The sequence below is a fragment of the Asanoa iriomotensis genome, from assembly GCF_016862515.1.
In the GTDB taxonomy this organism is placed as follows: Bacteria; Actinomycetota; Actinomycetes; order Mycobacteriales; family Micromonosporaceae; genus Asanoa; species Asanoa iriomotensis.
On sequence record NZ_BONC01000040.1, the window covers coordinates 1 to 56,111 of the forward strand.

General features: G+C 71.7%; 54 protein-coding genes and 1 pseudogene (1 of these 55 running past the window's edge). 20 read left to right on the plus strand and 35 right to left on the minus strand.

Annotated features, from left to right (window positions below):
- From Air01nite_RS25370 to Air01nite_RS25385, 4 genes are all read right to left on the minus strand, one after another.
- A partial coding sequence (locus Air01nite_RS25370; RefSeq protein ID WP_203705782.1) for a hypothetical protein occupies nt 1-1,584 on the minus strand: 1,584 nt, incomplete at its 3' end.
- Between the two features lie 36 nt (nt 1,585-1,620).
- Nucleotides 1,621-2,307, minus strand: a complete 687-nt coding sequence (locus Air01nite_RS25375; RefSeq protein WP_203705783.1) for a CPBP family intramembrane glutamic endopeptidase — start codon at nt 2,305-2,307, stop codon at nt 1,621-1,623.
- A 58-nt stretch (nt 2,308-2,365) separates the two neighbouring features.
- A complete protein-coding gene (locus Air01nite_RS25380) occupies nt 2,366-2,851 on the minus strand; it encodes a hypothetical protein (protein WP_203705784.1) in 486 nt (161 codons plus the stop codon).
- Nucleotides 2,852-2,954: 103 nt separating this feature from the next.
- Nucleotides 2,955-4,829: a M6 family metalloprotease domain-containing protein gene (locus tag Air01nite_RS25385; RefSeq protein WP_203705785.1), complete on the minus strand. Its 1,875-nt coding sequence runs from the start codon at nt 4,827-4,829 to the stop codon at nt 2,955-2,957.
- 215 nt (nt 4,830-5,044) lie between these two features.
- Between Air01nite_RS25385 and Air01nite_RS25390 the strand changes: the two genes are divergently transcribed.
- Both Air01nite_RS25390 and Air01nite_RS25395 read left to right on the plus strand, forming a co-directional pair.
- Nucleotides 5,045-6,469, plus strand: a complete 1,425-nt coding sequence (locus Air01nite_RS25390) for a serine/threonine-protein kinase (protein WP_203705786.1) — start codon at nt 5,045-5,047, stop codon at nt 6,467-6,469.
- A gap of 161 nt (nt 6,470-6,630) precedes the next feature.
- A complete protein-coding gene (locus Air01nite_RS25395) occupies nt 6,631-6,996 on the plus strand; it encodes a zinc ribbon domain-containing protein (protein WP_203705787.1) in 366 nt (121 codons plus the stop codon).
- On the opposite strand, the gene Air01nite_RS25400 is transcribed toward Air01nite_RS25395, so the two are convergent.
- The 5 genes from Air01nite_RS25400 to Air01nite_RS25420 all read right to left on the minus strand — a co-directional run bounded on the left by Air01nite_RS25400 (nt 6,953) and on the right by Air01nite_RS25420 (nt 12,651).
- Nucleotides 6,953-7,159 carry a hypothetical protein gene (locus tag Air01nite_RS25400; protein ID WP_203705788.1) on the minus strand — a complete coding sequence of 69 codons (207 nt, stop codon included), beginning with the start codon at nt 7,157-7,159 and terminating at the stop codon, nt 6,953-6,955. The genes Air01nite_RS25395 and Air01nite_RS25400 overlap by 44 nt on opposite strands.
- Before the next feature lie 83 nt (nt 7,160-7,242).
- Entirely contained in the window at nt 7,243-8,817 is a 1,575-nt protein-coding gene (gene aceB, locus Air01nite_RS25405; RefSeq protein ID WP_203705789.1) for a malate synthase A, read from the minus strand.
- A complete protein-coding gene (locus tag Air01nite_RS25410; protein WP_203705791.1) occupies nt 8,814-10,091 on the minus strand; it encodes a (Fe-S)-binding protein in 1,278 nt (425 codons plus the stop codon). The genes aceB and Air01nite_RS25410 overlap by 4 nt, the downstream gene beginning before the upstream one ends.
- On the minus strand, nt 10,091-11,200 hold the full coding sequence (locus Air01nite_RS25415) for an FAD-binding oxidoreductase (protein WP_203705792.1): 1,110 nt from the start codon (nt 11,198-11,200) through the stop codon (nt 10,091-10,093). The genes Air01nite_RS25410 and Air01nite_RS25415 overlap by 1 nt, the downstream gene beginning before the upstream one ends.
- Nucleotides 11,200-12,651, minus strand: coding sequence for an FAD-linked oxidase C-terminal domain-containing protein (locus tag Air01nite_RS25420; protein ID WP_203705793.1), 1,452 nt, complete (start codon nt 12,649-12,651; stop codon nt 11,200-11,202). The genes Air01nite_RS25415 and Air01nite_RS25420 overlap by 1 nt, the downstream gene beginning before the upstream one ends.
- 109 nt (nt 12,652-12,760) lie before the next feature.
- Here Air01nite_RS25420 and Air01nite_RS25425 point away from each other — a divergent pair, with 109 nt between their 5' ends.
- Nucleotides 12,761-14,275 (plus strand): Nramp family divalent metal transporter, encoded by a 1,515-nt coding sequence (locus Air01nite_RS25425; protein WP_203705794.1) that lies wholly within the window; start codon nt 12,761-12,763, stop codon nt 14,273-14,275.
- A gap of 36 nt (nt 14,276-14,311) precedes the next feature.
- Here the strand turns inward: Air01nite_RS25425 and selB are convergent, their stop codons facing one another.
- Nucleotides 14,312-16,060 carry a selenocysteine-specific translation elongation factor gene (gene selB / locus Air01nite_RS25430; RefSeq protein WP_203705795.1) on the minus strand — a complete coding sequence of 583 codons (1,749 nt, stop codon included), beginning with the start codon at nt 16,058-16,060 and terminating at the stop codon, nt 14,312-14,314.
- Between the two features lie 37 nt (nt 16,061-16,097).
- Here selB and selD point away from each other — a divergent pair, with 37 nt between their 5' ends.
- On the plus strand, nt 16,098-17,096 hold the full coding sequence (selD, locus tag Air01nite_RS25435; RefSeq protein WP_203705796.1) for a selenide, water dikinase SelD: 999 nt from the start codon (nt 16,098-16,100) through the stop codon (nt 17,094-17,096).
- On the opposite strand, the gene Air01nite_RS25440 is transcribed toward selD, so the two are convergent.
- Nucleotides 17,093-17,599: a winged helix-turn-helix transcriptional regulator gene (locus tag Air01nite_RS25440; protein WP_203705798.1), complete on the minus strand. Its 507-nt coding sequence runs from the start codon at nt 17,597-17,599 to the stop codon at nt 17,093-17,095. The two genes, selD and Air01nite_RS25440, sit on opposite strands and share 4 nt — an antisense overlap.
- A gap of 96 nt (nt 17,600-17,695) precedes the next feature.
- Here Air01nite_RS25440 and Air01nite_RS25445 point away from each other — a divergent pair, with 96 nt between their 5' ends.
- The gene (locus Air01nite_RS25445; RefSeq protein ID WP_203705799.1) at nt 17,696-17,989 is read left to right on the plus strand and encodes a putative quinol monooxygenase; all 294 of its coding nucleotides are present in this window, start codon (nt 17,696-17,698) and stop codon (nt 17,987-17,989) included.
- Here Air01nite_RS25445 and Air01nite_RS25450 read toward each other — a convergent pair.
- Entirely contained in the window at nt 17,982-18,929 is a 948-nt protein-coding gene (locus Air01nite_RS25450; protein ID WP_203705800.1) for a serine/threonine dehydratase, read from the minus strand. The two genes, Air01nite_RS25445 and Air01nite_RS25450, sit on opposite strands and share 8 nt — an antisense overlap.
- A 32-nt stretch (nt 18,930-18,961) precedes the next feature.
- Between Air01nite_RS25450 and Air01nite_RS25455 the strand changes: the two genes are divergently transcribed.
- Both Air01nite_RS25455 and Air01nite_RS25460 read left to right on the plus strand, forming a co-directional pair.
- On the plus strand, nt 18,962-20,122 hold the full coding sequence (locus Air01nite_RS25455; protein ID WP_203705801.1) for an ankyrin repeat domain-containing protein: 1,161 nt from the start codon (nt 18,962-18,964) through the stop codon (nt 20,120-20,122).
- 53 nt (nt 20,123-20,175) lie between these two features.
- Nucleotides 20,176-21,006, plus strand: coding sequence for a class I SAM-dependent methyltransferase (locus Air01nite_RS25460; RefSeq protein WP_203705802.1), 831 nt, complete (start codon nt 20,176-20,178; stop codon nt 21,004-21,006).
- Here the strand turns inward: Air01nite_RS25460 and Air01nite_RS25465 are convergent.
- Nucleotides 20,999-21,352 (minus strand): winged helix-turn-helix transcriptional regulator, encoded by a 354-nt coding sequence (locus tag Air01nite_RS25465; RefSeq protein WP_239090966.1) that lies wholly within the window; start codon nt 21,350-21,352, stop codon nt 20,999-21,001. The genes Air01nite_RS25460 and Air01nite_RS25465 overlap by 8 nt on opposite strands.
- A gap of 62 nt (nt 21,353-21,414) precedes the next feature.
- On the opposite strand from Air01nite_RS25465, the gene Air01nite_RS25470 reads away from it, so the two are divergent.
- A complete protein-coding gene (locus tag Air01nite_RS25470) occupies nt 21,415-22,050 on the plus strand; it encodes an NAD(P)-dependent oxidoreductase (RefSeq protein WP_203705803.1) in 636 nt (211 codons plus the stop codon).
- 34 nt (nt 22,051-22,084) lie between these two features.
- Entirely contained in the window at nt 22,085-22,513 is a 429-nt protein-coding gene (locus Air01nite_RS25475) for an SDR family NAD(P)-dependent oxidoreductase (protein ID WP_203705804.1), read from the plus strand.
- Here Air01nite_RS25475 and Air01nite_RS25480 read toward each other — a convergent pair.
- The 5 genes and pseudogenes from Air01nite_RS25480 to fdh form a co-directional block, all read right to left on the minus strand.
- Entirely contained in the window at nt 22,482-23,261 is a 780-nt protein-coding gene (locus Air01nite_RS25480; protein WP_239090967.1) for a phosphotransferase family protein, read from the minus strand. The genes Air01nite_RS25475 and Air01nite_RS25480 overlap by 32 nt on opposite strands.
- Nucleotides 23,258-24,514 carry a YibE/F family protein gene (locus tag Air01nite_RS25485; RefSeq protein WP_203705872.1) on the minus strand — a complete coding sequence of 419 codons (1,257 nt, stop codon included), beginning with the start codon at nt 24,512-24,514 and terminating at the stop codon, nt 23,258-23,260. Before Air01nite_RS25485 ends, Air01nite_RS25480 begins: the two co-directional genes overlap by 4 nt.
- Before the next feature lie 4 nt (nt 24,515-24,518).
- On the minus strand, nt 24,519-25,535 hold the full coding sequence (gene nrfD, locus Air01nite_RS25490; protein ID WP_373310466.1) for an NrfD/PsrC family molybdoenzyme membrane anchor subunit: 1,017 nt from the start codon (nt 25,533-25,535) through the stop codon (nt 24,519-24,521).
- Nucleotides 25,532-26,464 (minus strand): 4Fe-4S dicluster domain-containing protein, encoded by a 933-nt coding sequence (locus Air01nite_RS25495; RefSeq protein ID WP_203705806.1) that lies wholly within the window; start codon nt 26,462-26,464, stop codon nt 25,532-25,534. The genes nrfD and Air01nite_RS25495 overlap by 4 nt, the downstream gene beginning before the upstream one ends.
- 8 nt (nt 26,465-26,472) lie before the next feature.
- Nucleotides 26,473-29,721 (minus strand): annotated as a pseudogene (fdh, locus tag Air01nite_RS25500) (formate dehydrogenase); the annotation flags it as partial.
- 142 nt (nt 29,722-29,863) lie between these two features.
- Here fdh and Air01nite_RS25505 point away from each other — a divergent pair.
- Together Air01nite_RS25505 and Air01nite_RS25510 are read left to right on the plus strand one after the other, a co-directional pair.
- On the plus strand, nt 29,864-30,280 hold the full coding sequence (locus Air01nite_RS25505) for a methylglyoxal synthase (RefSeq protein WP_203705808.1): 417 nt from the start codon (nt 29,864-29,866) through the stop codon (nt 30,278-30,280).
- 24 nt (nt 30,281-30,304) lie between these two features.
- On the plus strand, nt 30,305-31,666 hold the full coding sequence (locus Air01nite_RS25510; RefSeq protein ID WP_239090968.1) for a calcium:cation antiporter family protein: 1,362 nt from the start codon (nt 30,305-30,307) through the stop codon (nt 31,664-31,666).
- On the opposite strand, the gene Air01nite_RS25515 is transcribed toward Air01nite_RS25510, so the two are convergent.
- Entirely contained in the window at nt 31,650-32,225 is a 576-nt protein-coding gene (locus Air01nite_RS25515; protein ID WP_203705810.1) for a TetR/AcrR family transcriptional regulator, read from the minus strand. The two genes, Air01nite_RS25510 and Air01nite_RS25515, sit on opposite strands and share 17 nt — an antisense overlap.
- Before the next feature lie 75 nt (nt 32,226-32,300).
- On the opposite strand from Air01nite_RS25515, the gene Air01nite_RS25520 reads away from it, so the two are divergent.
- Together Air01nite_RS25520 and Air01nite_RS25525 are read left to right on the plus strand one after the other, a co-directional pair.
- A complete protein-coding gene (locus tag Air01nite_RS25520; protein WP_203705811.1) occupies nt 32,301-32,870 on the plus strand; it encodes a dihydrofolate reductase family protein in 570 nt (189 codons plus the stop codon).
- A gap of 57 nt (nt 32,871-32,927) precedes the next feature.
- Nucleotides 32,928-33,833 carry a phosphatase PAP2 family protein gene (locus tag Air01nite_RS25525; RefSeq protein WP_203705813.1) on the plus strand — a complete coding sequence of 302 codons (906 nt, stop codon included), beginning with the start codon at nt 32,928-32,930 and terminating at the stop codon, nt 33,831-33,833.
- 140 nt (nt 33,834-33,973) lie between these two features.
- Here the strand turns inward: Air01nite_RS25525 and Air01nite_RS25530 are convergent, their stop codons facing one another.
- The 5 genes from Air01nite_RS25530 to Air01nite_RS25550 form a co-directional block, all read right to left on the minus strand.
- Nucleotides 33,974-35,509, minus strand: coding sequence for a hypothetical protein (locus Air01nite_RS25530; RefSeq protein ID WP_203705815.1), 1,536 nt, complete (start codon nt 35,507-35,509; stop codon nt 33,974-33,976).
- 1 nt (nt 35,510) lies between these two features.
- Nucleotides 35,511-35,858, minus strand: a complete 348-nt coding sequence (locus Air01nite_RS25535; protein ID WP_203705817.1) for a hypothetical protein — start codon at nt 35,856-35,858, stop codon at nt 35,511-35,513.
- A 204-nt stretch (nt 35,859-36,062) separates the two neighbouring features.
- Nucleotides 36,063-38,381, minus strand: a complete 2,319-nt coding sequence (gene lon, locus Air01nite_RS25540) for an endopeptidase La (protein WP_203705819.1) — start codon at nt 38,379-38,381, stop codon at nt 36,063-36,065.
- Nucleotides 38,382-38,477: 96 nt separating this feature from the next.
- Nucleotides 38,478-38,882 (minus strand): TIGR03668 family PPOX class F420-dependent oxidoreductase, encoded by a 405-nt coding sequence (locus Air01nite_RS25545; protein ID WP_203705820.1) that lies wholly within the window; start codon nt 38,880-38,882, stop codon nt 38,478-38,480.
- Nucleotides 38,879-39,703 (minus strand): TIGR03619 family F420-dependent LLM class oxidoreductase, encoded by an 825-nt coding sequence (locus Air01nite_RS25550; RefSeq protein ID WP_203705822.1) that lies wholly within the window; start codon nt 39,701-39,703, stop codon nt 38,879-38,881. Before Air01nite_RS25550 ends, Air01nite_RS25545 begins: the two co-directional genes overlap by 4 nt.
- 136 nt (nt 39,704-39,839) lie before the next feature.
- Between Air01nite_RS25550 and Air01nite_RS41665 the strand changes: the two genes are divergently transcribed.
- From Air01nite_RS41665 to Air01nite_RS25565, 3 genes are read left to right on the plus strand one after another with little or no spacing between them, the layout of a single operon-like run.
- The gene (locus tag Air01nite_RS41665) at nt 39,840-40,022 is read left to right on the plus strand and encodes a hypothetical protein (protein WP_203705823.1); all 183 of its coding nucleotides are present in this window, start codon (nt 39,840-39,842) and stop codon (nt 40,020-40,022) included.
- Complete coding sequence (locus tag Air01nite_RS25560) at nt 40,022-40,987, plus strand: golvesin C-terminal-like domain-containing protein (protein WP_203705825.1); 966 nt, start codon at nt 40,022-40,024, stop codon at nt 40,985-40,987. The genes Air01nite_RS41665 and Air01nite_RS25560 overlap by 1 nt, the downstream gene beginning before the upstream one ends.
- A 13-nt stretch (nt 40,988-41,000) precedes the next feature.
- Complete coding sequence (locus Air01nite_RS25565; protein ID WP_203705827.1) at nt 41,001-41,462, plus strand: DnaJ family domain-containing protein; 462 nt, start codon at nt 41,001-41,003, stop codon at nt 41,460-41,462.
- A gap of 45 nt (nt 41,463-41,507) precedes the next feature.
- Here Air01nite_RS25565 and Air01nite_RS25570 read toward each other — a convergent pair whose 3' ends face one another.
- Both Air01nite_RS25570 and Air01nite_RS25575 read right to left on the minus strand, forming a co-directional pair.
- On the minus strand, nt 41,508-42,500 hold the full coding sequence (locus Air01nite_RS25570) for a hypothetical protein (RefSeq protein ID WP_203705829.1): 993 nt from the start codon (nt 42,498-42,500) through the stop codon (nt 41,508-41,510).
- Between the two features lie 15 nt (nt 42,501-42,515).
- A complete protein-coding gene (locus Air01nite_RS25575) occupies nt 42,516-43,412 on the minus strand; it encodes a GspE/PulE/PilB domain-containing protein (protein WP_203705830.1) in 897 nt (298 codons plus the stop codon).
- A gap of 93 nt (nt 43,413-43,505) precedes the next feature.
- Between Air01nite_RS25575 and Air01nite_RS25580 the strand changes: the two genes are divergently transcribed.
- Nucleotides 43,506-44,195 (plus strand): DUF1345 domain-containing protein, encoded by a 690-nt coding sequence (locus Air01nite_RS25580; RefSeq protein ID WP_203705831.1) that lies wholly within the window; start codon nt 43,506-43,508, stop codon nt 44,193-44,195.
- Here Air01nite_RS25580 and Air01nite_RS25585 read toward each other — a convergent pair.
- Genes Air01nite_RS25585 through Air01nite_RS25595 form a run of 3 tightly spaced genes read right to left on the minus strand, consistent with a single transcriptional unit; the run spans nt 44,185 to nt 46,181 of the window.
- A complete protein-coding gene (locus Air01nite_RS25585) occupies nt 44,185-45,045 on the minus strand; it encodes a Gfo/Idh/MocA family protein (RefSeq protein ID WP_203705832.1) in 861 nt (286 codons plus the stop codon). The two genes, Air01nite_RS25580 and Air01nite_RS25585, sit on opposite strands and share 11 nt — an antisense overlap.
- A gap of 13 nt (nt 45,046-45,058) precedes the next feature.
- Nucleotides 45,059-45,742 carry a DNA-3-methyladenine glycosylase family protein gene (locus Air01nite_RS25590; RefSeq protein ID WP_203705833.1) on the minus strand — a complete coding sequence of 228 codons (684 nt, stop codon included), beginning with the start codon at nt 45,740-45,742 and terminating at the stop codon, nt 45,059-45,061.
- 25 nt (nt 45,743-45,767) lie between these two features.
- Nucleotides 45,768-46,181 carry a VOC family protein gene (locus Air01nite_RS25595; protein WP_203705834.1) on the minus strand — a complete coding sequence of 138 codons (414 nt, stop codon included), beginning with the start codon at nt 46,179-46,181 and terminating at the stop codon, nt 45,768-45,770.
- Nucleotides 46,182-46,262: 81 nt separating this feature from the next.
- Between Air01nite_RS25595 and Air01nite_RS25600 the strand changes: the two genes are divergently transcribed.
- On the plus strand, nt 46,263-46,856 hold the full coding sequence (locus Air01nite_RS25600; protein ID WP_203705835.1) for a TetR/AcrR family transcriptional regulator: 594 nt from the start codon (nt 46,263-46,265) through the stop codon (nt 46,854-46,856).
- A gap of 672 nt (nt 46,857-47,528) precedes the next feature.
- On the opposite strand, the gene Air01nite_RS25605 is transcribed toward Air01nite_RS25600, so the two are convergent.
- The 6 genes from Air01nite_RS25605 to Air01nite_RS25630 all read right to left on the minus strand — a co-directional run bounded on the left by Air01nite_RS25605 (nt 47,529) and on the right by Air01nite_RS25630 (nt 54,292).
- Entirely contained in the window at nt 47,529-48,473 is a 945-nt protein-coding gene (locus tag Air01nite_RS25605) for a zinc metalloprotease (protein ID WP_203705837.1), read from the minus strand.
- A gap of 496 nt (nt 48,474-48,969) precedes the next feature.
- Nucleotides 48,970-49,770 (minus strand): class I SAM-dependent methyltransferase, encoded by an 801-nt coding sequence (locus tag Air01nite_RS25610; RefSeq protein WP_203705839.1) that lies wholly within the window; start codon nt 49,768-49,770, stop codon nt 48,970-48,972.
- A gap of 50 nt (nt 49,771-49,820) precedes the next feature.
- On the minus strand, nt 49,821-51,077 hold the full coding sequence (locus Air01nite_RS25615; protein ID WP_203705841.1) for an ROK family transcriptional regulator: 1,257 nt from the start codon (nt 51,075-51,077) through the stop codon (nt 49,821-49,823).
- On the minus strand, nt 51,061-51,927 hold the full coding sequence (locus tag Air01nite_RS25620) for a carbohydrate ABC transporter permease (protein ID WP_203705843.1): 867 nt from the start codon (nt 51,925-51,927) through the stop codon (nt 51,061-51,063). The genes Air01nite_RS25615 and Air01nite_RS25620 overlap by 17 nt, the downstream gene beginning before the upstream one ends.
- Nucleotides 51,927-52,901: a carbohydrate ABC transporter permease gene (locus Air01nite_RS25625; protein WP_203705845.1), complete on the minus strand. Its 975-nt coding sequence runs from the start codon at nt 52,899-52,901 to the stop codon at nt 51,927-51,929. Before Air01nite_RS25625 ends, Air01nite_RS25620 begins: the two co-directional genes overlap by 1 nt.
- Nucleotides 52,901-54,292, minus strand: a complete 1,392-nt coding sequence (locus tag Air01nite_RS25630) for an ABC transporter substrate-binding protein (RefSeq protein ID WP_203705846.1) — start codon at nt 54,290-54,292, stop codon at nt 52,901-52,903. The genes Air01nite_RS25625 and Air01nite_RS25630 overlap by 1 nt, the downstream gene beginning before the upstream one ends.
- A 338-nt stretch (nt 54,293-54,630) precedes the next feature.
- Here Air01nite_RS25630 and Air01nite_RS25635 point away from each other — a divergent pair, with 338 nt between their 5' ends.
- Nucleotides 54,631-55,641, plus strand: a complete 1,011-nt coding sequence (locus tag Air01nite_RS25635; protein WP_239090969.1) for a zinc-dependent alcohol dehydrogenase — start codon at nt 54,631-54,633, stop codon at nt 55,639-55,641.
- Nucleotides 55,638-56,111, plus strand: partial view of a sugar phosphate isomerase/epimerase family protein gene (locus Air01nite_RS25640; protein WP_203705848.1) — the 5' portion only. 324 nt of this gene lie beyond the right edge of the window; 474 of the gene's 798 nt are visible here — the first part of the coding sequence; it begins with the start codon at nt 55,638-55,640; its stop codon lies off the right edge, out of view. The genes Air01nite_RS25635 and Air01nite_RS25640 overlap by 4 nt, the downstream gene beginning before the upstream one ends.

Below are 56,111 nucleotides of genomic sequence, written 5' to 3' on the forward strand. Positions count from 1 at the left end.
GGACCCAGCACTACCGCGGGCATCGGCCGACATGCCGCCGTCGGATCCGGAACCGCCGGCATGACCGTCGGGCCCGGCGCCATTCGTGGCGTCTCCCGAAGCGGAACCGCCGCCCGCGCCACCGCCCGCCGCTGAGGCGGAGGCCGCGAACAGGTTGGCGAAGTAAGGATCCGATCCGCCCGCAGGCGGCGGCCCCGGCAGCACCGACGGCGCCGGTGCCGGGCCGCTGAGCGCGGGCGGCGCCGACGGCAGCGGCGACGGCCCGTCAACACCGGAAGACCCACCGAGCGGTGCCGGCTCCGACAGCCCAGCCGACGACGCCGCCACCACGACCGGCCCGGGATAGGCGCCAGGCGACGGCGCGGCAGCGGCCTGCCCGCCGTCCAGCGACGCCGCCGCGACCGCCGGCGTGCCGGCACCGGACCTCGACCCGCCGAAGGCAAAGGAGGGCGACGATGCCGCGCCAAGACCCACGCCCGCCGTGGCCGCGGTGCGCGCCGGCGACCACCGGCCCACCTCCTCGGCCTCGGCGGACCCGTCGTCCACCGCCGCCTCGTCGCGGACGGCGTTGCGGATCGCGTACTCCAGCGCGGCCAGCAGCAGCAGGTCGATCACCAGCGCCGGAATGGCGGCGAACTGGTAGACGGCGAACTCGAACACCCGGGTCAACAGCAGGTCGACCAACACCGCCCGCTGCAGCCACCGGTAACCCGACACCCGCCGCTTCTGCCGCAGCCGCACCAGGCCCCAGACCACGCACGCCGCCGACACCAGCGCGCTGGCACCGCCGACCGCCGTCGGCACCGGGTCGGTGAACCGGAGCGTGACATCTGCACCGGCCTCCCGCGCGAGCAGCGCCGACACGATCAGCAGGGCGAAACCGAGCGTGACCACGGTCTGCAGCAGCAGCACCACGATCGTCGTGATCATGGCGCCGCGGCGCCGCAGCGTCCGCCGGATCCGCTGCGCGACCCGCGTGCCGATCTGGCTGACGTCGTACTTCTCCGCCCGTCCCGACGGGATCTGCTGGATCAGCGCGACCGCCGCGGCCGCACCCGGCAGGTCACGGGCGGCGTTCAGACGACGCAGCGCCATCTCGCGGGAGTGGTCGGTCATCCCGTTGGTCACGCCGGCCGCGGCCGTGTTCAGGGCCGCCGAGTACAGCTCGCGCCGGCTCAGCGGCCGCCGCCCGTGCAGGGCGTGGATCCCGAGGACGAGCAGCACGATCACCACGTACATGATCGCGATGCTCGGGGTGAAGAAGTAGTCGTTGTTGCTGGTCAGGAACTTGCCGACCTCGTCGATGAACAACCCGAAGCCGACACCGGCCAGGAACGACCCGATGGGTCTGATCACCCGCCCGTTGAACGACAGCAGGCCCATCACGCCGACGGCCATCAACAGGCCGCCCCACAGTACGTGCGCGATGTGCAGCCCGCTGCCGCCCAGCTGCGGATAACCGGTAACGAACAGGGCGAATCGGATGGCGAGCACCGTCGCCACCGCGGTGACGATGAACTCCATCAGCAGGGGCACGGCATTGGCGGCTCGTGGGAGCCCCCAGCGCACCAGGCGATCGCCCACACTTCTTCGTATCAAACATGAGTGATGTTCGCTGCATTACCCGAAAAGAGCCCAAATCGCCGCCCCGAGCACGTACCCGAGGCCGTTCGTCGCCCAATGCAGCAGGGCCGGCGCGAACAGGCTCCCGGACCGCCAGCGCAGCACCGCGAGCACCACCCCGGCCAGCGCCGTCGCGGCCACCGCCGAGACCGTCACCAACGCCGTCGCGGACCCGTACACGTCGCCGACCGCCGCGTTGCGACGACCCAACCCGATCGACGGCAGCACGTGCCAGACACCGAACAGGACGGACGACACGACGGTCGCCCACACCGGCCCCCGCAGCCGGGCGACCATCCCCCAGAGCACGCCGCGGAAGCCGACCTCCTCCAGCAGCACGGTGCCGACCGGCACGCTGACCAGCGCGGCGAACAAGGCACCGCCGAACGAAAGGTGGGCGCGCTGGTCCAGGAACGCCGAACGGCCGGCCGGCACGACCAGGGCGAGCAGGTAGACGACGAGCACGAGAAGGGCGGCGACGCCACCCCACCGCAGCCCGCGCCGCCAGGTGGCCCGCGCCAAACCTAGATCTGCGGCGGTCAGGCCCGCCGCACGCGCGAGCAGGAGCAGGACCAGAACCGAAGGGACCGAGATCCACGGGTACGCGCCAGGCAGCGCGACGTTGTTGACGTAGTTCGCGACGCCGAGCACCGCGACCGCCGCCAACAACCACCGAACCCGCACGCAGACCAGTGTCGGGGGGTTGGCACTGGTCGCGCGCGGGTTCGGCGGGCTTAGCGGATCACTTCCAGTCGTGACCCCCGCGGCCCTGCCAACCGCCGCCGCCGGGACCGCCGGGGCCGAAGCCGCCGCCCGGAAGGACGCCGTTGTCGGCGGCCGCGATGATCGCGTCGGCCTGCTCCTGGGTCAGCTTGCCGTCCTTGACCGCAGTCGCGAGCCGCTCCTTGAGCTGGTCGACCCGCTCGGTCTTGGCGTCGCCGGCCAGGTCCTTCTGCACCTTGGTCAGCGCGTCGGAAACCTTCTGCTGGTCGATGCCGAGCTCCTTGGCCAGCGCCGCGGCCAGCTTCTGCTGCCGGTCCTCGCGCGCCTGCTTCGCCTTGTCCTGCCACTCCTTGCCGTGGTCCGACTTGGCGGGCGCGGACGCGGACGAGGAAGGCGCCGGTGACGGACTGTCATTGGCCGCCGCGAAGGCCGGCACGCTGACGCCGATCGCCAGAACGCCGGCAGCACCGGCGCCGAGCAGCGCAAACTTCCTGGGTACTCGCATGGGTCTCGCTCCAAGTTGTAGGGGACTCGGAGCACTCTGCGTTATCCCGCTGAGGGCAACATTGAGATCAGCTATGAATTTCCTGGCAAATACGGACAAGCAGCTATGTGCCCACGGTGATCTCGATCCGCCACCGGTCGAGCGTGCCCGCGTCGTCCGGTGACGCGTCCGTCACCCGCAGCAACCACTCCCCCGCGACCGGCTGCCCGACCATCGGCGCCAGCGCCGACGGCGGCTCGGTGTCGAGCTCGAGGTGCAGGTTGCGGCCGGTGCGGACCCGGTCGTGCAGCACCGCCCGGCGCCCGGTCGGCGAGAGCAGCACGATCCGCAGGTCGCCGGCGAACGGGTGGGTGATGTCAGCCTCGAACGTCATCGACCGGACGGTGCCCGGCGAGTCGAACGTGATCGTGTCGGCCACGCCGCCGGAACCGCCGTCGGGAATGGAGACCCGCGGCTCGGACTTGCCGACCACCGTCGCACCGGCGTCGCCGACCTCGCCGACCTGGAAGCTGATCACCGGGCCGGGCGCACTGACGTCGGAGATGGTCAAGCCGGACTCACTGCCGTCCCAGCGCCTGGTCGCCGGCCGCGTGCCGTGCGACACCGCCGTGCCCTCGACCCGGCCGAACAGGTCGCCGCCGTCGCCCTGGTTGGTGTTGGACTCGAGGTCGAGGTGGCCGTCGGCCTGGAGCACCGCGCACTGGTAGTGCTGCTCGCGCGTGCCCTGCTGGAACTCGTTGGAGCCCCGAACGTCGCAGTGGTAGACGGCCAGCCCGCTGGACGGCAGGTATTGGTCGAACCCGGCCCGCGACCGGTTCTCGACCAGGAAGTATTCGTTGTCGAGCCCGGTCGACCAGCGCAGCACCGTGTCGTAGTCGCCCTGCTTGGCCTCGAACCGCCCGCCGACGTTGAGGTCGACCTCGGTGCCCGCCCAGCCGACCAGGTGGCGGAGGTAGGCGGAGACCGGTGCCGGCGTGCGCCCCCGGTCGAGGTGGTTCCCGGCGCCCATCACGCAGTACATGCCGACCCCGGCGCTCTTGAAGTCGTCACCCTCGCGCTCGGCGAGGCCGTAGTCGTAGAGGTCCGGGAACCGGCAGAGCATGTGGCCGGCCTCGTGGCAGAACGTGCCGATGCTGAGGTCCTCGGCCCGCCGGCCGGCGCTGGTGACGATGTAGAGCTCCGTGCGCACGCCGTTGTATTCCTTGCGGTGCACGAAGTTGTGTGGCCACAGGTCGCCTTTGTATTCGGTCTGGCCGGCGTACATGATGCACAGCGAGTCGACGATGCCCTCGCCCAGCGAGTCGAACCGCGACAGGTCGACCCCGGAGTCGACCGCGAGCTGGATCGCCTCGGGCACCAGCAGGCCCTCGGTGTTGGCGTAGGCCAACCGCGGGCGGCTCATCCGGAACGGACCGACCACCACGTTGCCGAAGTCGAGCCGCCCGGTCGACATCGACTGGAAGTAGTTGCGCACCGAGCCCGCGTTGCCGCCGCCGGCGTAGCCGGTGCCGTTGAGCAGCGCGTCGACCTCGGCGGTGCCGACCGCGGCCGCGGTGTCCGGGAAGTCGACCAGGATCGTCAGCCCCGTGACCGTGCCCGAGCTGAGACGCCGCCCCGGCAGCAGCCCACCGCTGGGCCCGAAGGTCAGGAACTTCTCGCGCCCGCCGGCCGCCTCCCCCGGCGGCACCATCGCCTCGTGCCGGGCCTTCACCCGGTTGTTGCGCACCTCGGCGGCCTCGTGCAGGTGGCGTTGGACACCGGACGGGGGCGGGCCGGCGTCGACCCGGGTGCCGGTCGACGCGAACTCGCCCGCGTCCACGTCGGCGTAGCAGTAGGCGCCTTCGGCCTCGTCGTAGACAGCGGTGTAGCCGTCCGCCGTCTCGTAGCGCGCGTACATCTCGTCGCCGAGCACCACCAGGGGCACGTCGTCGCCCTCGCGCTGCTGGAAACGCAGGGTCTCACCGAAGATCGCACTCACCGGACACCGCCTTCACCCGTGGACGGACCGACGCTAGACCTGGGCGGACGGGACGGCAGTCACGGATCGGACATCGTGACACGGTCGAGGACGGAAACGCTGTACCCCCGCGCCCCCTGCGCGCCGGCACCCTGCCGCTAAGGTTGCGCGGGGTGGAGGGCACGGTCTTCCCCTGGCGGGGCGTAACACCTCGCAACACGGGGTACGGAGGCATGATGCTCAATCCCGGAGACGCGCTTGGCGGGCGCTACCGGCTGGAGGAGCCCATCGCCAGTGGCGGCATGGGTGAGGTTTGGCGTGCCATCGACCAGGTCCTCGGCCGCACCGTCGCCGTGAAGGTGCTGCATCCCCGCGCCGTCGGCGACCCCGGCTTCAGCGCCCGCTTCCGCGGCGAGGCGCGCACCATGGCAACCCTCCGCCACCCCGGCGTCGTCGACGTCTACGACTACGGCGAGGGCACCGACCCTGACGACAAGCCGGTCGCGTACCTGGTGATGGGCTTCGTCGACGGCCAGCCGCTGTCCCAGCGGATCAAGGAGCAGGAGCGGCTCAGCTCGGCCGAGACCATGGCGATCGTGGCGCAGACCGCCCACGCGCTGCAGGCCGCCCACGAGGCCGGCGTCGTGCACCGGGACGTCAAGCCGGGCAACCTGATCGTCCGGCCGGACGGCCAGGTCGTGCTGGTCGACTTCGGTGTCGCCCGGTCCGCCGAGGCGGCCAGCCTGACCGGCGTCGACGAGTTGGTCGGCACCGCGCTCTACATGGCGCCCGAGCAGGTCGCCAAGAGCAAGATCACGCCGTCCACCGACATCTACGCGCTGGGCGCGGTCGCGTACCACTGCCTGGCCGGGCATCCGCCGTTCATGGGGGACAACGCGCTGACCATCGCCCTGTCGCACCTCGACGAGGAGCCGCCGCCGCTGCCGGACGAGGTGCCGCCCGCGGTGCGCACCGTCGTGGCGACCGCGATGGCCAAGGAGCCCGCCGACCGGTTCAAGAACGCGGCGGCGATGGCCCAGATCGCCGAGGCCGCCATGGGCCCGTCGCCGTCCGAGACCGCCACGGCGTTGCACCGGACGGCCGCGACCGCGCTGCTCGCCGGTGGACCGGCGACGACCAGGCCACGGCCCGGGTACGCGCCCGGATCGGCCGGCGTCGGCCTCCGCGACACGTTCGCCGGCAGTGACCCACGATCGGCCGGCACCGGCACGGTCCCGGCGGCACCGCCGGGTGCACCGGGGCCCGGCCGCCGCAAGCGGCTGAGCACCACCCACCGGGCCGGCATCGTCGCCGCGGCCCTGATCGGCGTCGCCGCGGTGGTCATGGTGATCGCGTTGATGAACCCGGGCAACAACCAGCCGAGCGGCACCGACCTGCCGTCGCAGCCGGCCGCGCCGACCGAGGCGACCGAGGAGGTCCCCACGGTTTCGCCGGGGCCGTCGCTGACCAGCCCGGCGCGGACGCGGAGCAGCTCGCCCCGCAACAACCCCCCGCCGCCGACCACGAAGCCGACCACCCCGGCCAGCCCGACGCCGGACGAGGACGAAGACCCGCCGACCACGCAGCCGCCGACGAACCCCCCGACGAACCCACCGACGAACCCGCCGACCGAGGAGCCGACCAACCCGCCCGCGGGGTAGGAACGGCAAGTTCGGTTTGCAAGTTGCGCCTGGTCAGAACCCGTTTGGGCTCGTTTGATCGGCGTCACCGACCGGCCGTGCGGACGCGATCGGGCGACTTACTGCCATCGCTGCGGCGGCCTACTGTGACGGTGAACGCCGGGTGAATAGCCTGTTCACCGATGGGAACCGATTCGACGCAGGAGCCCGCGGTCACCCGCGGGCTCTTGAATGGACGTGTCCACTGCGGCACCTGCGGCGCCGAGATGACCGCCGAGACGATCCGGGGGCTCCGGCGGTACATCTGCCGGTGCAGCCGGGCCGTGCCCGCCGACGAGCTCGACGTCCTGGTGCTCGGCCGGGTCTACGACCGGCGACGGTCGACCGGCCGGGCCGACCCGGTGCGCCTCTGCGACGAGGCCCACCTGGTCGACACCTACCTGCGCGGTGTCACCGTGGGTGCCGACTGGACCCGGCCGGTGATCCGCTGGGCCGAGGTCGCCCCTACCGCGACGGCTGCGGAAGGTCGCAGTCGACCTTCGGGTTGACGCCGAAGTAGTTCAGCGGCCCGGCGATGATCGTGACGATCGTGTTGCTGGCCTCGGCGCAGTTGGTGTCGTCGTTGCTGAAGTAGCCGCGCTGCCCCGCCGCGATGGCGCCGATGACGAGCCAGATCACGACTATCAATCCACCGATCCCGGTCGTGCGCACAGTTCCTCCCAGGTCCACTGTTCCCGCGTTGCGCGGGTGTGGCCTGATACCCGATCTATGCGGTGCGGCAAACGCGAGCCCGGTTACAGCCGCTCGTAGGCACCCAGGGTCAGGAACTCCGGCATCGTCTCGCCGAGGGTGACCTCGGTGAACACGGCCTTCGTCTCGTCCGGGCGGCCCTTGTGCCAGACGTCCTCGCCGACCTCGACGCGGATCTTCGCCATCTCCTCGTCCAGCACGGAAGACACAAGCGACCGGGTCACCGTGCGGCCGTCGTCGAGGGTCGCGCCGTGCCGGATCCACTGCCATAGCTGCGATCGGGCGATCTCGGCGGTGGCCGCGTCCTCCATCAGGTTGTTGATGCCGGCCGCGCCGCGCCCGGAGAGCCAGAACGAGATGTAGCGGAACCCGACGCTGACGTCGTTGCGCAGCCCGGCCTCGGTGACCGCGCCCGGTGTGGCGGCCGCGTCGAGCAGCTCGCCGGCCTTGACCGCGACGTCGTCGCGCTGCCGGTCGATCTGGTTCGGCTTGTCGCCGAGCACCGCGTCGAACTCCTCGGTCGCGACCGGCACCAGGTCGGGGTGGGCGACCCAGGTGCCGTCGAAACCGGCACCGGCCTCGCGCCGCTTGTCGGCCCGGACCGCGTCGACCGCGCGCGCGTTGGCGGCCGCGTCGGTGCGCGACGGGATCAGCGCCGCCATGCCGCCCATCGCGAACGCGCCGCGCCTGTGACAGGTGGCCACGAGCAGCTCGGTGTACGCGCGCATGAACGGCGCCGTCATCGTCACCGAGAGCCGGTCGGGCAGGACGAACGCGGGGTTGTCCCGGTAGGACTTGATCATCGAGAAGATGTAGTCCCAGCGGCCGGCGTTCAGGCCGTACGAGTGGTCGCGCAGCTCGAAGAGGATCTCGTCCATCTGGAACGCGGCGGGCAGCGTCTCGATCAGCACGGTGGCGCGGAACGTGCCGTGCGGCAGCCCGAGCGCCTGCTGCGTGAACACGAACACCTCGTTCCACAGCCGGGCCTCGAGGTGGTGCTCCATCTTGGGCAGGTAGAGGTAGGGCGCCTTGCCCCGGTCGAGCAACGCCTGCGCGTTGTGGAACGCGAACAGCCCGAAGTCGACCAGCGAGCCCGACGCGCGGTCGCCGGAAGCCGAGACCAGGTGCTTCTCCGGCAGGTGCCACCCGCGCGGCCGGACCAGCAGCGTCGCGACCTGTTCCCGCAGCGCGTAGTGCCGCCCGTCCGAGGAGTCGTAGGTGATCGCACCGCGTACCGCGTCGACGAGGTTGACCTGCCCTTCGACCTGGTTGCTCCAGGTCGGGCTGTTGGCGTCCTCGAAGTCGGCCATGAACCCCTTGGCGCCCGAGTTGAGCGCGTTGATGACCAGTTTGCGGTCGGTCGGCCCGGTGATCTCCACCCGGCGGTCGGCGTAGTCGGGCCGGGGCGGCACGACCCGCCAGTCGCCGCCGCGCACCTCCGCCGTCTCCGGCAGGAAGTCGGCCGGCGCGGGCCGGTCGCGGCGGGCCTCGACCAGCGAGCGGCGCCGCGCGTCGAACCGGTCGTGCAGCTCACCGAGGAACGCCAACGCCTCGGCGGAGAGGATCTCGGCGCGGCCGCGCTCGCTCAGGTCGGAATGGTCGACGGGGCGCAGCGTCATGGCGCGACTCCTCGGATGGATGCGTCCAGCAAGGTCATCGGATGGTAGATCGGAACGGTACGGTCGCGGCCGAGGTGCGCGGTGATCTGCAACGCACAGCCGGGGTTGGCGGCGGCGATCGCGTCGGCGCCGGTGGCGGCGAGGTTGTCGGCCTTGCGCTTGCCGAGCGTGGCGGCGGCGTCCGGCTGGAGCAGGTTGTAGATGCCGGCCGAGCCGCAGCACAGCTCCCATTCCCGGGGTTCGACCAGCGTGACGCCGGGTATGCCGCGCAGCAGCGCCCGCGGCGGGATCCGCACGCCCTGCGCGTGTGCCAGGTGGCAGGCGTCGTGGTACGCGATCCGCAGCTCCACCGGATGCCGGGTGGCCTGCGCCGGGTGGGCGTCGAGCAACTCGTGCACGTCGCGCACCTTGGCCGAGAACGCCGCCGCCCGCGAGGCCCAGGCCGGGTCGTCGGCCAGCAGATGCCCGTAGTCCTTCATCGCCGAGCCGCAGCCGGCCACGTTGACGGCGATCGCGTCGAAGCCCTCGTAGGCGGCGATCGTCTCCCGCGCCAGTTTCAGCGCTTCGGGCTCCAGCCCGGAGTGCAGCGGCAGCGCGCCGCAGCAGCGCGGCCGGCGGGGAGCGTGCACCTCCCAGCCCTCGGCGGCCAGCACGCGGACCGTCGCGGCGTTCACGTCGCCGTAGAACACCCGCTGCACGCAGCCCTGCATGAACGCCACCGCGCCGCGCGGCTCGACACCGGTCGCGGCCGGCGTGACCACCGCGAGCTGCTGGGTCGCGGCCCGCATCGGGACCTTGGGAGCGAGAGCGAGGAGAGCGCCGATCCGGGTACGCAGCGCGCGGTCACCGAACAACGACGCCAGCCGCAGCCGCCCCTGCGCCGCGATCGCCGGCACCATCGCCCGCAGCCGCCCGGGGTGGGTGAACAGGGCGAAGATGGCCGCCCGGTGCAGCCGCTCGGTGCGCGACCGCAACGGGCTGCGCTCGAGCTGCGGCCGCACCTGCTCGATGAGCTTGTCGTATTGCACGCCCGACGGACACGCGGTCACGCAGGCCATGCAGCCCAGGCACCGGTCGAAATGCTCCACCATGGACGCCGACAGGGCATCCTCGTGACCGACCCGCATCAGCAGGATCCGGCCGCGCGGCGAGTCCATCTCGTTCTCGAACACCGCATAGCTCGGGCAGGTGGGCAGGCAGAAACCACAGTGGACACAGTCCTTGATGAGCTCCGGGTCCGGCGGGCGGCGGGCGTCCCACGCGGTGTCGGTCATCAGATGCCTCCCACGTAGGTGCCGGGCCGGAACATGCCCGCGGGATCGAACCGGGCCTTCACGCTGCGCATCAGCGCGAGGGTGCCCGGGTCGGGGGCCGTCCAGGGCCCCTCGACCAGCCGGGCACCGTCGAGCACGACGGTCGGGCGCGGCGCCAGCGCCGCCCGCGCCGCGGTCACCCGGGCGGCGAGGTCGTCGCCGGCCGGGAAGCACAGGTAGGAGACGCCGAGCGCGGCCCGGGAGACGACCGTGGCGTCGCCGGCCGCGGCGATCACGGCCGGCAGGTCGGTCGGCAGGGCGGAGACCTTGACCACCGCCGGGCCGCGCTGTGCGGAGCGCTGCGCGGCCCAGATCGACTCGTCGTCGACGACCACGTCGGTGTCCACGTCGTGCAGCAGTTTCGCCGCATCGGCGGCGCGGGCGGCCGCGGTCACGCCGCCGAACCGGACGAGCAGCCGGCCGGTGCCGCCGGCCCAGGACACGTCGAGCGCCATCGCCTCCAGCGGGTGGCGGGACATGGCGAGCACCGCGGCGGTCAGCGCGGCCGGGTCGGCGATGGCGGCGACCAGGGTGGCGGTGCGGGCCGGCAACGGGTGCAGCCGTAGCGCCACCTGGGTGACCAGGCCGAGCGTCCCGTACGAGCCGGCGAACAGCTTGCCGAGGTCGTATCCGGCGACGTTCTTGATGACCGTGCCACCGGAGCGGGCGACCGTGCCGTCGGAGAGCACGACGGTGATGCCGATGACCAGGTCGCGGACGCCGCCGTAGCGGTGCCGGGCCGGGCCCGAGTCGGCCGTGGCGACCAGCCCGCCGATCGTGCCGCCCCGGTCCGGCGGGTCGAGCGCCAGCCACTGGCCCTCCCGGCCCAGGTGCCGCTGCAGCTCCGCGAACGGGACGCCGGCCTGGACGATCGCGGTGAAGTCGCCGGGGTTGTGCGCGACGATCCGGTCCAACCCTCCGGTGTGGACGGTTACCGCCCCGGGCGCGTCCGGACCGCCCCACTCCGCGCGGCTGCCCGCCCCCAATGGCCGTACCGGTGAAGAAAGCTCGGCGAGCGCGGACGCCGCCTCCTCCGTCGAAGCGGGACGCACCGCGGACGCCGTCGTCATCAGAACCGCTCCGCGAGGCCGGCCGCTTCGAGGGGATGCTGGCGATAGACGCCCGGCACCTCGCCGCAGAGCCGGGGTGTCGGCATCACCTTGCCCGGGTTGGCGCGCCCGTCCGGGTCGAACGCGCAGCGCAGCCGCTGGAACGCGGCCAGGTCGCCCTCGCCGAACATCTTGGCCATGTGCTTGCGCTTGTCGACGCCGACGCCGTGCTCGCCGGTGATCGAGCCGCCGGCCTCCAGGCAGATGTCGAGGATCCGCCCGGCCAGCTCCTCGGCCCGGGCCGCCTGCCCCTCGACGGCCGCGTCGAAGCAGACCAGCGGATGCAGGTTGCCGTCGCCGGCGTGGAAGACGTTGGCGACGGTCAGGCCGTACTCGGCGGCCAGCTCGTCGATCCGGACCAGCACGTCCGGCAGCGTGGTGCGCGGCACGACGCCGTCCTGCACGAAGTAGTTGGGCGAGATCCGGCCCATCGCGGGGAACGCCGCCTTGCGGGTCTTCCAGAACAGCGCCCGCTCGGCCTCGTCGCGGCTGACCCGCACGTCGTCGGAGCCCTGCTCCGCACAGATCGAGGTGACCTGCGTGAACTGCGCGTCACACTCGGCCTCGGCGCCGTCGAGCTCGACCAGCAGCGCCGCGCCCCGGCCCACCGGATAGCCGGCGTGGGCCATCGCCTCCGCCGCCCGGATCGTGGTCGCGTCCATCATCTCGATCGCGCCCGGCACGATGCCCGCCTGCACGATCGCCGAGACCGCCTCACCGGCCTGCCGGGTCGAGTCGAAGAACGCGACGAGGGTACGGGTCGCCTCGGGCACCGGCACCACGCGCAGCCAGATCTTCGTGGCCACCCCGAGCGTGCCCTCGGAGCCGACGAACGCGCCCAGCAGGTCGTACCCGGGCGGGTCCAGCTCCTTGCCCCCGATGGTGACCAGCGTGCCGTCGGCCAGCACCACCTCGAGCCCGGTCACGTAGTTCGTGGTGAAGCCGTATTTGAAGCAGTGCGCGCCGCCGGAGTTCTCCGCGACGTTGCCGCCGATCGTGCAGACGATCTGGCTGGACGGGTCGGGCGGGTAGAAGAAGTCCGGCGCGACCGCGGTGGAGACGGCGGCGTTGGTGACGCCGGGCTCGACGCAGACGCGGCCGTTGTCGAGGTCGACCTCGAGGATCCGGTTGAGCCGCGACAGCACGATCAGCACGCCGTCCTTGACCGGCAGCGCGCCGCCGGACAGGCCGGAACCCGCGCCCCGGGCGACCCAGGGCACGCCCGCCTCCGCGCACGCGGCGACGCACGCGCGCACCTGCTCGCCCGTGCCGGGCAGCACGGCCAGGCGCGGGACCTGCTGGTATTGCAGGAGGCCGTCGGACTCGTAGGTGCGCAGCTCGTGTTCGTCGAGCAGCAGCCAGCGGTCGCCGACCACGCGACGGAGCCGCTCCACCAGTTCGTGCCCGTCCATCCCTCTGACCTTACGCCCGCACGGCGGTGATCGCGCCTGTTGCGATGACCACCATCCATGGACGACGATGGATCTCTGTCCCGGGGGCTCTTCCACGTAAGGAGGCGCCATGGATCAAACGTTCGACGTCCGTCCCGATTCACCCGGATCTGCGCAGCTCGGCGTCAGCCGGCCACCGCTCGCCGTCGCCGACCTGCCCGACCCGGAGGAGGTGTTCGGGGTCCGCAAGATCGGGCCCCGCGAGCTCTTTCAATATGCGGTGGGGCCGAGCCTGATCGCGCTCGGCATCTCGATCGGCAGCGGGGAGTGGCTGCTCGGGCCGCAGGCCGTCGGCCAGTACGGTTTCGTCGGCGTCGGCTGGGTCATCCTGGTCTCCGCCGTGCTGCAGACGTTCTACAACGTGGAGTGCTCGCGCTACGTGCTGGCGACCGGCGAGGCGCCGGTGGTCGGCTGGGGCCGGGTGCCGCCCGGCTTCAAGCTCTGGGTGCCGCTGTCCGTCTTCGTCATCATCTTCGCGTTCATCGCGGGCGGCTGGGCGGCCGCGGCCGGGCAGGGCGTCTACGCGCTCGTGCACGGCGTCGTGCCACCCGCGGGGGCCGAGGAGCCGCGGATCTGGGCGATCGCCCTGCTCCTGCTGGTCTTCCTGATCACCGTGGCGGCCAAGCGGATCAGCCGGGCGCTCGAGCTGGCCAACTGGCTGATGGTCAGCGCGATCCTGGTCGGGCTGCTGCTGATCGACCTGTTCGTGGTGCCGTTCGACCTGTGGTGGGAGGGCATCCGCGGCTTCTTCACCCCGGCGGCTCCGCCCGCGGGCATCACCGCCACCCAGCTCGGCGGCCTGGCCGGCTTCACGGCGCTGGCCTCCGGGCTCAACTGGTACGTGATGGGCCACTACCGCGACAAGGGCTACGGCATGGGCTTCCGCACGGGCTACATCTCGGGCCTGCGCGGTGACCGCAAGGAGCTGCTGGCCAGCGGCGTCACGTTCCCCGACGACGCGGCCAACACGGCGCGGTGGAAGCGCTGGTACCGGCTGCTGCTCACCGACATGTGGGGCGTCTTCTTCATCGGCGCGATGCTCGGCATGCTGCTGCCGACGATCCTGATGGCGCACGCCGTCGAGATCTCCGGCGAGCGGCCGACGGCCGCCTCGGTGCCGACGTTCGTGGCCTCGGCCCTGGACGCCGAATACGGCCGGTGGATGTTCTACCTCGCACTGATCCTCGGCGTGCTGGTGCTGTTCAGCACGCAGCTCGGCATCTTCGAGGGCATGGTCCGGGTGACCACCGACGCCGCGCACGCCACGAGCCCGCGGCTGCGTCGCCTGCTGGAGGGCGACCCGCGCCGGTTCTACTACCCGTTCATGCTGGTGCTGCTGGTGATCATCGCGGTGATCCTGCACCTCGCGGTGCCGGTCAACCTCGTGCAGTGGTCGGCCAACATGTCCAACCTCGGCGCGCTGATCTATCCGTTCATGCTGATGTATCTCAACGCCCGGCTGCCCAAGGCGGCCCGGCCGCGGCCGTGGCACTACGTGCTGCTGGGCATCAACGTCGTCTTCTTCGGGTTCTTCTTCGTCAACTTCATCGCCGACTTCTTCGGCGACCCCCTCGTCGTGTTCTGACCGTCTCCACCCCCGGGAGCGGCGACCGGCGGACCGTCAACCCACGACGGTGCGCCGGTCGTCGGCGCCGCGCGCGGTCGCGCCGCGCCGATCGAGCAGTTCGAGCAGGGGTACGGCGACGCGCCGGGTCGTGTCGAGGGCCTGGCGGGCTTCGCTGAGCGTGAACGGCTGCGGCAGGGCGCGCAGCACGTCGACCGCCCGGGTCACCGAGGCCGGCGGGAGGACGATGCCGTCAGCGATCTTCACCAGCGCACCGGCACGGACGGCGGCGGCCAGCTCGCGCGGGCCGAGGCCGAGGGTGCGCAGGCGGTCGGCGTCGGGCGCGTGGAACGGGCGGTCGCGCAGGTCGCCGTCGAGCTGGTCGAGGGCCCGCTGGATGGGTGCGGGCACGGCCGGGCCGCCGGGGCGGACGACCCGGCCGTCACGGGTGGTCAACGGTTTCGTTACGAGGGCCTCGACCAGCGAACGGTCGGGCAGGCCGAGCGTGCGGCGGAGCGCCTCGACCGGCATGCCGGGCTCCAGCGGGTGTGCCGCCGCGTAGCGGTCGACCTCCTGTTGCAGGCGTGTCCCGAGGCGCGCCCAGAGCGCCGGATCGGCGTGCCAGTCATCGGCGGCCGGTTGCCCGGTCGGTGGGGCGCCGAGGGTGCGCAGGTCCGCGCCGGTGAGCAGGCCGCGGCGGCGCAGCTCGTCGGCCGCGTCGGGGCGTCCGTCCATCGTGGTCAGTTCGGTGGCCCGGGTCGTGGCGGCGCCCCGGCGGCGCAGGGCCGGCGGCAGCGGGTCCAGCACGGTCACACCGCCGGCGACGTGGTGCCGGCCCGGGTCGCGCAGCAGCGCGCGGTCCCCGATCCGCAGCGGCAGCGGGCGGCGCAGGCGCAGCCGGGCGGTGTCCTTGCCGAGCGGGCGGACCCCGGCGGCCACCGCCGCCGAGCCGACGTGGAAGACCAGCTCGGCCGGCAGGTCCGCGACCGGGTCGCCGTGGACGCGGACGTCGACCAGGTCGGTGTGCCGGAACGCGCCCGGGGTGAGCAGGGCGTCGCCGCGGCCGACGGCGTCCTTGGGCACGTTGCGCAGGTTGACCGCGACCCGGGCCACGGCGGCCACCCGGTCGGCCGGGCGGCCGAGGGACTGCAGGCTCCGGACCCGCACGTCGCGGTCTCCCAACGCCAGCGAGTCGCCGGCGCGCAGCGTGCCCGCGCCCAGCGTGCCGGTGACCACCGTGCCGCTGCCCTGGATCGTGAACGCGCGGTCGACCCAGAGGCGCACCGGCGCGGCCGGGTCCGCCGGCGGCAGGGCGCCGACCAGCCGGTCGAGGGCGGCCCGCAGGTCGTCGAGGCCGGCGCCGGTCGCGCCGCTGACCGCGACGGCCTCGACGGTGCCGAGCGAGCTGCGGGCGATCTCGGCCCGGGCCTCCGTCGCCGCGTCCAACGGGTCGGCGAGGTCGCAGCGGGTGACGACGAGCAGCCCGTGGCTGACGCCGAGCGCGTCGAGGGCGGCCAGGTGCTCGGCTGACTGTGGCTTCCAGCCCTCGTCGGCGGCGACGACCAGCATCGCGGCCGGCACCGGCCCGACGCCGGCGAGCATGTTGGGCACGAAGCGCTCGTGGCCTGGCACGTCGACGAACGCGAGCGTGGCGCCCGAGGGCAGGTCGGTCCACGCGTACCCGAGGTCGATGGTCATGCCGCGCCGCCGCTCCTCGGCCCAGCGGTCGGGCTCCATGCCGGTGAGCGCGCGGACCAGAGTCGACTTGCCGTGGTCGACATGACCCGCCGTGGCGACGACGTGCACCACGCAACTCTGCCACCGGCGCGGCAGGATTGGCGGCATGACCTACCGGCTGACCCAGTACGCGCACGGCGGCGGCTGCGCCTGCAAGATCCCACCCGGCGAGCTGGAGAGCGTGGTCGCCGGCCTCGTCGGCGGCACTCCCCCCGACGGCCCGGGCGAGCTGCTGGTCGGCCTCGACGACGGTGACGACGCGGCGGTGGTCCGGATCCTTGCCGACACGGCGGTCGTCGCGACCGCGGACTTCTTCACACCGGTGCTGGACGACCCCTACGACTGGGGCCGGGTGGCCGCGGCCAACGCGCTGTCCGACGTGTACGCGATGGGCGGCACCCCGGTCGTGGCCGTGAACCTGCTCGGGTGGCCGCGCGACGTGCTCCCGATGGAGCTTGCCGCCCGCGTCCTGGCCGGCGGTCTCGACGTGGCCCGGGAGGCCGGCTGCCACGTCGCCGGCGGGCACAGCGTGGACGATCCGGAGCCGAAGTACGGGATGGCGGTGACCGGTGTCGCGGACCCGGCCGCGCTGATGCGCAACGACGCCGGCGTGGCGGGTGTGCCGCTGACGCTGACCAAGCCGCTCGGCATCGGCGTGCTGAACAGCCGGCACAAGCAGACCGGGGAGTCCTTTCCGGAAGCGGTGGCGGCGATGACCACCCTCAACCGGGACGCGTCGGCGGCCGCGCTCAAAGCCGGCGTGGTCTGCGCGACCGACGTGACGGGCTTCGGGCTGCTCGGCCACCTGCACAAGCTGGCCCGGGCCAGCGGCGTCACGGCACGGGTCGACGCGTCGGCCGTGCCCTACCTGGACGGTGCCCGCGACGCGCTGGCCGCGGGCTACGTCAGCGGCGGCACCAGGCGCAACCTCGACTGGGTGCGCCCGCACCTCGACGCGGGGTCGGTGACCGAGGACGAGCTCCTGCTGCTCGCCGACGCGCAGACCTCGGGCGGCCTGCTGGTGGCCGGCGAGCTGCCGGGCTGGCCGGTGATCGGCTCACTGGTGCCGCGCCGGGCAGACGGGGTGACGCTGGCGGTGCGCTAGATCGGCTCGAGGAGACGGCGCGGGACGTTCATCGCCGTCGAGACGGGGTCCTTGGCGGGTCCGGTGGCGTCGAAGCCCGGGCCCGGGGCGATCTGGATCTCCGTGACCGGGATGAGGAGCCCGCACTCCGCGCAGCGACCTCGGTCGTCGATCAGGCCGCCGTCCTCCGCGTGGCGAAGGGCGCGTTTGACGCCCTTGGCGGAGTAGAACTCGTCACCCCAGGCCATCAGCGCGCGGATGGCCGGCCACAGGGCGATGCCCTTGTCGGTCAGGCGGTACTCCGCCGTGCTTTCGTCGCGGGCGAGCACGCCCTCTTCGACCAGAGCCTTCAACCGGGTGGCCAGGCTGGCGCGGGGGATGCCGAGCTGGGTGGCGAAATCACCGAAACGGCGCACGCCGTAGAAAGCGTCGCGCACGATCAGCAACGTCCAGCGCTCGCCGACGATCTCCAGCGCACGTGCCAATGAGCAGTTGCGGTCCGCGTACGTGCTGGGCAAGGACATAACCCCAGTCTACTCCATTCCGGTTCAGTCATTGAACTGTCGATGCTAGGCTCGGGTAGTTCAGTGATTGAACTGCGATCCGAGGGGGTTGTCCCGATGTACCAGTTCCTCGTTTCCTTCAAGGTCCAGCCCGACCACCGTGACGACTTCGTGCGGGCCGCCCGGAAGACCGCGCAGGACTCGCTCGCCAACGAGCCCGGGTCGCAGCGGTTCGAGGTGATCGCGGACGAGCAGAACCCCGACGTCTTCTACCTCAACGAGGTCTACGCCGACGCCGCCGCGTTCGACAAGCACGCCAACGGCCCTTACTTCGGTGCGTTCTTCGCCGAAGCCGGCCAGTACGCCGAGGGCCCGACCTGGCTGATGCGCGGCAACCTCGTCTCTAGCTGAGGTCGACCGCCGTGGTGTTGGCTCCGCTGAGCACGAACACCGGCGTCTCGTCCGCGGCCGGGGTGTAGCGGCCGCTCAGCAACGACGCGAACGCGGTCGCGCCGCCCGGCTCGACCACCACCCGCAGCGTCTCCCAGAGGGCGCGCTGCGCGGCGCGGATGTCGTCGTCCTCGACCAGCAGCACGTCGCGGACGCCGGCGGCGATCACCGGGAACGTGTTGACGCCGATCCGCAGCGGCGCCAGCGAGTCGATCGCGACACTGCCCACGGGCGCGTCGACGGGCTCACCGGCGTCGAGGGCGTGGCGCAGCGTCGGCGCGCCGGTCGGCTCGACGCCGATCACCGGGCCGGCGTGGCCGGCGACCAGGCCGCCGAGCAGCCCGCCGCCGCCGACGGCGGCCAGCAGCGTGGTGCGGCGGCCCGGGAGCTGGCGGGCGACCTCGACGGCGATCGTGCCGGTGCCGAGCATGGTCTCGATCTCGTCGAACGCGTGCAGCCGCAGGGCGCCGGAGGTGGCCCGGAACCGCTCGCTGGCCGCCAGCGCGTCGTTGTAGCTGTCGCCCTCGACCACCAGTTCCGCGCCGTAGCCGCGGATCCTGGCGATCTTGGCCGGCGAGGAGACGGTCGGCACGAAGACGTGGGCGCGGACGCCGAGCGCGCGGGCGGCGTACGCGGCCGCGGCGCCGTGGTTGCCGCCGGACGCGGCCACGACCCCGGCGGGCGGCACCTCGCGCAGCAGCAGGTTGGCGAACGCGCCGCGGGCCTTGAACGAGCCGGAGTGCTGGAGGAACTCCAGCTTGAAGGCGATCGGGCCGGGCGCGAGGCCGAAGTCGGCCCGGTCGGCGAGGAGCACGGGTGTTTCCCGCACGTGCGGTCGGATCAGGTCGGCGACCCGCGCGATCTCCGCGCCGGTCACCAGATCAGGGGCGGTGCTGGTCACGGGAACGACCCTAGCGCCGGTAGTTTGGAGGCGTGCAGCCGCACTCTGATGCTTATCTCCGGCTCGCCTGCCTGTCCTACGCCGAGGAGGACGACGAGGCGCCGCGGCGGGCCGCGGCCGCCGCGCGGATCCTGGCCGAGGATCCGTCGCTTCCGGGATCCGACGTGTACGTGGCCGCCGCCGCGTCCGATGTGGATGCCCTGCGGGCCCTGCTCGACGGCGACCCGTCACTCGCCAACCGGCCCGGCGGGCCGCACGACTGGGCGCCGTTGCTCTACCTCTGCTACGCCCGGCATGACCCGGCGCTCGACGAGGCCGCCGTGCTCGCCACGGCACGCCTACTGCTGGAGGCCGGCGCCGACCCGAACGCCCGCTTCCTCTGGGGCGGCCCCGAACTGCCGTTCACGGCGGTGACCGGCGCGTTCGGCGGCGGGGAGCGCGGCCAGCCGCCGCATCCGCACGCGGTCGCGCTGGCCCGGGTGCTGCTCGAGGCGGGCGCCGACCCGAACGACGGGCAGGCGCTCTACAACCGGATGTTCACGGCGGACGACAGCCACCTGGAGTTGCTGTTCGCGTTCGGCCTGAACGACGCGGCGGTGCTCCGCGACCAGTTGCACTGGGCGGTGGCGCACGGCATGAGCGATCGGGTACGACTTCTCGCCTCGCACGGAGTCGACGTGTCGACGCCGTTCGAGGACGGCAGGTCGCCGGCCGTGTGGGCGTTGACGGCCGGCTACCCGGAGATGGTCGCGGCGCTCGGTGTCGCCGTGCCGACCTTGACGCCGTCCGAGGCGTTCGTCGCGGCGGCGCTCGTCGCGGACCGGCCGACGTGCGACGCGCTGCGGGCGGAGCATCCCGCGCTGCTCCCGGCGCTGCGGGCGGAACGGCCGGGCCTGCCGGTGTGGGCCGCGGCGCACGGCCGACCCGGAGCGGTCGGGCTGCTGGTGGACGCCGGCTGGTCGATCGACGCGCTCGGCCGCAGTGACATGCCGCACGAACAGCCGTGGCAGACGGCGCTGCACGCGGCGGCGGAGTCCGGTGACGTGGCGCTCGTGCGCGACCTGCTGGCCCGCGGCGCGGACCCGACGATCCGGGACGCCCGGTTCGGCGCGACACCGGGCGACTGGGCCCGCTACTTCCACCGTCCCGAGGTAGCCGCTCTGCTGACACCGACCGACCCGGACGGGTCTTGAAACAGATTCCTTTTTGTGCTATGATGTCCGAATAGCCGGCTAGCCTTCGGGTCGTGCAGACGACCTCTCGAACCGCCCTCTTCGCCGCGGCCGCCCGCGCCGCACACCGCATCGTCGACGGCGCGCCCCGGATCCTCGACGACCACCTGGCCGCGCCGCTGCTCGGCGACCACGCCGACGAGCTGATCGACTACCACCGCAAGCACGGCGACCACCCGATCCTGGCGGGCGCCCGTGCCCAGACGGTGCTGCGGTCGGCGTACACGGAACGCGCCCTGACCGCCTTTGTCCATCGTGGACCATCGCAGTACCTCGTGCTCGGCGCGGGCCTCGACAGCTCCCCCTACCGCCTGGACCTGGGCGGAACGGAGATCTACGAGGTGGACCACCCGGCGACGTCGTCGGCGAAACAGGCGGCGCTGGCCACGGCGGGCGTCGACCCACGCGGCGTGACCTTCGTGCCGGTCGACCTCGCCGCCGGCGAGCCGATCCCCACGCTGGACCGCACCCACCCGACGTTCGTGAGCTGGCTCGGCGTGGTGATGTACCTGTCGCCCGACGAGGTGGCCCGCACGGTTTCGTCGCTGGCCGACACGCTCGCACCGGGTTCGGAGCTGGTCTTCGACCACCTGCTCCCACCGGCGCTCCGCGACGCGGAGGGCAACGCCTACGCGCAACAGGTCGCCGCCGTCGCGGCGGCGGACGGCGAACCGTGGCGCTCGACCTTCACCCCATCCGAAGCCACCGACCTGCTGAAAACGCACGGCTGGGAGGTGCGCGCCCAGCCCGACGCCCGCGCGATGGTCCCGGAGGAAACCTGGAACCGCACCGACGCCCTGCACCCACTGGGCCTGTCCACCCTGGCCCACGCCCGCCTCAGCTAGCGGCGCGCACCTCGTTCAGGGTCGATTGGTGTTGGGCCGTCCAGGTGCAGATGGCGGCCAGTGGTTCCAGGAGGGTGCGGCCGAACGGGGTGAGGGCGTACTCGACCCGTGGTGGGTTCTCCGCGTAGGCCGTGCGGACGACCAGGCCGTCGCGTTCCATGGCGCGCAGCGACTCCGTGAGGACCTTCGGGGTGATGCCGCGCAGCGGACGCAGCAGTTCGTTGAAGCGGCGCGGCCCGTCGCGGAGGCAGACGACGAGCTTGGTCGTCCACTTGTCGCCGATGCGGATCATCGGCCGCGCGTCGTCGCACGCCGCGAACAGGTCGGGGTCCAGTGGTCGCGTCACGGGATCCACCGTAGCCAGTTTCGTTGAAGTAACCGGCACCCCGCGGGCTAGCGTCCGCAGCCATGGACAGCATCATCGTTTTCGGCGCCGGCGGTCGGGCCGGCCGGCGCGTGGTCACCGAAGCCCTGCGGCGCGGCCACCGCGTCACCTCCGTCGTCCGCGACCCCGCCCGCTACCCGGACCTCGGCGGGACCGTCGTGTCCGGCGACGTGACCGACCCGGCGGCGGTGGCGAAACTCGCCGGAGGGCACGACGCCGCCGTGCACGCGGCCGCCCGCCTCGACGTCCCGGCAGCGGAGTTCTTCCCCGCGGCGGCCCGTGCGCTCACGGGCGGGCTGGTCACCGCAGCAGTGCCGAGGTTGGTCGCGATCGGCATCGGCACGACGCTGGAGGTGGCGCCCGGGCTGGCGCTGCACGACACCCCCGACTTCCCGGCCGAGCACCTGGCCTTCTCGCGCGGCCACGCGGCGCAGATCGACGTGCTGCGGGCGGCCGACGACGCGCTCGACTGGGTGCTGCTCGTGCCGCCGCCCGTGTTCCTCGACGACACCTCGGCCGGAACAGGCCGCTACCGGACCGGCGCCGGCCAGGTGCTGCCGGGCGACGCGCCGTTTCCGTACGCCGATCTGGCCGTCGCCATCGTCGACGAGGCCGCAGACCCGCGGCACCATCGCGCCGTGGTCGCGGTCGGACCCTGACGGTCCCCGGCACTACCAGGAGAAGCGGGACCAGGTGCCCAGCCGGCGACCGGCCGAGCAGATCTTCGGCGTCAACGTGCTCGGCGTCATCAGGGTGACCCAGGCGTTCCTGCCGCTGCTCCGCGCGTCGGACCAGCCGGTGATCGTCAACCTTTCCACCGTGCTCGGCTCGTTCGGCGTGGTCACGGACCCGCGGACACCGCAGAGCCAGTACAGCCTGCCGTTGTACGCGGCCTCGAAGGCGGCCCTGGACATGCTCACCGTCCAGTACGCCAAGGGCCTGCCCGACGTCCGCGTCAACGCGGTCGAGCCGGGCTTCACCGCGACCGACCTGCACGGCATGACCGGCCACGGCATCCACCCGCCGGAGGAGGGCGCCGAGATGGTCGTTCGCCTCGCCACCATCGGCAGGGACGGCCCGACCGGCACCTTCAGCGACCGGAACGGTCCCCTGCCCTGGTGAACAGCCAGTTCATCGCGGCGTACGCGTTCTCGGCGTACGCCGCGCGGCCGCTCTCGACGCCGTAGGCCAGGTCCTCGAGGAGCTTGCACCGGGCGTAGAACGCCGCCCGGTCGCGGAGCGGTTCGTCGATCAGCGGCAGGGCGGCGGGGCCGAGGTCGCGGTAGAGCAGCCCGAGGTCGTACGCCGGATCGGCGAACGCGGCGTCGCTCCAGTCGATGATGCCCGTCACCGCGCCGCTCGCCGGGTCGACCAGCACGTGCTCGACGCCGAGGTCGTTGTGGGAGAAGACCACGTCCTCGACGTCGTCGGGCGGCCGGGCCGCCAGGAACGCCTCGACGGCTCCGCGGTGGGTCGCCGGGACGTGGTCGGCGACGGCCGCATAGGTCGAAACCGCCTCGCCGAGCCACTCGGCCAGCGGCAGCACGTCGACCTCGGCCAGTCCGGCCCACCGTGCGACCGGCGCCGCCCGCAAAGCGGCGAGCACCCCGGCCAGGGTGTCGACGACCTGCGCGGACCGCAGGTCCCGCGGCAGCTCCAGCAACGGCACGCCGGGCACCTTGAAATAGCCCAGATAACCCCGCTCGGCCAGGACGAACACCGGTGACGGGACGGGCACCGGCGACACGGCCGCTACGGCCGCGAGCAGGCGGGCCTCCCGCTCGATCCCCGCCGGGTCCGGCTCCTTGCTGAACCGCACGATCAGCTCGCCGTTGACCTCGTGCACCACGTGGTCGAGGCCCTCGTTCACCGCGCCTCCTCGTCGCTGGCTAGCGCCGCCAGCACCTCGGACCGGTCCGTGCGTGGCTTCGGTGGGCGCGGTGTCCGCCGCTTGACCGGGCGGTGCGCCGCGGTCGCCACGAACGCGGCCAGGGCCGTCGTGATCGGCACCGCGGCGATCAGGCCCAGCGTGCCCACGACGCTGCGGACGATCTCCTGGGCGATGAACTCCGTCGTCAGCACCTCTCCGACCCCGCGGCCGCCCGCGACCACGAGCAGGAGCACGGGCAGCGACGCACCCGCGTACGCCAGGACGATGGTGTTGACCGTCGAGGCGATGTGCGCCCGCCCGACCCGCGTGCCGCCCCGGTAGAGCTCGCGCCGGCTCAGCGACGGGTTCGCCCGCGCCAGCTCGCCGACCGTCGCCGCCTGGGTCACGGTGACGTCGTCGAGCACGCCGAGCGAGCCGATGATGATGCCGGCCAGCAGCAGGCCGTGCAGGTCCACGTCGCCGTGCAGCAGGGACAGGGTGATCGCGTTCTCGTCGCCGTACCCCGTCAGATGGGTCAGTGAGATCGCCAGCGTGCCGATCGCGCCGGCGAGCACCAGGCTGGCCAGCGTGCCGAGCACCGCGACCGACGTCTGCGCGCTGATCCCGTGTGTCAGGTACAGCACCACGAACATGATCAACGCCGCGCCGGTGACCGCGACCGGCAGCGGCGGCCCGCCGCCGAGGATCGCCGGCAGCACGAACAGCAGCAGCACCCCGAAGCTGACCGCGAGCCCGGCCAGCGCGGCCAGGCCTCGCCAACGGCCGAACACCACGATCGCGACGCCGAACGCCACCACGAGCCAGATCAACGGCGAGCCGCGCTGGTGGTCCGCGATCGTGTAGACCGTCGCGTTCGGGTCCTCCGCCGAGGTCAGCGGCGTGACGATCACCGCGTCGCCGACGCCGACCGACGGCGCGCCGGGCCCGGTCGGCAGCTCGGTCTCCCGGGTCTGCCCCTTGTCGGGCCCCGAGTCGAGGGTCACGGTGGCCGTGCCGCACGGGCCGGGGTCCGCGGGGCCCTCGGGCGTCGGCGGGCACGCCTCCGAGACGACCTTGGTGACCGTCGCGTGGAACCGCGGCACCGGGTCGGCCTCGTCGGCCTTCGGCACGGCGCCCGGCCAGAGCAACGCGGTGGCGATGCCGGTGGCGAGGAAGGCCGGCACGAGCACGGCGGCCAGGATGATCCGCAAACGGCGGGGCGCCCGCGGCGCGGGCTGGTGGTCGTGGCCCATGCGGTCAGGCGCCCTCACGGGCGGCGAGGCGCTCGCGCTGCGGCACCACCGTGTACTTCGGGTCTTCGGCCGCGGTCTTGCCGGCCTCGAAGACGCCGAACCGGGTGGCCACCGAACCGGCCAGCAGCGCCGCGCCGGCCAGCGTCGACACCACGCGGCTGCGCGCGCCGAGCAGCGCGCCGGCGGCACCCGCGGCGGTCAGCAGCCGGGCGGCCCGCAGCAGCCGGCCCGCCTTGCCAATCCGGTAGGGCTCGCTGAGCAGCCCCATCCGGTGCTCGACGCCGTGCGTGGCGGTCAGCTCCAGGGCGGCACCGGCCACCGCGAGGGCCCGCGCCGGGCCCGCCTCGCGGACCGGTGCGCCGATCATCCCGGCGGCGCCGCCACTGGCCAGCGCGCTGCCGGCGAAGACGAACGGAAGCCGGGGGTACGCCGCGTGCCAGGCCGGGTTCGCGGTGTCCGAGAAGAGCACCGCCGTGTAGGTGGCCAGGGCCGGCGCGGTCGCCGCGGCGGCGAGGCCCCCGACCCGGCCGGCGGCCGGCAGCGCGCGGGCGGCCAGGCCGACGGCCCCGTCGCGGGGCAGCCAGGGCGCGACCTCGGCGGCCGCCGCCACTCCCGCGGCGGCGCTGAACGCGCTGAAGATCCAGGTGCCCATCGACATCGGCGACGTCGGCTTGGCCACGCGCAGCATGTTGAGGAAGCGCTCGGGCCGGCCGAGGTCCTTGACCAGGAGATAGCCGCTGGCGCCGAGCGCGGCCAGCGCGGTCACCCGGCCGGTGACCCGCAGGGCCGGGCGACCGGTGAGGTCGGCGCCGGCGGCGACCAGCGCGGCGCCGGCCGCCAGCCCGCCGGTGAACAGGTAGGCGGCGACGTCGTGCGTCCAGACGGGCGGCTTGATCACCGGCCGGCCGTAGTAGGACCGGAAGTCGGCGGGCGGCACCATGACCCGGTCGCCGCGACCCCCGCCCTTGCGCTGCGGGCGGTGGCCGTTGCCCGCGCGGGCAGGCTCGGACTTGCGGCTCACGGCCGCCGCCCGAGGAACGCCACCGCCACCGCGGCCGCCATCGTCAACGCTGCCACGCCCGCATGCTTCCACATGCTCGGCAGGTCACGCGTCGGGACCACCGGGTCCGGCGGCAGGCCGTAGACCTCCGGCTCGTCGAGGAGCAGGAAGAACGCGCCGTCACCGCCGACACCGTCGGTTGGGTCGTGGCCGTAGAGGCGGGCCTCCGGCACACCCCGCTGGTGCAGCACCTCGACCCGCTTGGCCGCCCGGTCCCGCAGCTCGTCGAGCTCGCCGTACTGGATCGACTGGGTCGGGCACGCCTGCGCGCAGGCCGGCGTCATGCCCTCGCCGATCCGGTCGTAGCAGAGCGTGCACTTCCACGCCCGGCCGTCGCCCTCACGCCGGTCGATCACGCCGTACGGGCAGGCGGAGACGCAGTAGCCACAGCCGTTGCAGATGTCCTCCTGCACCACCACGGTGCCGAACTCGCTGCGGAACAGCGCGCCGGTCGGGCAGACGTCGAGGCAGCCCGCGTGCGTGCAGTGCTTGCAGACGTTCGACATCATCAGCCAGCGCAGGTCGCGGTCCTCGCGGCCGGTCGCGCCGGGCAGCGTCGACGACGGCATGCCGAGGAACTGCGTCGACACCGACCGCTCGGCCTCGCGCAGCACGTCCAGCGCCGCCTCGCTCGGCGGCGCCGACTGCTCGATGAACGCCACGTGCCGCCAGGTGTTGGCGGACAGCTCGCCGGAGTTGTCGTACGACATCCCGAGCAGGTCGAAACCGTCGTCGGGTACGGCGTTCCACTCCTTGCAGGCCACCTCGCACGCCTTGCAGCCGATGCACACGCTGGTGTCGGTGAAGAAGCCCATCCGCGGCGGCGCGTCGACGTAGCCCGCATCTGTCGCGGGGTCGATCGGCCCGAACAGGCTGTTGGGTCCTGCCATCACTCCCCCGCTCCCGGTGTCTCCAGCGGCGCGTAGTGCGAGGCGTCCAGCCCCGCGCGGCGCAGGTAGTCGGCAATGTAGTCGAGCAGGGCCGGCCCGGTCGGCCGCCGGCCGGGCCGGATGTCGCAGGTGCCGACCTTGCTCTCCTGGATCAGGACGTTCGGGTCCAGGGTGATGCCGAACAGGTCGTTGGCCGAGTCGCCGGTGACCAGACCGGAACCGCCCCAGTGGTAGGGGAGCCAGATCTGGTGGATCGTCCGCCCGTCGATCCGCAGCGGGCGCAGCCGGGCCGTGACCAGCACCCGCGCCTCGACCGCGGCCCGGCCGGTGATCACGTGTGCCCAGCCCATGTGCCGCAGCCCGCGCTCCTCGGCCAGCGCCGGCGAGACCTCGACGAACATCGCCGGCTGCAGCTCCGAGAGGTAGGCGAGCTGCCGGCTCATCCCGCCCGCGGTGTGGTGCTCGGTGAGCCGGCTGGTGGTGAAGACGTACGGGAACACCTGTGAGTGCGCTTCCGGCGGCGCCGGGTTGAGCTGGTTGTCCGGGCGGTCGTACACCTTGCGGGTGGGGTTGGCCTGTTGGGCGTAGAGCGGGTTGCGCAGCGGCGACTCGGCCGGCTCGTAGTGCGTCGGCAGCGGCCCGTCGATCAGGCCGGCGGGCGCGTACAGCCAGCCCTTCCCGTCACCCTGCATGATGAACGCGTCGTCGCCGCGCAGCCCCGCCACCCCGACGGCGCCCTCCTCCGGCCGGAACGACGGCGGTTTGGTCTTCTCGAAGTCGGGGTTGTCGTGGCCGGTCCACTCCCCCTTCTCCGCGTCCCACCAGACGTAGGCCTTCTTCTCGCTCCACGGCACGCCCTGCGGGTCGGCGGAGGCGCGGTTGTAGAGGATGCGGCGGTTGGCCGGCCAGGCCCAGCCCCACTCCGGCGCGACCCAGCTCTGCTCGCTGCCCGGCTTGCGGCGGGCGGCCTGGTTGACGCCGTCGGCGTACACGCCGCTGTAGATCCAGCACCCACACGAGGTGGAGCCGTCGTCCTTGAGCTCGGTGTAGCTGGACAGCGGCCGGCTGGTCGCGATGTCGTACCCGTTGATCTCCTTGAGCACGGCCGAGGCGTCGGGGTCGTTGTGCGGGCCGCTGGTCGGGTAGCTCCAGGCGATGTTGCGCATGCCGCGGTCGCGTTCCAGTGTGGACGTCGCGATGCGCTCCCGGACGAGCCGGCCCAGGTGATAGAAGAACCACAGCTCCGAGCGGCAGTCGCCCGGCGGGTCGAGCGCCTTCTCGCGCCACTGCAGCATCCGCTGGGTCTGTGTGAACGTGCCTTCCTTCTCGACGTGGGAGGCCGCCGGCATGAAGAACACCTCGGTGGCGCACTCCTCGGTCACGATCTCGCCGGTCTCGATCTCGGGCGAGTCCTTCCAGAACGTCGCGCTCTCGATCATGTAGAGGTCGCGGACCACGAGCCACTCGAGGTTGGCCATGCCGAGCCGCTGTGCCCGGCCGTGCGCGGACCCGACCGCCGGGTTCTGGCCGAGCAGGAAGTAGCCCTTGATCTTCCCGTCGATCATGTCGAGCACCTGCCGATAGGTGCCGTGGTCGCCGGTCAGCCGGGGCAGGTAGTTGTAGCCCCAGTCGTTCTCCTCGGTGGCGAACTCGCCGAAATAGGCCTTGAGCAGGCTCACCGCGTACGTCCGGGCGTTGTTCCAGAAGCCCTTCTGCGTCGGGTGCCTGATGGCGTCGACCCATTTCTCGAACGTCTCGTGCTGCTTGTGGTGCGGCATCGGCAGGTAGCCGGGCAGCAGGTTGAACAGTGTCGGGATGTCGGTGGAGCCCTGGATGCTGGCGTGGCCGCGCAACGCCATGATCCCGCCGCCGGGCCGGCCCATGTTGCCGAGCAGGAGCTGGATGATCGCACCGGAGCGGATGTACTGCACGCCGACGCTGTGCTGGGTCCAGCCGACCGAGTAGACCAGCGCGGTGGTGCGGTCGCGGCCGGAGTTGGTCGTCCAGGCGTCGCAGACCCGCTGGAACTGCTTCTGGGACACGCCGCAGACCTGCTCGACGACCTCGGGCGTGTAGCGGGCGTAGTGCCGCTTGAGGATCTGGTAGACGCAGCGGGGGTGCTGCAGCGTCTCGTCGCGGTTCTTACCGGCCGGCACCGGCGGACCGTGCACCTCCTGCTGCAGACCGGCGGCGGTGTCACGCTGGATGTGGCCCTCACCGCGCGAAGGTGGGTGCTCCTCGTGGCCCTGGTACTGCCAGCTGACCGGCGTGTAGGCGCCGGTCTCCTCGTCGTAGCCGGAGAACAGCCCGCCCAGGTCCTCGGTGTCCTGGAAGTCCTCGCTGACGATGGTCGCCGCGTTGGTGTACGCGACGACGTACTCCCGGAAGTCGAGCTCGTTCTGCAGGATGTAGTTGATCACCCCGCCGAGGAACGCGATGTCGGAGCCGACGCGCAGCGGCACGTAATCGTCCGCCACCGCGCTGGTCCGGGTGAACCGCGGGTCGACATGGATCACCGTCGCGCCGCGCTTCTTCGCCTCCATCACCCACTGGAACCCGACCGGGTGCGCCTCGGCCATGTTGGACCCTTGGATGATGATGCAGTCGGCGTTAGCCAGGTCCTGCTGGAACCCGGTGGCCCCGCCACGGCCGAAGCTGGTCCCCAGACCGGGGACGGTGGAGGAGTGTCAAATACGGGCCTGGTTCTCGATCTGGATCGCGCCGAGCGCCGTGAAGAGCTTCTTGATCAGATAGTTCTCTTCGTTGTCCAGCGTGGCGCCACCCAGGCTCGAGATGCCCAGGGTGCGGTTGAGCGGCCGCCCGTCCTCGTCCTTGTCCTCCCAGGTCTCCTCGCGCGCCTTGACCACCCGATCGGCGATCATCTCCATGGCGCGGTCGAGGTCGAGCTCCTCCCAGTCGGTGGCGTAGGGCCGGCGGTAGAGCACCGTCCGGATCCGCCGGTCGCTGGTCACCAGGCTCTTGCTGGCGGAGCCCTTGGGACAGAGCCGGCCGCGCGAGATCGGGCTGTCGGGGTCGCCCTCGATCTGGATGACCTCGCCGTCCTTGACGAACACCCGCTGCCCACAGCCGACGGCGCAGTAGGGGCAGACGGACCTGGCGACGGAGTCGGCCTCTTGGGTGCGGGGGGTGAGCGCGTCGGTGCGCGCCGACCGGGCGGCATGTCCACGCCCGAGCGGGTCCGTGCCGGTGAGCTGGCGGTAGACCGGCCAGCCCTCGATCCACGTCCGGACCCCCACGGACTCACCCTAGATCAGCGCCGGTCGGCACGCACGGGTCGCCGGCATTGTGGGTGGAATCACCTGTTTCGAGAGTTTATGGCGGTGATACGGCGGCGAAACGTCAATCGTCGACGCTGGTCTCAGCGGGAAGGAGACGCCGATGCAAGCGCGTCGTGGGATCGCGCTCGTCGCGCACGACAACTGCAAGCAGGACATGGTCGACTGGGCGCGGTTCAACCGCCGGACGCTGGCCGCGCACCGGCTCTTCGCCACGGGTACGACCGGTGGCCGGCTCGTCGATGAGGTCGGCCTGTCCGTCATCCGGCTGCGCAGCGGTCCGCACGGCGGCGACCAGCAGATCGGCTCCCGGATCGCCGAGGGTGAGGTGGATCTGCTGATCTTCTTCTGGGACCCGCTCGCCGCCCAGCCGCACGAGCCCGACGTGCGCGCCCTGCTGCGGCTGGCCGTCCTCAGCAACATCCCGGTCGCCTGCAACCGCGCGTCGGCCGACTTCATCATCTCGTCGCCGCTGCTGACCGGGCGCGATCCCTGGGCACCGGAGCTGGTTCGCACGTAACCGCGATCGACTATGGTCCTGCCCATGTCTCACGGCGCCGGGCAGCGGCCACCCGCACTCGGCCTGTTGGCCCTGCTCGTCACCGTCCCGGGCGTCGTGGTCTCGCTCGCCGGGCTGCACCCGTCGCCGCCGCTCGCGGCCGTCGCCTTCGGCGTCGCGATCGTCGGTGCGGCGTTCGTGCTGGCCTGGGCGGCCGAGGCGGCGCAGGTCGACATCTCGGCCGGGCTCGCCGTCGCGGTGCTCGCGCTGATCGCGGTGCTGCCCGAGTACGCCGTCGACTTCGTCTTCACCGCCCGCGGCGGCGAGGCGGTCGCCGCGTACGGGCCGTCCTGCCTGGCGCCCGGCGAGGAGACCTCGAGCTGTTCGCTGGCGCTGGCCAACATGACCGGCGCCAACCGGATCCTGGTCGGCGTCGGCTGGGCGCTCGTCGTGCTGATCGCCTGGCGCCGTCTGCGCGGCCGGGGCGAACCCTCCGCCACGGCCACCCGGGTCACCCTCGGTCGCCCGGACGCCGTGCCCCTCGCGTTCCTGGCGCTGGCCTCGCTCTACTGCCTGGTGCTGCCGTTCAAGCGCACACTGTCGCTGGCCGACACGGTGGTGCTGCTGGCCATCTTCGTCGCGTACAGCTGGCGCGTGTCCCGCGCCCCGGCCGGCGAACCGGACCTGATCGGCCCGTCCGCGTGGGTGGGCGGACTCCCCCGCCGGCCGCGCCGCCTGACCGTCGTGGCGATGTTCGTCGTCGCGGCCGCGGTCATCCTGCTCACCGCCGAACGGTTCGCCGAGTCGCTGGTGGAGACCGGCGCACAGCTCGGCATCAGCGAGTTCCTGCTGGTGCAGTGGTTGGCTCCGCTCGCGTCGGAGGCGCCCGAGCTGCTGGTGGCCGGGCTCTACGCCTGGCGGCTGCACACGTCCGAGGCGCTCGGCGCGCTGGTCTCGTCGAAGGTCAACCAGTGGACGCTGCTGGTGGGCACGCTGCCGATCGTGTTCGCCGCGTCCAGCGGTGGCTGGTCGGGGCTGCCGATCGAGGCCGCGCAGCGGGAGGAGCTGCTGCTCACGGCCGCGCAGTCGCTGCTCGCGGTGGCGTTGCTGGTCGGTCGCACTTTGACGGTGCGGTCCGCGCTGCTCCTGCTGGGTCTGTTCGTGGCCCAGTTCGCGCTGAGCGCGGCGGTCCCGTCGTCGTGGCGCGGCCGGGAGCTGGTGGTGCTGTCGGTCGTCTACCTCGTGCTCGCGGCGGCGACTCTGATCCGCAACCGCCGGCTCGTGGTGCCGCTGTTCCGCGACGGGCTCGTCACTCCGTACCGGCAGCTCGGCGCCGACATGTGCTGCACCACGACGGCGGGCAAGCTGCGGCTGCGGGAGCGGGTGACGATCAGCTCGTCGCGGTAGCGCGGCGGACCAGATCGTCGATCAACGCTGGGTACGGGTAGGGCGCGAGCACCTCGGGCACGGTCAGGTCGTCGACCAGCAGGCCGGACATCGCGAGATAGAGCAGCACCACCGTGACCTCGTCGCCGGGGAGGCCGGCCGCGAGGTGGAACGAGATGCTCTCCTGGAGGTTGGTGCTGAACACCTCGACCAGGGCGGCCTGCAGCTCCGGGCGGCGGGTGGCCTCCAGGCGCAGCTCGAGCATCGCCAGGTAGCTGCTGCGGTCGGCCCGCATCCGGGCCAGGATCTGTTGCATCAGCAGGCCGACCAGCTCGCGGTCGCGCGGGGCCCGCATCGTCTGCTCGACCTCGTCCGCGTCGGGTGCCAGCCGCTCGCGGGTGCGCTGGGCCACCTGGGCGATCAGGTCGTCGCGGCTGGCGAAGTAGTTCGACGCCGTGCCGATGGGGACCACCGCGACCACGTCGACGGCGCGGAAGGTCAGGCCGCGGGAGCCGTCGCGGGCCAGCACCTCGATCGCGGCGTCGAGCAGGGCGGTGCGGCGGGCCGGGTTCTGGCGCATCAGGTCTCCTTCGCGATTGACACCACTGCAAGCGTAGTACTACGGTCGGACCACTACAAGAGGAGTGGTTTGGTTTTGCGCAAGCTCACGTACTACGTCGCGGCCAGCATCGACGGGTTCATCGCCGACCCGGCCGGACGGTTCGACTTCTTCCCGATCGAGCCCGACGTGATGGCGGCGATGAACGCCGAGCGGCCGGAGGCCGTGCCCACCGCGTTCCGGTCCGCGATCGGGTTGGCCGACGACACCCTGAACCGCAGCTACGACACCGTCCTGATGGGACGGCACAGCTACGAGCCGGGGCTGGCCGCCGGGATGACCAGCCCCTATGCCCACCTGCGGCAGATCGTCTTCTCGACCACCCTGTCGAGCACGGACGTCGAGATCGTCAAGTCCGATCCGCTCGGTGCGGTCCGGGCCCTCAAGCGGGAGCCCGGGCTCGGCATCTGGCTCTGCGGCGGCGGCACGCTCGCCAGCCAGCTCCTGCCGGAGATCGACGAGCTGGTGATCAAGCAATATCCGCTGGTGCTCGGCGCCGGCATCCCGCTGTTCAGTTCGGCGTTCGAGCCTTCGCAGTTCAACCTCGACTCCGCGCGGCCCTTCGATTCGGGCGCGGTCGTCCTGACGTACACCCGGAGTTTGTGACAGAACCAAGACATGAGCCGGACGAGTTGCGGATGACGGGCCGCCAGGATGGTCCGCGTGAACCCGCGATCCTCGTCCGCCGGCCGGCTCCTCGCGGCCGCCGCTGCGTGTGCGGTCGCCTTCGGCGTGGCCTGGTTGCTGTTCGTGCGGACCGCACCCGGCCAATGGATCGACGGCGTGCTGCTGCCCCGCGCCCAGTGGGGCGGCGGCTACGTCCAGGAGACCATCCTGCTCGGTCCGGCATCCCTGGTGCTGAAGCGATTCGGCAATCCCCTGCTGCTCGGCCTGGTGATGGTCGCGATCATCGCGGTCGGCGCGCTCACCCGCCGGATCTGGGCGGCCCTGGCCGCGGTGGCGGTGTTCGCCTGCTCGGCGGGCGCCGCCGGGTTCGTCAAGCAGTTCCTGGACCGGCCGGAGCTGGGTGTGGCCAGCTCGACGACGCACAACAGCTTCCCGAGCGGCCACGTGGCCGCGGCGGCCGCGCTGCTGCTCGGGATCCTGCTGGTGGCGCCGCCACGGCTGCGGTGGTGGCTCGCGGTGCCCGGCACCACGGGGGTGTCGGTCATCGGAGCCGCCACGATGATCCTGGGCTGGCACCGCTTCAGCGACGTGGTCGGCAGCCTGCTCCTGGTCGGCACGATCTTCTGCCTGGCCGCCGCGGCCCTGACCCGCGCGCGCGACAAGACCGCCAGCGCCTCGAAAGAACAGGCGGACGACGACGCCGTGACCGGGTTGCTGGTGCAGGCGATCGCGCTGACCTTGCTGATCATGCTGGTGCTCGCGCTGGCCCCCGATGCCGGCGTGCGCCTCGTGCTGGCCACCGCGGCGGTCGGCGTGCTGACGATGCTGGTCGTCTCGGCCGCGATCTGGCTGGTCCGCCCCGCTCATCAACCGGAGGAGCGGGGCGGCGCGACCGTGCCCTCGAGTGAGTGGGCCCAGGGCAGCAGGAGCTGGCGCTCGTAGTCACCGGCCGGGTCCGTGACCACGGCGGTGAGCATCCGCACCGCGCGGCGGCCCATCGCGTTGCGCGGAATGTGCATCGCTGCCCGTCGCCCGCGCTGGTCGAGCGGCGGTACGCCGTTGCGTACGCCCTGGGCCGCTTCTCACGCCGCGTCGGACCGGCGCTCCTTTCTCGACCAGACCATCCGCTGGACCACTCGCTTGACCTGGCTGTTGCCCCAAGCCACCTCGAGATCCGACTCACCGTGCATAGGTCCCGCGATGCCGACACCTACCTCGACCGACTCTCCGCTGACCAGCGAGAGGCTGAAGCGGTCGCTGAGAGAGATCGCCGCGTAAGACCCCGAACCGTCGTCGAACCAGATCCGCATCGGGTCGTCGCCCGCGACCGAGTCAGCGACGGTCCGGGAGGAGATGGTGACGACATCGTCGTAGTGAAACGTGCGGGTCGACTCGGTGAGCAATGCCCGACGGGCAAAGTCGAGGTCGCAGTCGTAGACCGCGACTCGCCGGTCCGTCAGGTAGATCACCAGAACGCGATAGTGGTCAGATCTGAGCCGCCCGTCCGAACCGGTCCGAACCCGAGCCAGCGGGTTCTCGCTGTGTGGACGGCGCCGGAAACTGCGCCCGTTCGCCGAGCTGCGCTCGACATCACCTCGCTTGAGGTTGGACACGCCGACCGCCGACTGCGGCTCGACGATGAGGTGTCCCGGCCTCCCGGCGGCGATCGGTTCCACTCGGTGGCGGCGGGCACCCAACGCGGCCACCAGCCTGACGTCCTCCTCAAGCCATGAGTCCATCTGTGCGTCGGTCGGGCGGTCCGCGGTATGGGCCTTCGCGTAGTCGTAGCGTCGCTTGAGCAGCACGTCCTGCTGGTAATCGCGGAAGGAGGTAATGGCCAAGAAGACCAGGACAACCCCGGCGGCGAGGAGGACGAGCAGCAGGGCAGCGTGGACGTACCAGGCGGCGCCATTGAGTATGCCCACGAACGGCGCGACCAACGCCATGACTCCGCCGACCGCCATGACCGTGGCCGGTGTGGCGTTCGGCTGTTGCGGCTTCGCAGGCACCGGGTAGAAGTACTTGGCCACCGCTATCCGGCGTTCACGCGGCGCGAGCGGCAGCTTACCGGCCTGCACGAATCCGTCGATAGCGACATTGCGGTTGCGCGCCTCCGCCGACAACGACTCCCACGTTGGTCCCTGGCACGGCACCATGTGTCGAGCAAGAAGGGCTAGCTCGGCATCGCTCAGCGCACGCGGATCCGCGAAGCTTGCGACCCCAGCGAGACCGGTGGGAACGGTCATCGCGTCCAGGTCGAAGTAGTCGTCCTTGATCAGGGCCGCCAGGACAGCGGTCATCGCGCCGGCGCCCGCATTCGCGATGTGCGCCGCCGCGCGCTCAATTTCCTCAGGTCGACGATACGAGGGACGTATCTTGGCCAGGATCGCCACCGCCGAATAGAGGTGGGCCAATGATCTCCGCTTTTTCGCACGCGCACCCTCTTCGTGCGCTTCCTTTCGGATCACGTCACCGAAGCAGCTGCGCGCCTCGCGATACATACCTTCGGAGAGCAGGCGCTGGCCCGCCCGCAGCCAGTCCCGCGTTTCGGTGTAGTACTGGTTGATGATCTGGTCGGCGTTCTGGATGAAGCCCTGCTGGTCGCCGTCTAGGTTCACGTCACGCCGCCGAAGGACCGTGGCCTGCCATCATTGCAATGATCCTCGCGGCCGCTTCAGCGAGGGGCGCTGCTCCAGCAGCCACTGCCAGCATGTCACGCGCCCGTCCGACCGCCGACCGGGCCTCGACCGGGTCGGCCTCTGCGGCGGCGGTGTCCAGCTCTCGAGTCGCCGCCTCCGCCACCCGCCCCTCTATGCTCCCCGTTGCGCGTGCGGCGGCGATTCGCTCCGACAGACGCTGGATATCTTCGATCGGCGTTCGAACGGATATGACCGAAGTGATCTGTTCACGGTTGACGATGGTGTCGGCGTTCTGGATGGTGCCAGTCTGGTTGCCCACGACCTTCATGCATTCCTCCCATGCCGAGACGGCCGAGCAACTAAAATACATAGGACGAACGCGATTCGCGTTGACAAATATTTGACATGTCCTATGCCGCAGTCGTACCCGTGTGAGTGACATGGCAGCGCAACATGAAATCGCATTCTGAGGGGTTGACGAGACAGCAAAGAGCCGCCCGGGCGTACCCCAGGCGGCTCTTTGCTTCTGTTGTCAGGCCGCGGCGAGGAGCTCGCGCTCGTCGGCCGGGCGGAGGGCCAGGGCCAGGACGTCGCTGACGTCGCCCAGCACGTGGATGGTCAGGGCGTCGCGGACCTCCTGCGGCAGGTCGTCCAGGTCCGGCTCGTTGCGGGCCGGGATGATGACCTCCGTCAGGCCTGCCCGGTGCGCCGCCAGCAGCTTCTGCTTGACGCCGCCGATCGGGAGCACGCGGCCGGAGAGGGTGACCTCGCCGGTCATGCCGAACTCCGGGCGGACCGGGCGACCGGTCGCCAGCGACGCCAGGGCGGTGACCATCGTGATGCCCGCGGACGGGCCGTCCTTCGGCACCGCGCCGGCCGGCACGTGCAGGTGGATCCGCTTGGCCGCCAACGCGTTCGGGTCGATGCCCAGGCGCTTGCCGTTGGACCTCAGGTAGGAGAGGGCGATGTGCGCCGACTCCTTCATGACGTCGCCGAGCTGGCCCGTGAGGGTCAGGCCCGGCTCGCCCTCCATCGAGGTCGCCTCGATGAACAGCACGTCGCCGCCCGCTCCGGTGACCGCCAGGCCCGTTGCCACGCCCGGGGTCGCCGTGCGCTCCGCCGACTCCGGGGTGAACCGGGGACGGCCGAGGTAGCGGACCAGGTCGGTCTCGTCGACCCTGATCGGCGCCGACTCCGAAGCCAACGCCACCGCGACCTTGCGGAGGATCTTGGCCAGCGCGCGCTCGAGCTGCCGCACGCCCGCCTCGCGGGTGTACTCGCCGGCGATCGCACCCAAGGCCTCGTCGGTGATCGACACCTCGGACGGCGTCAAGCCGGCGCGCTCGACCTGCCGCGGCCACAGGTGGTCGCGGCCGATGGCCACCTTCTCCTCCTCGGTGTAGCCGTCCAGCGTCACGAGCTCCATCCGGTCCAGCAGCGGGCCGGGGATGTTCTCGACCACGTTGGCGGTCGCGAGGAACAGCACGTCCGAGAGGTCGAGGTCGACCTCCAGGTAGTGGTCGCGGAACGTGTGGTTCTGCGCCGGGTCGAGCACCTCGAGCAGGGCCGCGGCCGGGTCGCCGGCGTAACCGACGGCCAGCTTGTCGACCTCGTCGAGCAGCACGACCGGGTTCATCGAACCGGCCTCCTTGAGCGCCCGGACGATCCGGCCCGGAGCCGCGCCGACGTAGGTGCGCCGGTGACCGCGGATCTCGGCCTCGTCCCGGATGCCGCCGAGGCTGACCCGGACGAACTTGCGGCCCAGCGCCCGCGCGACGGACTCGCCGAGGCTGGTCTTGCCGACACCGGGCGGGCCACCGAGGGCCAGCACCGCGCCGGAACCACGGCCGCCGACGACCTGCAGGTTGCGCTCGGCACGCCGGTTGCGGACCGCGAGGTACTCCAGGATGCGGTCCTTCACGTCGGCCAGCCCGGCGTGGTCGGTGTCGAGCACCTCACGCGCCGCCTTCAGGTCGGTGTTGTCGTCGGTCCGGGTCGACCAGGGCATTTCGAGTACGGTGTCGAGCCAGGTGCGGATCCAGCTCGTCTCGGGTGACTGGTCGCTCGCGCGCTCCAGCTTGCCGACCTCGCGCATGGCCGCCTCGCGCACCTTCTCGGGCAGGTCGGCGGACTCCACGCGGGACCGGTAGTCGGCCGAGCCGTCGGGCTCGTCCTCACCCAGCTCCTTGCGGATCGCGGCGAGCTGCTGGCGGAGCAGGAACTCGCGCTGCGACTTCTCGAGGCCCTCGCGGACGTCGTTGGTGATCCGCTCGGTGACCTCCTGCTCGGCGAGGTAGTCGCGAACCCAGCCGACCAGCAGGTCGAGGCGCGCGGTCACATCGGGAGCGTTGAGCAGCTCGATCTTCTGCTCGAGGCTGAGCCACGGCGCGTAGCCGGCGGAGTCGGCCAGCTCGGACAAGTCGGTCATCCGCTCGACGGCGTCGATGACCTGCCAGGCGCCGCGCTGCTGGAGCACGGACTTCACCAGGGCCTTGTATTCAGTGGCCAGCTCGCGGGCCTTGCCCGCGGGCGGGGTCTCGTCAAGCTCGGTGGCCTCGACCCAGAGGGCGGCACCGGGTCCGGGCACACCGGAACCGATCTTCGCCCGGGACAGGCCACGGATGACGGCGGCGGGCTCGCCATCGGGCAGGCGGCCCACCTTCTCGATCAGCGCGATGACGCCGGTCGGCCCGTACTCGCCGTCGACTCGCGGCACGGCAAGCACGCGGTTGTCGCCGGCGGCGCGCGCGGCGTCGACGGCGGCCTGAGTGTTGTTATCGAGGGTGACCGGCACGGTCATGCCCGGAAGCAGTACGGCGTCGGTCAACGGCAGGACGGGAAGAGTTGCCATGTACGTACTCAAGTTACAAACCATGCACTCTGTTCCCGGCCTGCGTTGTGACCCAGGTCACCGGCGGTTCGTCCCGCTATGGGTAAGTTGACCTGATCACGCCGCGGTCCAGCCCGTCCAACGGTTGACGTCGACGGCGAGCACGACGCCGCGCAGCGCGAACGCCGGATAGCGCGCCGCCAGCAGCGACGCTGCCCGCATTGCCTCCGGGGCGTCAGCCAGGAGGGTGCGGGCCGTGCCGTCCGCGCGGGCCCACCACAGCCGGGACCAGTCCTCGTCGTACTCGTCGACCAGCAGCGACACCCGTGGGTTGGCCGCCACGTTGGCCAGCCGGCGCAGCGCCGTCGAGCGTTTGGGTTTCGCGTCGACGGCGCTGTAGACCGTGTCGTTCTCGACCGCGAACGTGATCGGGACCAGGTGGGGCTGGCCGGCCGCCGAAACGGTCGCCAGGCGGGCGACGCGGGCCGCGGCGAACCGGGCCCGCGCCTGTGCCGGGGTCACTCGGGGTTGTATTCCGAGATCGCTGCTTCCCACTCGTCGAACGCGCGCTCGACGCGGGACTTCGGGCCCGACGGCAACCAGCGCGCCACCCGGCGCACCCCGGCGTCACGCAACGCGGCGAACACCTTCGGGTCGGCGGGGACAGTCATCACCTGCACCTCGATGTCACGCTCGGCGCGGGCGCGCAACTCGGCGATCCGGTCGAGGATGCCCTCGTGGTAGTTCGGGAACCACGCGTCGCCGAATGCCAGCACCCGGTCGAGCACCGTCGGACCGGCACCGCCGACCAGGACCGGCGGGTGCGGCTTCTGGGCCGGCTTCGGGTAGGACCAGACGCCCTCGAAGTTCACGTACTGGCCCGTGTAGCTCGCCTCGTGCTGGGTCCAGATGGCCTTCATCGCCTCGACCCGTTCGCGGAGCACGCGCATGCGTACCCGTGGATCCGTGCCGTGATGGCGCATCTCGGTGCGGTTCCAGCCGGCGCCCACGCCGAACTCGAGGCGGCCGCCGGAGAGGTGGTCGACGCTGGCGACGGCCTTCGCGGTCTGGATCGGGTCGCGCTCGATGACCAGGCAGATGCCGCTGGCCACGCGCAACCGACTGGTCGCCGCGGCGGCCGCGGTCAGGGACACGAACAGGTCGTACGTCTTCCAGTATTTGCTGGGTAGCGGTTGACCGGGGAACCGGTCGGTCTCGGCCGCGGGGATGTGCGAGTGCTCGGCGAAGTAGATCGCGTCAGCGCCGCGCTCCTCGGCCAGGCGCGCGACCTCGCCGGGCTTCATGCCGTCGTGCGTGGGGAAGTAACCGACTCCGAACTCCATGGCAAAGGTCTATCACGCGCCACATGAAAGTATCCTTCACCATCCATATACGCATTGGAAACTATCGACATAGACACTCTTCAAGGTATAGCGTGCGGCTCACCCGCCACAACACGCGTCGCCCCTAAGGAGTGCCGTGACCGTCTTCCCATCGCGCCGGCTCCGCCGGCGGGCCGTGCTCGGGCTGCCCGCCCTGGCCGCCGCAGCCGTGACCGTCGCCGCCAACCCGGCCGCCGCCGCGGCCGCGCCCAAGGCCAAAGCCCCCGAGTGCGTCGCCGACCTGATCGTCGCCGAACCCAGCCTGGCGCGAGGTGCCTGATGCCCAACGTTCCCTGGTTGCTCGACGTCCTGCGCGGCGCGGGCGTCTCGGTCGTCGTCGAGGGTGACTGGCTCAACCGCTACCGCCCCGGCTCGTTCGACCCGATCGGCGTGCTCTGGCACCACACCGCCGCCACCTCCAGCGCCAGCAACCCCCACCCGGCGCTGAACGTCTGCATCAACGGCCGCCCCGACCTGGCTGGGCCGCTGTGCCAGGCGCTCGTCGATTACAACGGCGTGTTCCACCTGATCTCCGCCGGCCGCTGCAACCACGCCGGCGAGAGCCGCGGCAGCGGGCCGATCCCGGCCGGCGACGGCAACACCCTGATGATCGGTTGGGAGATCGACTACAACGGCGTCAGCCAGTCGATGACCACCGCGCAGTACAACGCCTCCATCGCCGCCACCGCCGCGGTGCTGACCCGGCTCGGCCGGAACTCGAGCTATGCGCGCGGGCACCGGGAGACCAGCACCACCGGCAAGATCGACCCGTCGTTCATCGACCTCGACGTGATGCGCGCCGACGTCGCCGCCAAGATGAGCGGTGGCGGCGGCACCTGGTCGCAGATCGTCGACAACACCACGGCCGGCCGGTTCACCGCGAGCGCCAACTGGGGCACCTCGTCCTACTCGACGCAGCGCTACGGCACCGACTACCGGTTCGCGGAGCCGGTCGCGGCCAGCGACCCCGCCTGGTACAAGTTCAACGTGCCGAGCGCGGGCACCTACCGGGTCGACGTCTGGTACGCGGCGAACGCCGGCTACAGCAGCGCGGCGCCCTACATCGTCGCGACCACGGGCGGCAACCAGACGGTCAACGTCGATCAGCGTACGGGCGGCGGCGCCTGGCGTTCGATCGGCTCGTTCAGCCTGCCGGCCGGCGACGCCAACCGGGTCGCGGTCAGCCGCTGGACCTCGGGCGCGGGCCTGGTGATCGCCGACGCGATCAGGCTCACCCGCCTGTAGTTATTCTTGGGTGATGAGCGACCGGATCGAGTCCCTCATCGACGCGCGGATCCGTGCCGCCCGGGAGAACGGCGAGTTCGACGATCTCCCGGGCGCCGGCAAGCCGCTGCCCGGCCACGCCGAGCCCTACGACGAGCAGTGGTGGCTCAAGGAGTTCGTCCGCCGCGAGGGCATCACGGGCGAGGCCATGCTGCCGTCGTCGATCCAGCTCGCCCGCCAGCGCGAGCGGCTGCCGGAAGAGATCAAGCGACTGCCGTCGGAGCAGCGCGTACGCGAGACGGTCGCCGCGCTCAACCGGGAGATCCTGGACTACCAGCTCCGCCCGTCGCCGCCGTTCGTCCCGCTGCGGCGGGTCGACGTCGAGGAGATGGTGACGCTCTGGCGCGAGGCGCTGGAGGCCCGCTTCGCCGCGGCCCGGCAGCCGGCGCCCACCACATCGCCCCCACGCCGCCGCCGCTGGCCTTTCAAGAGTTAGGAACGGACCGTTCCTATGCGGAAAGCGTTAACAACGGACCGTTCCTTAAAAGCCCCAGGCGGTGCGTAGCCAGTCCTGGAACGCCGCGCTCGTCGGGGGCCAGGTGATCGTCAGCGCCCACTGTGCGAGCGCGACCGTCCCGAGGAACGCGCCGAGCCGGCGGCTCGGTGAGCGCGGCACCGCGACCAGCGCGACCACCGTCAGCAGCAGATAAGCCGTCACCGCCGAGTACCCCGACCCGACGAGCAGGGCACCGAAGACGCCCGCCGGCGGGACCAGGTAGCCGGCCAGCGCGCGGGGACGGCGCACCGCGTAGACGACCGCGACAGCCACGTAGAGCGGCGTGTGCGCCACCGCCACCAGCGCCCCGCCCGCCGCGGATACCGGGCCGCGCGGGTCGAGGGCGATCTCCACCGAGCCGGTGAGCCGCCAGTCGAGCAACGCCCAGGTGGCGGCGGCGGCCAGCGTCGGGAACATCAGGACCGCCCAACTCGGCGGCACCGACCGGCGCCGCTCGGCGGCCACGAACGGCGCGGCGGCGGCGAAGGCGACCGCGTACAGGATGGCGACCGGGTCACACAGCGCCGCGGCGGCGAGCGCGAGCCCGGCCCGGTGCGCCCCCTCGGGCCGGCCCGCGACCGCGAAGTGGACGAACCCCTCGACCGCCAGCGCGAGCAACGCCACGGTCAGCACGGCGGTCAGATCCTGCGATCCGGCGTACGCCAGCGCGGGCACCAGGACCAGCGGCACCATGATGCGCAGCGGGACCTGCCAGGCGACCAGCCGCTCCCCCAGCGCGGCCAGCACGAACCCGGTCGTCAGGCAGGTGAGCAGGGCGCCGCCGGGCAGCAGCGCGGCGAGGCCCGTCGCGGGCGGTGCGGCGAAGCCCTGGTAGCCGGCCTGCAGCGCCAGCGCCCCGAACGGCAGTGCCAGTGCCACGCGGAGCAGCCAGCGCGGGCCGGCGCGGCGCGGGTGGCGCTCCTCGGCCGCGTCCCACCGTTGCCACCTGGGGATCACCGTGGACGGTGCGGTTGCCATGCGGGGTCCTCCCGGTCAGGTGAGCAGCCGCCACAGGGTGCGGTAGGCGGCGGCGGACTGCAGCAGCCAGCGCAGCGGGCGCAGCAACGCCGGGCCGACGGGCGTGCCGCGGCGCTGCTTGAACGCGTCCAGCAGCTCGACGTAGCTCAGCAGGGCGTTGCCGACCAGCAGGCTGGCCAGGACGATCGCGACCAGCCAGGCGGGCACGAGCCGCTCGGCGGGCAGCACCAGGGCGGCCGCGAACAGGGCGTACAGCGGCGGGGTCAGCAGCAGCGCCGCCGGGCCACCGCCCGTGCGCAGTAGGACGCCGGGCGCGTGCAGGATCCCGGCTTCCCGGGCCAGCGTGGCGGGGTGGCGCAGGTGGTGCAGGAACGCGTGCAGGTCGTCGTCGGTCGGCTCGCCGGCACCCGCGCGCAACCGCAGCGCCGCCACGGCACCGACGCCGAGCAGGAAGCCGGCGCTGGTCAGCACGCCGACCGTGACGAGCGTGGGCCCGGTGGCCGTGGCGACGGACGCCACGAGGAGCAGCGACGCGAAGGCCGCGACGACCCAGCCGCGCCGCTTCCGGCCTTCGGCCGCCGGATACCGGTACGCCCGCTCGATGGCGGCGTCGAGGTCCCAGTCGCTGGTCACGGCCACGCAGACCGGGGCGCCCACCGCCTCCTCGATCATCGCGACGCGTTCGGGGGTGGGCTCGACCGAGGTCGCCACGACCACGTAGCCCTCGTCGTCGTGGTGCAGCGGCAGCCAGCCTTCGCGGGCGAGCGCCTCCGGGTCGTACCCCGTCAGCAGTTGGGGGTCGATCCACTCGGTCTCGAGGTCGACGTAGCCGCAGTTCCAGTCGGCGGCCTGGCTCCGGAACAGGTCGCGCCGGTCCGCGAGATCGTCCGCGAGCGTCTGCGCGTGCACCATGCCTCGATGCTCTCGTGTTTTAACCAGTTTGTCCGGTTACCGGGATCCGGCGTGTCTGGATCAACGCGCCGCACGCCTGCGAGACTGACCATTGTGGCCAGCCTGCCCGAGCCGACGCGGTACCACCGCATGGTCGGCTGGCACGCGCCCGCGATCCGCCGTGCTGCCGTCGTGATCGTCATCTGGGCCGTCGTGTCGGCCGTCCTGGGCATCTTCGTCATCGACTGGGAGCTGGCGGTGATCGCCGGGTGGGACGTCGCCGCCGTGGCCTTCCTCGGCTCGGTCTGGCCGATCTTCATGAAGGCCGACGGCGACAAGACGGAGAAGCTGGCCAGCCGCGAGGACGAGACCCACGGCTCGGCGACCGCCCTGCTCTCGGGCGCCAGTGTGGCCGCCCTGTTGGGCGTCGGTTTCGCGCTCGGCAAGGCGGCCCACGAGCACGGGTCGTTCCGGGGCGTGCTGATCGGGATCGCGGTGCTCACCGTGACCAGCGCGTGGGTCACGATGAACACGGTCTACACGCTGCGGTACGCAAAACTCGACTACCAGAGCCACGGTGTACGGATCGACTTCGGTCAGCCGCTGTCGGAGCACAAGCCGACCTACCGGGACTTCGCGTACCTGGCCTTCACGATCGGGATGACCTACCAGGTGTCCGACACGACGCTGCGCAGCTCACCGGTGCGCCGGACGGCGTTGGCACACGCGCTGCTGTCGTACGTGTTCGGGGTCGCGATCGTCGCCGGCGCGATCAACCTGCTGGCCGGGTTGGTCAACAGCTGAGCAGGTGTTGCAGCCGCAGGCCGTGGTCGGCGTCGAGCGGGTGCGGTGTATTGGTCCGCACGGCGTGGGCGAACTCGGCACGCAGGATCGGCCAGCACTCGTCGTGGTCGACGGTGGCGAAGTCGATCTCCAGGACGCCGGTTTTGCCGTAAAGCTCGACGCCCGCCTTGGATCGCGCGATGCCGACCTCGCCCGAGAGGGCAAGCTGGCTCTTGGTCCCGCTGCGATGGGTGCAGGTCAGGTCGAGCCAGCCGCGGGGGTTGTCGTGGCGGTCGACGGTCTCGATCGGGCCCAGGGCGGCCTCGACCAGGTCGAGCAGGTGCGGGCCGAGGTCGAGCAGGGCGCCGTGGCCCCTTTGTCGCCAGCCCGTGGCGAACGGACCGTCGAGGAAGCCGCCGTGCAGGTAGGTGGCGCGGGCGCCGATGGCCTCGAAGTGCGCTGCTTCTGCGAGGAACGCGCGGGTCTTCGGGTGATAGCGCTTCGTCAGCACGAGCTGGCTGATCACACCATTTTCGCGTACGGCCTTGGCGACGCGTTCGGCGTCGGTGACCGTGAGGGCGAGGGGCTTCTCCAGGAGCAGGGCGCGGCCGGCGTCGGCTGCCCTGACGGCCAGGTCGGCCTGGATGTCCGGCGGCACGGCGAAGGCAACGGCCTCGCAGCGGTCGAGCAGTTCGTCGAAGTCCCGGGCGGCGGTGGTTTTCAGCGCTTTCGCCAGCCGGTGTGCCTTGTCGGCCCGCCGCGCCCAGACGCCGACGAGGGTGGTCTCCGGCCCGGCGGCCAGGGTGGGGCCGTGCATGACCTCGGCCCAGTGGCCGGAGCCGACCAGCCCGACCCGGATCGGTCTCTCCACGTGTGATATTGAATCAGGCCTTGCGGCCGTGGGCCCGGAGGATGGGGTCGTCGGCGATCGGGAGCGTCGCGGGCCGGCCGGCGAGGACGGCCTCGGCCATCCAGCAGTACCAGGCGGCGGTGCTGCGGTAGGGACGGAACTTCTCGCCGAGGGGTTCGAGCTCCTTCTCGGTCGGGGTGGGCACTCCGTAGGCGACGCCGTAGCCGCGCCGGATGCCGAGGTCACCGACCGGCCACACGTCCTGCCGCTTGAGCTGGAAGATCATGAAGAGCTGGGACGACCAGGGTCCGATGCCCTTGACCGTCGACAGCCGGCGAACGATCTCGTCGTCGGGCAGGTGGCCGAGGCGCCGGTTGTCGAGGATGACGGTGCCGTCCCGGACCTTGGTGGCCAGGTCGCGCAGCGAGACCACCTTGCGCGCGGAGAGCCCGACCTTGCGCAGCGTGGCATCGGTCAGCGGGAGCACGGTGTCGGGGCTGAGCTCACCGTCGACGGCGTCGACGAGCCGACCGAGGATCGCGACGGCGGCGGGGCGGGCGAGTTGTTGGAAGACGATTCCGCGTACGAGTGACTCGAAGTTGGTCTCTTTCCACAACGGGATCCGCGGCGCCGGCCCGTCCCGCACGAGCCGCGCCATCACTCGATCCTGGGCGGCCAGCAGCTTGGCGGCCGCCCGGAAACTGACCTTCGTCGCCACGTCCCTAACGATGCCGTGAACCGGGTCAGCGTGTGGGCGCAATGAGCTCCAGCAGGTTGCCCTCCGGGTCTTTGACATAGGCGAAACGCATCCCCGGGCGTACGCCGTCGGCAGGAGCGGACACCTCGCGGGCGCCGGCGTCGAGGAGCTTGGCGAAGGCGGCGTCGAGGTCGTCGACGTAGACCGCCCAGTGGAAGTAGCCCTGCGTGCCCGCGCCGTGGAACGGGTCCTCGAACTCCTGCGGAGCTGAGCCGCCGCGCTCGATCAACTCGATCTTGAGCCCGTTGGCGGCCCGCAGGATGGTCGAGCGGACGTGCGCCTCGGGCAGCGCGAACTGCTCCTCCACCTCGGTGAGGCCGAGCGCGTCGGCGTAGAAACGGCGCTGCGCGTCAAGATCGGCAACCGAGAGCCCGACGTGGTCGAAGACGAAGGTCGACATGACCCCTCCCCTGTGCTGTCTCGAAGGTTAAAGCCACTTACCACGTTAGCACGATGAGGTAAGAGGCGTTAACCTCTGCGTATGCCGTCTGTCACCCGCCGCGCGACCGGCCAGCACCACGGCGACCTGCGGAACGCGCTGGAAGAGGCGGCCCTGGCACTGGTGGCGGAGCGCGGCACCCAGGGCTTCACCCTGGCGGAGGCCAGCCGCCGGGCGGGGGTGAGCGTCGCGGCGCCCTACAAGCATTTCGCGGACAAGGACGCCCTGTTGGCGGAACTGGCCCGCAAGGGTTACGAGCGGCAACACATGCTCTTCCAGGCGGCGATGTCCACGGAAACGGACCCGATCGACCAACTCGCGGCGTTCGCCGCTGCTTATGTCGAGTTCGCCGCGGAGAACCGGGCACTGTTCGAGATCACCTTCGGCGCGGGCCTGGAGAAGCAGCGCTACCCGTCACTCGCCGCGGCGGGTGATCGGGTCCTGGCCCTGCTGCGCGGGCCGGCGGCGCGCCTGGTCGACGGCACCGCCGCACAGGACGACCTCATCCACACGATCGGCGCGACGGCACACGGCTTCGCCGTGTTCCTCGCCGAGGGCATCCTCGGCGATCCGACCACGACCCTGGAAGCAACCAAACGCCGCGCCCGCGCCGCGGCCCGCAAACTGGCCACCTGAGCCGCGACCGACGGCGCCAACCTACGTCAGGACACGCGGCGAACCGATCACCGCCGGAGATAACCGAAGCGGCACCCACGTCGTAGCCGGCAAGCCGGCCGCGACTTACCGCGTCTACGGCCCGCGGCCCGCCGGCAGGGCGGCTGCCTGAGGCCTGGAGACAACCGAAGCAGCACCCAGATCGCAACCGGCAAGCCGGCCGCAACCGACGCGTACCCCGCCCGCAGGCCGCCGGCAGAGTGGCTGCCTAAGGCCTGGAAACAACTGAAGCGGCACCTACGTCGCGACCGGCAAGTTGGCCGCGACCGACCGCGTCCACCGCCCGCAGGCCGCGGGCAAGGTGGCTGCGTGAGGCCTGGAGACAACCGAAGCCGCACCCACGTTGGAGCCGGCAAGCCGGCCCCGACCGACGCGTCCACCGCCCGGGTCGCCGGCAGAGTGGCTGCCTGAGGCCTGGAGACGACCGAAGCGGCACCTACGTCGCAACCGGCAAGCCGGCCGCGGCCGACGACGTCGACCGTCCGGGTCCACGCCCGTCACCTCAGGGCGCAACGGCGAAGGGCTGCGGCTCGCGGCGGTCGAGGCGGCGCGCTCACGCGCCGTCGGCGGGGTGGCCGGGTGAGGCGGGGCGTGCCCGGGCGGGTCCCATGCCCGGGCACGCGTTCAGCCGCCTCAGGGCGCGCGGTATGCGGCCCAGGCGTCGCTCATCCGGGCCGCCTGGCCCGGGGTGAACTGGTACATGCAGGAGTCTTGCGTGTAGTCCATGAAGTTGGTGATCGGGTCGAGCCCGGCCGCCGTGCAGGTGTCCCGGCCGACCGGGCAGTTGAACGCCGCCGAGGCCTCGGCCGGGGTGTCGGCCACCTGGTCGCCGGACTTGCTGCAGCCGCCCTGGAACGTGTGGTAGAGGTTCAGCCAGTGGCCGACCTCGTGCGTGGCGGTGTCGCCGAGGGAGTAGATGCCGGCCGTGCCGCCCGGCAGCGACTCGCCCAGCACGACCACGCCGTCGGAGCTCTGCAGCTTGCGCTGCGGGAAGGTGGCCCAGCCGAGCAGGTCGTCGCTCAGCTCACCGGTGTAGATGTTGAGGGTGTCCTTGCCGCCGACCCGCAGCGCCGCCTTCATGGCGCGCTCGGTGCTGGAGCCGTAGACGATCGGGTACCACTCGGGCCGCACGTTACGGGTGATCGACTGAAGCTGGAACGAGAAGGACGTGCCGGCGCCACCGACCGCACCACCGTCGAACGAGTCGTTCAGCACGGCCATCTGCTGCTGGATCATGGAGTCCGGCAGGTAGCCACCGGCCCGCGTGGTGTTGGCGGCGATGACGTGCACGACCACGGGGATCGTGACGGCGGCGAGCGTGGTCACCCCGGCGGGGCGCCGCCGGTCGGCGAGCACCGCGGACAGGTCGGCCTCGCGCTGCCGCACCTGCGCATCGGTGAGCGCGTTGGGATCCTGGTGCCCGGGCCGCCCGGGCCGGGCCTTGGCGTCGGAGTGCGTCGCTTCTGGCGCGCACCCGGCCGCCACCGCCGCACCGGGCGCGACCGCGACCACGCCACCTGCGATCAGGAGCAGAGACGTCGCGGCGCGGGCCGCCCAACCTTTCTTACTGACGTGCATGCGTCACCTCGGCGGGAGTCGTCGTGGGACGGGAGAGGTACCCGACCCTGCCGAGAAAGCGCCACATGGACGCATGTCGTTACAGCAACCCAATCCGCCGCCTCAGCACGCCCCGGCGGCGGGCCCCGGCGGCCAACTTGGCGGCTCCCGCCAGCGGGGATTCCGGCGCGCTCGCACTGACCAGCGACCTCGACGTGGGCAAGGCGCGAGGCGATGGCCAGGCGCGGCGCGAGCCGCGGCGGTGACCCGTCAAAGGGTGTGCAGACTTAGCGCCGCCTGGCGGCTGCCGCGATCACAAGCCAACCGCAACCCCGCCTCACACCGATCCGCCGAACCCAACCTGGCCAACCCAGGTCTGCCGCGAAATGCCAGAGCGGGGCAATGCGCAGGCGTCGGCCGAAGGCCGTGCCCGGCGGTCCGATGGAGGCGTCGCAACCAGTCCTGGCCAGCTTGCCGCCCGGCGGCGGCTCCGGTCGGCCGGCCGTTCGCGAGAGCTCTAAGCCCGGGCGACGGCGAGCAGGTGGGCGCTCGCGGCGAGCAGGGCGGGCTCGGTGCTGTAGACGCGGGCGATGTCCAGCGCCCCCGCGAACACGGCCTCGGCCAGCGGGCCGTCGACGGCCGCGTCGGCGGCCGGCCAGGCAGGACCCTCGACGCCATGCACCTCGACCTCGGTCAGGCCGGCCGCGTGGAACTCGGCCACGAGCTCCTCCACCCGGTGGAAGTAGGCCGGGATGAACGGAAGGGCGCTGCCCGGCCCGTTGGCGCCGCGGTCCAGCAGCGTGCGCGCCTCCGCGAGTGCGGCCTCGGTCAGGCGTCCGGTGGCCGCGAAATCGATCGGTCCGGCGAACCGTGAGATCGCCGCGGCGACCACCCGGCCACCCGGGCGCGTGACGCGGACCGCCTCGCAGAGCGCCGCCACCCGGTCCTCGGCACGGAGCAGGTGGTAGAGCGGCCCCAGCAGCAGCGTCGCCTCGTAGGCGTCGGCGGCCTCGGGCAACGCCCGCGCATCGCCCACCACCGCGTCGATGGGCGGCTCGCCGCCGGCGGCCAGCGCCACGTGGGCCGGCGTCAGATCCACCAGGCGGACCTGATAGCCGGACGCGGTCAGGGCCCGCGCGTAGACGCCCGTGCCACCGCCCACATCCAGCACCCGGGCCGGCGCGTCCGGCAGCAGCGACCGCAACAGCTCCATCGTGCGCGTCCACTCGAGCCGCGCCTGCGGCCGGTTGGTCAGCCGGCCGTCCTCCTGGTACGTGTTGGTGTAGAAATCGACGACGCTTCGCGAGTTCTCGTCCACAGAGGAGATCGTCCGGTCGGCCGGACCGTCCGGCAACTCGTTTCCGAACGTCAGCGGGTGCGGGAGAGGTCCACCGCTGGGGGTGCGGCCAGTTCCGCGTCCACCGCGCTCGGCGAATAGATCTCGTCGATCACCATCGCGTGGGCGCCGGTCACCGCAGACTGTGGGCCCAGCCGGCTCGTCGTGACCTCCAGGTGCCGGGTCGCGCGGGGCAGGGCGTACGTGTAGAGCATCTCCCGTACCCCGGTCACGAAATGGGTCTCCGCCAGGTCTCCCGCGATCACCAGGACCCCCGGGTTCACCAGGCAGACCACCGTCGCCAGGACCTCGCCGACCAGGCGGCCCGCCTCGCGGGCCAGGTGGACCGCCTCGCCGTGGCCCACCCGGATGCGTTCGACCAGTTCCGGGCCCGACTGCGTCGGCGTGCCGCCGCTCGTCAGCCGTTGCGCCAACGCCAGGCCGCTGGCCACCGCGGACAGGCACCCATACAACCCGCACTCGCACCGGGCCTCGGGAAAACCAGCAAGACGGATATGTCCGATGTCGCCAGCACCGCCGTCGATCCCGCGATAGACCCGGCCGTCGACCACGATCCCCGCGCCGATGCCGGTCGCGACCTTCACCAACAACAACGCGGGGCAGTCAGGGTAGAAAGCCACCTGCTCCCCCAACGCCATCAGGTTGGCGTCGTTGTCGACGAACACCGGGCAACCCCACGTCGACCGCAGCCGGTCCGCGATCGGCACCCCGTCCCAGCCCGGCATGATCGGCGGCTCGGTCACCACGCCGGCGTCGTACTCGACCGGCCCCGGCACACCGACCCCGATCCCGCGCACCCGAGAACTGGGCTGACCGGACGCCGCCAGCAGGCGGCCGAACGCGGCATCGACCCAGTCCAGCACGAAAGCCGGACCCGATCCGATCTTGATGTGCTCGTGCTCCTCGTGCAGCAGTGCACCACCGGCGTCCAGCACCGCGGCCCGCGCGTGGTTGGCGCCCAGGTCCGCGACCAGCACCAGACCGTGGTCGGTGTCGAACTCGAGCAACTCCGCCGGCCGGCCTCCGGTCGACTCCTCGACCCCCGACCGGCGCAGGTAGCCGGCCGCCCGCAGCGCGTCGATCCGCGCTACCAGCGTCGACCGCGACAAGCCGGTGAAGGACTGGAGTTCGGACCGGGTCCGGGCCCGCCCGGTGCGGACCAGCCAGAGCAGGTGCCCGGCCGAGTTCAGGTTGCCGGCCGCGCCCCGGACGACGACCGGTGAACCGGGTGGCCCGCCCTGCGCGGGTGGCCTATCCCTTGTCGGCACCGGCGGTCAACCCCTCCGTCAGCAGTCGTTCCGTGGCGAAGAAGATGATCACGATGGGCAGGGTAAGCACCACCGACCCGGCCATCAAAACCGTCTTGCTCACTTCGATGCCTCCGGACAACTGGGCGAGGCCGAGGGAGACCGTCCAGTTGCCACGGTTCTCGACCAGGAAGAGGAGGGCGAACAGGTACTCGTTCCAGGCGATCATGAAGACGTAGAGTGCGTTCGCCATCACGGCCGGTGCCGCGAGCGGCAAGATTACCTTACGGAGGGTCTGTAACCTGCTGTAACCGTCGACAGCGGCCGCCTCTTCGAGGCTCACCGGGATCGTCGTCAGGTAGTTGCGCAGCATGTAGATCGAGACCGGGATGGTCTGCGCGATGTACACGATGATCAGCCCGAACAGCGACCCGCGCAGCCCGAGCCGGGTGAACACGGTGAACAGCGGGATCGCCAGCAGGATCGCCGGGAACAGGTAGATCGCCAGGAAAAGGAAGTGCACCTGGCGGCGACCGACGAACTGCAGACGGCTCACCGCGTACGAGCCCGGCAGCGAAACCAGCAGCGTCAGCAGAGTCGCCGACACCGCCACCAACAGCGTGTTGCCGATCAGCCCGACGAAACCCTGCCCACCGTCGGAGACCGGGCTCAGGACCTCGCGATATGTCGAAACCGTCCACTCCGCCGGCCCCGCCCACAGGTCACCGGGGTTGCCGAGCACCGCCTCGATCGGCCGGATCGACAACAGCACCATGTAGTAGAACGGGAACAGCGTGACCACGATCAGGATCGCGATCACCACCCACCGCAGCACGCCGAACAGGCGGGTCTCGAAGGTCGCGCGATCCATCACGACTCCTCCCGCGGCGCGAAGAACCGCAGGTAGATCACCAGCAGGACGACGAGCGCGGCGGCGAGCACCAGGCCCTGCGCCGCGGCGGCGCCGATGTCGAGCCGCGAGGTGAGGAACTCGTAGACCCGGACGCTGGCGACCTGCGTGCCCGCCCCACCACCGGTGAGCAGCCAGACGTCGTCGAACTTGTTGAACGTCATGATGAACCGCAGCACCGACAGCAGCGCGATCACCGCACCGAGCTGCGGCAGCAGGATGTGCCGGAAGAGCTGCGTCGGCGCGGCACCGTCGACGACGGCTGCCTCTTCCAGGTCGCGCGGCACCGCCTGCAGGCGGGCCAGGATGAACAGGAACGCGAACGGGAAGTACCGCCAGGCCTCGAAGACGATCACGGTGATCAGCGCGAGCGGGATGTCGACGCCCCACAGGTTGTATTCGCGCTGGCTGAGGAACGCGATCGGCCGGTCCCACCCGAGGAACCGCTGACCCCAGTCGTTGGTCACGCCGAACTGCGGGCTGAGCATGATCTCCCAGACGAAGGTCACCGCGACCACCGGCGCCACGTACGGCAGCAGCACGCTGGCCCGCACGAGCGTCCGCCCCGGGAACCGCCGGCGCAGCGCGAGCGCGGCGATCAGCCCGAACACGATCGAGAACGCCGTGCCGCCGATCGTGTAGACCAGCGTCGTCCACAGCGAGCTCCAGAAGCCCGGCGAGGTGAACACGTACTCGAAGTTCCGCAGGGTGAAGTCGCCGAACAGGCCCGACCGCCGGATGTTGATCAGCCGCAGGCGCTGGAACGCCAACAGGATCGTCCAGAGGATCGGCACGACGACCACGACCAGCACGACCAGGAACGTCGGCGACAGGTAGGCCAGGCCCGCCCGGTTCTCCCGCTGTTTGCGGGTGAGCTGCCGCGCCGGCCGGCGGCGCCGCTCGGGCGCCGCCGGCCGCTGTTCGGTGGCGACCATCAGTTCAACGACTTCTGGATCGCCCGCACGTCGTCCGCCGCGCGTTTCGCCGCCCCGGCCGGATCGAGCTCACCGCCGGTCAGGGCGTTGACGGCCTTGGGTACGGGCAACTCGCCGAGCGTGGCACCGAGCAGCGCGCCCTGTTTCTGCGGCAGCGCCCACCGCTTGAACGTGTCGGGACTGGTCCGCAGCGCCTCCAGCACCGGCGCCGGGTAGGCCTCGGCCAGCGGCTTGCGCGTGTCGACCCCGGCCGGCAGCGTGTTCCAGGCGTTGGTGAACTTCGCCGGGTCGGCCTGGTTGCCCTTGCGCACCGGGAACTTGCCCTCGGGCGCGATGCCGAGCCAGCCGGTGTAGCCCTCGTTCATCATGTACGCCACGAACTTGCGCGACTGGTCGGTGCTCGGCCCGTCCTTGGTGACCGCCCAGCTCGTGATCTCGCCGAACTGGGCCGGCTGCCCGTCGGGACCGGCGACCGCGGTCACGATGCCACTGTTCTTGGCGAGGAACGCCGGGTCGGCCTTGCACTCGGGGCAGGTCGGCAGGGCGTCGTTGCGCAGCCCGGCCATCTCGTCGAGCAGGAAGGACGACCAGACCACCATCGCTGCCTTGCCGGCGAAGTACGTGGCCCGGGTGGTGTCGACGTCCTGCGCCCCCGGCACGGACCAGTTCTTGAACAGGTCCTGGTAGAGCTGGAACACGGCCACGCACTGCGGCGAGTCGAGCAGCACGTTCTTCTGGTCGTCGACCATCTCGCAGCCGTTGCCGAGCGCGAAGTTCTCGAACGTCTGTTCCGTGAACGCGTCGTTCGGGACGTTGGCCATCGTGATGCCGGCGACCCCGCCGGTGTTCAGCCGCTGCGCGGCCGCCCGGATCTTGTCGAACGTGTCGGGCGCGGCCAGGCCAGCCTTGTCGAACAGGTCTTTGCGGTAGAAGAGCAGCTGGGCCCAGCCGTCGCTGGGCACGGCGAGCTGGTTGCCGTCCTGCGCGGTCAGCTCCAGGGCGCGCGGCGAGAAGGTGCCGCGGCCGAGCTCGTCGACCACGGCCTTCGCCGCGTCGGTGTCGAGCAGGTCGTTGGAGGCCATCTGGGCCACGGCCGCGAGCGGCAGCGCGCCGATCACGTCGGGCAGCTGGCCGGCCGCGGCGGCCGAGGTGATCAGGCTGGTGAACTGGTTCTCGTCGGTCGCGACGATCTTGACCTGGATCCCGGTCTGCGCGGTGAACTGGTCGGCGATCTTCTGGGTGGCCTGGACCCGGTCGGTCTGGCTCTCCAGGCTCCACACGGTGATCGACCCGGTGGCGTCGTCCTCGGTCGCATCCCCCGAGCAGGCGCTCAGTGCGGTGGTCACGAGCACCGCCGAAAAGACGGCGGCAAACAGGCTTCTCGTGTGCACGCGGTTAGCTCCTTCGTCCGATATATCGATCTCTCCCTTTGTCCACGATCTACGGACGAATCACACCAAGGTCTTATACGCGAAGGCAAGACATATGTACGTAACGTTCGGGCTCTCCGTCGGGTAACGGACGATCATGCACCAGCGCGGCACGGCGCGCGAGACGATTTGTCCACATATGACGGACAGATGCGGATCCGGACTTATACTTGATTGCCAGACATAAGTGCGTAACATCTCGGCGAAACGTGTCGTCGTTATGTCGCGCACTCCTCTCTTCGACCCATGGGCGGAAGGCCGTCGTGCCGCAGATTGTCCAGTTCACCTCCCCTCGCCACGTGGAGGTCGTCGACCAGCCCCACGTGGAGCTGCGTCCCGGGCAGGTGCGCGTCCGCACCAGCTACTCGGGGATATCCGCCGGCACCGAGCTGACCGCCTACCGCGGCACGAACCCCTACCTCAACCGCGACTGGGACCCGGAGCTGCGGCTGTTCGTCGAGGGCACCAGCGGCCTGCGCTATCCCGTCGCCGGGCTCGGCTACTCGGAGGTCGGCGAGGTGGTCGAGATGCTGGCCGAGCAGCCGCACCCCGAGGACCCCGTACCCGGTCAACAGGTCTGGGGCATCTGGGGGCACCGCGGCGAGGCCGTACTCCCGATCGAGAAGGTCCGCGGTTGCGTGGTGCCGCCGGGCCTGGACCCGATCGCGGCCACCTTCGCCCGCGTCGGCGCGGTCGCGCTCAACGGGGTCCTGGCCGCCGACATCCACCTCTCCGAGGTGGTCGCGGTCTTCGGCCAGGGCGTGCTCGGGCTGCTCGCCACGCGGCTGGCACAGCTCTCCGGCGCCACCGTCGTCGCGGTCGACACGCTGCCGGCCCGGCTGGAGAAGGCCAAGGAGTACGGCGCCACACACACCGTCGACTCCGCCGCGCACGACGTGGCCCTCAAGATGCGCGAGCTGACCGCCGGCCGCGGCGCCGACGTGGCGATCGAGATCAGCGGCCACTACCCGGCCCTGCACGACGCGATCCGCGCGGTCGCGGTCGACGGCCGGGTCGTGGCGTCCGGCTTCTACCAGGGCGACGGCGTCGGGCTGCGGCTCGGCGACGAGTTCCACCACAACCGGGTCCGGATCGTCTCCTCCCAGATCGGGGGCGTGCCACCGGAGCTCGCCGGGCGCTGGGACCAGGCCCGCCTCAACCAGGCGTTCCTGGGCCTCGCCCAGCAGGGCGCGGTCGACCCCGTCGGCCTCGTCACGCACGTCATCGCGGTGGAAGAGGCGGCGGAGGCGTTCGCCATGCTCGACCACCGTCCGCAGGAAGCACTCCAGGTGGTGTTGAAGTTCTCATGATCAAGATCTCCTGCCAGGAGCAGCTGCTCCCCGGCGAGAGCCTCCAGGCGAAGTGGGACTTCGCCGCCCGCGCCGGCTACGACGGCATCGAGCTGCGGGCCAAGGGCGACTTCGCGTTCCGCGACCGGTTGCCCGAGCTGCGCCAGGCGGCCCGCGACGGCGTGCCGATGCCGTCGGTCTGCGTCGACATGCTGCACTTCATCGGCGCGTTCGACGCCGACCTGCGGCGCGACGCGATCGCCCAGCTCCGCTCCCAGCTCTCCGTGATCGCGGAGATCGGCGGGTCGGTCGCCTGCACACCCGCCTCCTACGGCATGTTCTCCCGGCGGCTGCCGCCGTTCGAGCCGCCGCGCACCCCCGACGCCGACCGCGCGGTGCTGCTGGCCGCGCTGAGCGAGCTGGGCGCGCACGCGGAGGCGAACGGCGTGACCCTCGTGCTCGAGCCGCTCAACCGCTACGAGGACCACATG

Excerpts from the sequence above, each read along its gene's own strand:
- Air01nite_RS25390 (WP_203705786.1), top strand. The coding sequence starts at position 5,045 with ATGCTCAATCCCGGAGACGCGCTTGGCGGGCGCTACCGGCTGGAGGAG.
- Air01nite_RS25510 (WP_239090968.1), top strand. The coding sequence starts at position 30,305 with ATGTCTCACGGCGCCGGGCAGCGGCCACCCGCACTCGGCCTGTTGGCC.
- Air01nite_RS25445 (WP_203705799.1), top strand. The coding sequence starts at position 17,696 with ATGTACCAGTTCCTCGTTTCCTTCAAGGTCCAGCCCGACCACCGTGAC.
- Air01nite_RS25595 (WP_203705834.1), bottom strand. The coding sequence starts at position 46,181 with ATGTCGACCTTCGTCTTCGACCACGTCGGGCTCTCGGTTGCCGATCTT.
- Air01nite_RS25625 (WP_203705845.1), bottom strand. The coding sequence starts at position 52,901 with ATGGTCGCCACCGAACAGCGGCCGGCGGCGCCCGAGCGGCGCCGCCGG.
- Air01nite_RS25425 (WP_203705794.1), top strand. The coding sequence starts at position 12,761 with ATGGATCAAACGTTCGACGTCCGTCCCGATTCACCCGGATCTGCGCAG.
- Air01nite_RS25620 (WP_203705843.1), bottom strand. The coding sequence starts at position 51,927 with ATGGATCGCGCGACCTTCGAGACCCGCCTGTTCGGCGTGCTGCGGTGG.
- Air01nite_RS25395 (WP_203705787.1), top strand. The coding sequence starts at position 6,631 with ATGGGAACCGATTCGACGCAGGAGCCCGCGGTCACCCGCGGGCTCTTG.
- Air01nite_RS25380 (WP_203705784.1), bottom strand. The coding sequence starts at position 2,851 with ATGCGAGTACCCAGGAAGTTTGCGCTGCTCGGCGCCGGTGCTGCCGGC.
- Air01nite_RS25560 (WP_203705825.1), top strand. The coding sequence starts at position 40,022 with ATGCCCAACGTTCCCTGGTTGCTCGACGTCCTGCGCGGCGCGGGCGTC.
- selD (WP_203705796.1), top strand. The coding sequence starts at position 16,098 with ATGACCTACCGGCTGACCCAGTACGCGCACGGCGGCGGCTGCGCCTGC.
- Air01nite_RS25410 (WP_203705791.1), bottom strand. The coding sequence starts at position 10,091 with ATGACCGACACCGCGTGGGACGCCCGCCGCCCGCCGGACCCGGAGCTC.
- Air01nite_RS25470 (WP_203705803.1), top strand. The coding sequence starts at position 21,415 with ATGGACAGCATCATCGTTTTCGGCGCCGGCGGTCGGGCCGGCCGGCGC.
- Air01nite_RS25495 (WP_203705806.1), bottom strand. The coding sequence starts at position 26,464 with ATGGCAGGACCCAACAGCCTGTTCGGGCCGATCGACCCCGCGACAGAT.
- Air01nite_RS25485 (WP_203705872.1), bottom strand. The coding sequence starts at position 24,514 with ATGGGCCACGACCACCAGCCCGCGCCGCGGGCGCCCCGCCGTTTGCGG.
- Air01nite_RS25420 (WP_203705793.1), bottom strand. The coding sequence starts at position 12,651 with ATGGACGGGCACGAACTGGTGGAGCGGCTCCGTCGCGTGGTCGGCGAC.
- Air01nite_RS25535 (WP_203705817.1), bottom strand. The coding sequence starts at position 35,858 with ATGAAGGTCGTGGGCAACCAGACTGGCACCATCCAGAACGCCGACACC.
- aceB (WP_203705789.1), bottom strand. The coding sequence starts at position 8,817 with ATGACGCTGCGCCCCGTCGACCATTCCGACCTGAGCGAGCGCGGCCGC.
- Air01nite_RS25565 (WP_203705827.1), top strand. The coding sequence starts at position 41,001 with ATGAGCGACCGGATCGAGTCCCTCATCGACGCGCGGATCCGTGCCGCC.
- Air01nite_RS25550 (WP_203705822.1), bottom strand. The coding sequence starts at position 39,703 with ATGGAGTTCGGAGTCGGTTACTTCCCCACGCACGACGGCATGAAGCCC.
- Air01nite_RS25570 (WP_203705829.1), bottom strand. The coding sequence starts at position 42,500 with ATGGCAACCGCACCGTCCACGGTGATCCCCAGGTGGCAACGGTGGGAC.
- Air01nite_RS25605 (WP_203705837.1), bottom strand. The coding sequence starts at position 48,473 with ATGCACGTCAGTAAGAAAGGTTGGGCGGCCCGCGCCGCGACGTCTCTG.
- Air01nite_RS25600 (WP_203705835.1), top strand. The coding sequence starts at position 46,263 with ATGCCGTCTGTCACCCGCCGCGCGACCGGCCAGCACCACGGCGACCTG.
- Air01nite_RS25505 (WP_203705808.1), top strand. The coding sequence starts at position 29,864 with ATGCAAGCGCGTCGTGGGATCGCGCTCGTCGCGCACGACAACTGCAAG.
- Air01nite_RS25440 (WP_203705798.1), bottom strand. The coding sequence starts at position 17,599 with ATGTCCTTGCCCAGCACGTACGCGGACCGCAACTGCTCATTGGCACGT.
- lon (WP_203705819.1), bottom strand. The coding sequence starts at position 38,381 with ATGGCAACTCTTCCCGTCCTGCCGTTGACCGACGCCGTACTGCTTCCG.
- Air01nite_RS25575 (WP_203705830.1), bottom strand. The coding sequence starts at position 43,412 with ATGGTGCACGCGCAGACGCTCGCGGACGATCTCGCGGACCGGCGCGAC.
- Air01nite_RS25515 (WP_203705810.1), bottom strand. The coding sequence starts at position 32,225 with ATGCGCCAGAACCCGGCCCGCCGCACCGCCCTGCTCGACGCCGCGATC.
- Air01nite_RS25415 (WP_203705792.1), bottom strand. The coding sequence starts at position 11,200 with ATGACGACGGCGTCCGCGGTGCGTCCCGCTTCGACGGAGGAGGCGGCG.